The following is a 54,860-nucleotide window of genomic DNA, read 5'->3' on the forward strand; positions in this document are numbered from 1 at the left end:
ATGTGTATAAGAGACAGCGGCGGGCGGCGCAGGTGGGCGGCGGCCGAGGTCGCACGAACTGCCGCCCGCCGGGTGCCGAGGCGGCACTTCGTGCGACCTCGGCGAGTAGTCCGTGGCGTGTTGTGCGACTTGAAGGCTGCGCCGCCGGCCGGGGCGCCGGCGGGCCGGCGGGCCGGCGTCCGATCGTCGAGGTCGCTCGAACTGCCGGCAGGCCGAGCGGCGTGCGGCACATATCGCGACCTGGGCGCTCGGGCTGCGGCGCGTCTCGCGACCTCGGGAACGCTCGATCGCGCGGCTCGCGAGTGCGCGACTTGCAGGCTCCTGCACTGGAGGCTCGCGTCACGTCGTTCTCCACAGGGAACGGGAGTCGTCGGCTCGGTCCGCCGCCGCGTTCCCGAGACTGTCGAGATGGTGCAGCCACGACCCCTTCCGAGCCCGTTCGACGCGCAGCCCTTCCGGGTTGGCGACGCGCTGTCGTCGGGCCTCGACCCAGGACGACTTCGCCGCCGCGATCTGCAACGACCCGTCCACGGGGTCCGCGTCGGGCGCGGGTACGAGGGGACGCTGGTGGAGGCGCTCTCACTCGTCCTGGGAACCGACCAGTTCTTCAGCCACACCACGGCGGCGTGCCTCTGGGGAGCACCGCTGCCCGGGCGGGAACAGGATCGGAACCACGTCTCCACGGCTGGCCGCGGTCCGCTGATGCGCCGCCCGGGCGTGACCGGCCACCGGGCCCGAGCGGACGCCCCGATGACCACGGTCCGAGGAGTCCGGTGCAGCACCCCGGAACAGGCCTGGTGGGAGTGCGCTTCCGTGCTCGGGCTCCGTGATCTGGTCGCGGTCGGTGACCACCTCGTCGGGAGGAGCGCTCTGACCACCATCGACGGGCTCGCCGCATCGATCCGTCCGGGGCACCGTCACGTCCGCGTGGCCCGAGCCGCCATCGAACTCGTCCGCGTCGGGTCGGAGTCAGCGATGGAGACGTGGTTCCGGCTCGCCTTGGTCGACGCCGGATTCCCGGAGCCGGTGCTCAACATCGACGTCGAGGACCCTTCTGGGACGTTCCTCGGTCGTGTGGACATGGCTTGGCCCGAGTACCGGATCGCCTTCGAGTACGACGGTGACCACCATCGTGACCGCGAAGTGTTCCAGCACGATCAACGGCGAGACAACGGTTTCGTCGTCAACGGATGGCTCGTCGTGCATGCCACTGCCCTCGACGCGTCTCGTCCGGCGCTGGTCTTCGAGCGACTCCGCCAGGCGTTCGCGATCCGGCGAAGCAGTCCCGCGCGCAGCTCTGCGTCGGCTCAGTGAGTCGACTTCCCTGCGACGCGGGGGAGGTCCGGCTCGCCGAGGTCGCACGACGTGCTGACCGAGACGGGCGCCGGCGGCAGTTCCGGCGACCTGGACGGCGGGCGCAGGGAGAGCCTCCCGGCCGGGGAGCAGTCGCGCTCCCCGCGAGGTCGCTCGACATGCCGTCAGACCGACGTCGGGGTCGCACGAAGTGCTGCCCGGGACGGGGTCGGGCGGCAGTTCGTGCGACCTCGGGCCGCGCGCCGCCTCAGGTCAGGAGAGCGTGGCGGGAGCGCCCTCGCGCGGCAGCAGCGGCAACCACACGCGGAAGGTGGCGCCGCCGCCCGGGGTGTCGAACACCTCGACGGACCCGTGGTGCGCGTGCACGATGCCCGACACGATCGCGAGCCCGAGGCCCGATCCGCCGGTGTCCCGTGCGCGGCTGGTGTCGGCTCGCCAGAAGCGCTGGAAGATCTTCTCCCGCAGCTGCGGCGGGATGCCCTCGCCGTGGTCGATCACGTCGATGTGCGCCATCTCGCGCTCGTCGTCCACGCCGATGCCGATCTCGATCGGGTCGTCGTGCTCGGTGAACCGCATGGCGTTGCCCATCAGGTTCGTCACGATCTGCCTGACCTTGTTCTCCTCCGCCAGGACGATCGGCGGCCGCTTGGGGAGCACGATCGTCGGCAGTGGCGTCGTCTCGTCGGTCGGGTTCTTCGTGTCGAGGCTCATCGCCCGGGTGCGACGAGCGCGGAGACGCGCGATCGTCTGCCGCGAGAACGCGATCGGCCCGGTGGTGTTGAGCGACGGGGACGCGGGGGCGGCCGGGCTGCCGGAACCGTCGGCCGCGGCACCGAAGGAACTCATCGGCCGCACGGCCTGCGGCACGTTCTCCCCGGTCAGGGCGTCCTCGACCAGGACCTGGATCTCGCGGTCCGGGTTGGAGGCCATCGTGTCGAGCGCGGAGTCGCGGGCGATGGTGACGAGGTCGACCGGTCCGAGTTCGAGCGGCTTCGACTCGTCGATGCGGGCCAGCTGCAGCAGGTCCTGCACCAGGAGGCCCATGCGCTTGGCCTCTTTCTCGATGCGGTCCATCGCCTGCGCGACGTCCTCTTCCTTGCGCAGCGCACCCATGCGGTAGAGCTCGGCGTACCCGCGGAGGGACACCAGCGGCGTCCGGAGCTCGTGCGAGGCGTCGCCGACGAACCGGCGCATCTGGTCGATCGTGCGCTCACGGTCCTCGAACGCGTCGTCGATCCGCTCGAGCATCGCGTTGAGGGACCGGTTGAGTCGGCCGACCTCGGTGTTCGGGGTGTCTGCGTCGAGGCGCTGGTTGAAGTCGCCGGCTGCGAAGCGAGCCGCGGTGTCCTCGACGTTGCGCAGCGGGTCGAAGGTGGCGGTGACGAGGAGGCGTGTGAGCATCGCCCCGAGCAGGATCACCGAGATGCCGAACAGCAGGAAGATGACCGTGAACTGCGCGATGGTCTGGTCGGTGCCGGCGCTGGAGACCGCGACGAGGACGTAGCCGGTCTCGGTCGCTCCGGTGGAGAGGTTCTGCAGGTTCGCGGGGATGACCTGGGCACGCCACTCGTGGTTGTGCTGCTTGTCGTAGAGGCTGAAGGGGGCCGCCGTGGAGGCCGCCGACGAGAAGCGGACGTGTGAGACGTCCGGCTGCGACGGCGACTGCGTGTCGCAGATCTGTTCGCCGCCGCCGTCGTACGCGGCGACGTAAGAGCTCTTCTCGAGGACCATCGACAGCTTGCAGTACTGCTCACCGTCGCTGACGTTCTGACCTTCGAGCTGCGAGCTGGTGGTCGTCACCTGGGTGTCGAGTTGCCGCATCAGGTACGTGCTCAGCACCGTCATCGTGCCGAGCCCGGCGACGAGCAGGCCGAGCGCGACCAGGAGGACGGTGATCCCGGTGATCTTGGTGCGGAGGGAGATCGCGTCCCACCAGTGAGTCATTCGCGCGTGCATGCTTCCCCAACACTAAGCGGCGGCCGCCGGGGAGAACCCGACGACCGCCGACAGTCAGCTGTGACTCAGGAGGCCTTGGACGCCTTGAGCATGTAGCCGAAGCCACGCTTGGTCTGGATGATCGGCTCGGCCGAGTACTGGTCGAGCTTCCGACGGAGGTAGGAGATGTAGGACTCCACGATGCCGGCGTCGCCGTTGAAGTCGTACTCCCACACGTGGTCGAGGATCTGCGCCTTCGACAGCACGCGGTTCGGGTTCAGCATGAGGTAGCGCAGCAGCTTGAACTCGGTGGGGGAGAGTTCGATCTGCGCCTCGCCGATGGTGACCTCGTGCGTGTCCTGGTCCATCGTGAGCTCGCCGGCGCGGATGATCGCGTCTTCCTCGTCGTTCATCGTGCGACGCAGGATCGCCTTGATACGGGCGACGATCTCGTCGAGGGAGAACGGCTTCGTCACGTAGTCGTCGCCGCCGACCGTGAGGCCGGTGATCTTGTCCTCGGTGTCGTCCTTCGCCGTGAGGAAGAGGATCGGCGAGGTGTAGCCCGAGGAACGGAGGCGCTTGGTCACGCCGAAGCCGTTCATGTCGGGGAGCATGACGTCGAGGATGATGAGGTCCGGCTCCTCTTCGAGCACGGCGGAGATCGCCTGTGCCCCGTTCCCGACCGCCCGCACCGCGAAACCGGCGAAGCGAAGCGAGGTCGTGAGGAGATCGCGGATGTTCGGCTCGTCGTCGACGATGAGGATCTTGGGTCCGTCGGTCATGTGACCATCATCTGGCTGTTCCCTGGCCGATTCCTGGGAGCCGTTCGTGTGTCGGCTAGGCGTCGTCAGGCGACGGGTGCCGCCACCTGGTCGGCGTCGAGGATCGTGTACGAGTACCCCTGCTCGGCGAGGAACCGCTGTCGGTTCTGCGCGAAGTCCTGGTCCACCGTGTCGCGGGTGACGAGCGTGTAGAACGACGCCGGGACGCCGTCCTTGTTCGGCCGGAGCAGTCGCCCGAGTCGCTGGGCCTCTTCCTGGCGGGACCCGAACGAGCCCGACACCTGGATCGCCACCGTCGCGTCGGGCAGGTCGACCGAGAAGTTCGCGACCTTCGAGACGACGAGCACGTCGATGCTGCCTTCGCGGAACGCCTGGTAGAGCCGTTCACGCTCGTCGACCGGCGTCGCGCCGGTGATCTCGGCAGCGTCGAGCGACGCCGCGAGCTCATCGAGCTGGTCGATGTACTGCCCGATCACCAGGATCTGCTCACCGCGGTGCTTCTCGATGAGGTCGCGGACGACGGGGGTCTTCGCCGGCGAGGTGGCCGCCAGCCGGTACCGCTCGTCATCGCTCGATGCCGCGTACTCCAGACGGTCCTCGTGCGACAGGTCGATCCGGACCTCGTAGCACTCCGCGGGGGAGATGTAGCCCTGCGCCTCGATCTCCTTCCACGGAGCGTCGTAGCGCTTCGGCCCGATCAGCGAGAACACGTCGCCTTCGCGCCCGTCCTCGCGTACGAGCGTCGCCGTCAGTCCGAGACGACGTCGGGCCTGGAGGTCCGCGGTCAGCTTGAAGACCGGCGCGGGCAGCAGGTGGACCTCGTCGTAGACCACGAGCCCCCAGTCGAGCGCATCGAGGAGCGAGAGGTGGGTGTAGACGCCCTTCCGGCGGGCCGTGAGGATCTGGTAGGTCGCGATCGTGACGGGCCGGATCTCCTTGACGCTGCCGGAGTACTCGCCGATCTCGTCCTCGGTGAGGGTCGTGCGGCGGAGGAGCTCGGTCCGCCACTGCCGTGCCGACACGGTGTTCGTGACGAGGATGAGCGTGGTCGCCTTGACGGTCGCCATCGCCCCGGCGCCGACGAGCGTCTTGCCGGCGCCACAGGGCAGCACGACGACGCCGGAGCCCTGCTGGAAGAAGCTGTCCACCGCTTCGTGCTGGTACGGCCGGAGGTCCCACTCGGTGGTGTCGAGGTCGATCTGGTGCGGCTGCCCGGGCGTGTACCCGGCGAGGTCCTCGGCCGGCCACCCGATCTTCACGAGCTCCTGCTTCACCTGGCCGCGGGCCCACGCCTGCAACTCGACGGCGTTCTCGGAGCGTCGTTCGCCGAGGAGGGGCTGGATCCGCTTGGACCGCACGACCTCGGCGAGGACCGCCGGGTCGGATGCGGTGAGCACGAGCGCAGGCTGCTGCTCGAGTTCCTCGGTCGGGGAGTTCGCGATCACGGGAGCGTCTTCGCGCTCTTCCCGCCGGATGACGAGCCGCCCGTAGCGCGAGACGGTGTCCTCGATGTCGACCGTCACGCTCTGCGGCACCGGGAACTTCGCGAACCGTTCGAGCGTGTCGATCATCGACGCTGCGTCGTGACCGGCAGCGCGCGCGTTCCACAACCCGAGCCGCGTGATGCGGTAGGTGTGCACGTGTTCCGGCGCCCGTTCGAGCTCGGCGAACACCGCCAGCGCGTGTCGGGCGTCCTCTGCCTGAGGGTGCGCGACCTCGAGCAGCACGGTGCGGTCACTCTGCACGATCAGCGGTCCGTTCATGACGGATCAGCCTAGGCGGCGCAGCTGGTGCGTGACCCGGTTGTCCACAGCACGACCGTCAGGCGTCGCTCTCGATGCTGACGACGAGCGACAGCGGCAGGGTCCGTTCGACATCGACCGCGGTGTCCTTCCCGCGGACCCGACCGGCCGCGACCGAGGTCGGCACGATCGAGAACGGCCGCTCCGATCCGTCCGGCATCCGCACGGTGATGCGGATCGGCGTCCGACCACGCACCGCCATGTCGATCTGCCGAGCCATCCACTCCTGCTCCGGCTCCGCGTCGCCGCGTTCCGTCGTCAGTCGCAGGCGCTCCACGAGCGCACGTGCCGCCTGCTCCGGAGACCGGCTCGGTGCGCGTCGCCGGACGGGAGGCGCGGATCGCGTCTCCGGGCGCGCCCCCGCTGCGAGCACGGCCGGGTACCGCTGGTCCTCGAGCGCGCTGGCCACGACGTGCGGCGGGTACTTCGTGACGAGGGTGGTCAGGTCGGGCCGCTCCCACGCCAGCTGGCGGAGCTCGGCGTCGACCCCGATGAGGTCGAGCTGCTCCGGTGTGCCGTGCAGCACGGACCCGAGGTCGCCTTCGCCGCGGTCCACCACGACGCTGCCGTCACGGGTCGCCACCTGGTCGATCAGGTAGGTGAGGGGCTGGGGGACCTCGGTCGCACCGATGCGGGTGAACAGCGCCACCACGTCGTCGCGGGTGCGTCCGTCGCGGAGTGCCCGGCGGATCGAGTCCTCGGAGACGCGGTACCGCGCCGCCAGGCCCGGGGCCTCGAGATCGGCGACGGCCCGGAGGTCGTCGTCGTCGGCCGGTGTGAGGGGCCCCGGTGCGATGACCGTGAGGTCCGGCTGCAGGTACACCCCGTCGACGGTGCCGGGCAGGTCGGCCGCGGCGGCGGTGCGTGCTGCCTCCGGGTCGTCCCCGAGCAGTACCCGGCCGGTGGAGGTCAGGCGACCGTCGACCGCGAGCCCGAGGATCCGTGCCGTGCCGGCCGCGTCGAGCAGTGCGGCGTCGAGCCAGCGTGAACCGGCTGGGTAGGCCCACCGCCCGAGCGACACCAGGTCACCGAGGTCGTCGTCGGCGAGGTCCAGGACCTCGGCGACGGCGGGGTCGAGCGCAGCATGCCAGTCGTGCACGACCGTCGCCCAGCGGTCCGGCCACGAGGACCGGAGCCAGGCGTGTCCGGCGTCCGAGACCTTCCACGACCCGTCCTCGGGATGCGCGGCTCCGACACGGTCGAGCAGTGCGAGTCGGTCCGACACCACCGCGGCGTCCGCCCCGGTCCGCTCACCGAGCTGTCGGGCGAGGGGGGCACCGATGCCGCCCTTCGCGAGTTCCCGCACGGACCCGGCATCGGCGGCGCGGAGGAGCTCGGCCAGCACCGTGAGGGTCTCGAAGGCGTGCTCGGCACCGGCAGCGCGGGACCGGTCGTCGTCGGCGACCGACTGGCGGTCCGAGGTGTCGGGGCGGGCGGGGGTCGGGCCTCCCGGAGCGTCCGTGACGAGTTCCGGGCGCGCGGCGAGTCGTGCGGCGACCGCATCGTCGACCGCGCCCGTTCCGTCGGCCAGGCCGAGTGCGACCGCCGGTGCGAGGTCGTCCGGCGAGCCGCCGTCGCGGAGGGCGACGAGGGCCCGGCGAGGGAGCCGCTCGATCGCGGCGTCCACCGCGTCGTCGGTCCGGAGTGCTTCGGCCAGGTCGAAGAAGTCCGCGATGTGCTGCGGACCGGACTCGCCGAGTGCGGCGGTCGGGAGGGCGCGTGCCAGAACGAGTCGTTCGAGCGCGTCGTCCGGGAGCTCGCGCAGTCGTGCGGCGAGGTCCGTCGTGGTCGTCATCGTCCTTCGCCGGCGTCCGGGGCGGACGTCAGCGCGCCTCTGCGAGGTGCTGCCGGGCCTTGCGCGTCCAGGTGACGACCAGGAGCGTGAGCATGAGCACGAACGCGATCGGCGGACCGAAGTAGACGACCCCGAGCGCGACCGGCCAGATGCCGTCGCCGGGGATCTGCTGCATCGTCAACCACCCGACGATCATGACGATGAAGCACGCCAGGATGAGGCAGACGATCCCACCGACCATGAACGCGAGCGTGCGTTCGGTACGATTGAACGTCGCCGGGGGTTCCGCAGCAGTGCGGGGGTCCCCGGTGGATCGGGTCGGCTTGGCCATCGGCCCAGGATATCCGACGCACCGCGGCCGTCCATGTAACGAGGAGTCCCAGCATGCCCACCGGCAAGGTCAAGTTCTACGACGACCAGAAGGGCTTCGGCTTCATCTCCGGAGACGACGGCGACCAGGTCTTCCTGCACGCCTCCTCCCTGCCCGACGGTGTGACCACGGTGAAGGCCGGCACCAAGCTCGAGTACGGGGTCGTGCAGGGCAAGAAGGGGACCCAGGCGCTGACCGTCCGGATCCTCGAAGCCCCGCAGTCCCTCGCCAAGATGACCCGGCGATCCGCGGACGACATGGCCGTGATCGTCGAGGACCTCGTGAAGGAACTCGACCGGATCAGCGGCGACCTGAAGCGCGGCCGCTACCCGAAGAACGGTGAGCGCATCGCCACCATCCTGCGACACGTCGCCGACCAGTTGGACGCGTGAACATGACCACCGACCTCACCGAGCTCGCCCGCGGCGCACTGCTCGAGATCACCCCCGAAGCGACCGTCGGCAGCGCCGTCGGCACCGTGGACGAGGGGGACGGCGTCGTCTCCGTCCTCTTCGCGAACCGCATGCCCGGCTACCCGGGGTGGCGCTGGACCGTCAGCATCGCCCAGGTCGACGGTGACGAGCCCACCGTCCTCGAGGTCGAGCTGATGCCCGGCGACGGGTCGCTCCTCGCGCCGGAGTGGGTGCCGTGGTCCGAGCGGCTGGCGGACTACCGCGCGGCGCAGGACGACGAGGAGTCGGACGAGGACGAAGACGAGGACGAGTCGGACGAGGACGACGACTTCGACGACGAGTCGGACGAGGACGAGTCCGACGACGACGAGGACAATGACGACGAGGACGAGGACGAGGACGAGGACGAGGACGAGGACGAGGACGAAGACGACGTCCCGCCGCCGCCCGCTCGTGGCCGCCGTCGGACCCGACGCGTCCGCCCGGTCGACCCCGACGACGACCTGGACCTCGAGCAGCTCGACGTCGGCGAGGTCGACCCCGGCTTCCACCGGTCCTGACCCCTCCGCACAACGCAACGTGGGCGGCATCGCGCAACGGAGTACCGCTGCGAGATGCCGCCCACGTTGCGTGTTGCGGGAGGGCGTGGACTAGGCCGCCAGGGCCGCCACCACGTGGTCGATCGCCCGCGTCAGCTGCCGCACGTCGTCGGGGTCGATGGCGGTGAAGGTCGCGACGCGGAGCTGGTTGCGGCCGAGCTTCCGGTACGGCTCGGTGTCGACGATGCCGTTCTGGCGGAGCGTCGCGGCCACCGCCTTGGCGTCGATCGAGTCGTCGAGGTCGATCGTCACGACGACCTGCGACCGGTGCGCCGGGTCGGAGACGAACGGCGTTGCGTACTCGGACGCCTCGGCCCAGTCGTAGAGCGTCGCGGACGAGGTCTTCGTGCGCTGGTCGGCCCACGCGAGACCGCCGGACTGGTTCATCCACCGCACCTGGTCGTCGAGGAGCAGCAGGGTGGTGATCGCCGGGGTGTTCAGCGTCTGGTCCAACCGGCTGTTGTCCACGGCGTTCTGGAGCGACAGGAACTCCGGGATGTACCGGCCCGAGGCGGCGATCCGCTCGACGCGCTCGATCGCTGCGGGGGAGAACAGCGCGAGCCACAGTCCGCCGTCCGAGGCGAAGTTCTTCTGCGGGGCGAAGTAGTAGACGTCGGTCTGGTCCACGTCGAACGCGGCACCGCCGGCAGCGCTCGTGGCGTCGACGACGGTCAGCGCGCCCGAGTCCCCGGCGGCGCGGACGACCGGGGCCATGACGCCCGTCGAGGTCTCGTTGTGCGGGTAGGCGTAGACGTCCACGCCCTCGACGATCTCGAGCTCGGCGCGGGAGCCGCCCGGCGCCTCGACGACGTGCGGGGCCTCGAGCCAGGGGGCGGCAGCGGCCTTGGCGAACTTCGACCCGAACTCGCCGAAGGACAGGTTCTCGGCGCGGCGCTCGATGAGGCCGAACGCGGCGGCGTCCCAGAACGCGGTCGAACCGCCGTTGCCGAGGACGACCTCGTAGCCGTCCGGCACCTGGAACAGGTCGGCGAGACCCTGTCGGACGGATCCGACCAGGTCCTTGACGGGCTTCTGGCGGTGCGAGGTCCCGAGGACCGTGGCGCCGCGGGTGACGAGGGTCTCGAGCTGTGCTCCGCGGATCTTCGACGGACCACATCCGAAGCGGCCGTCGGTGGGGAGGAGGTCGGCTGGGATGACGATGTCTGCCATGGACCGATCCTAGCGACGGCGGGGGTGCTGCCCGGCGTGGACCGACCGGACGGGACGGCGCCAGTGGCGGCTGCGTGTCGGGGTCGGGGCGCGCCTGGCGTCCGGCGTCCGGCGTCCGCGCACAGCGCACGGTGTCGGTGCCGGCCGGGCGGTCCCAGCAAGTAGTGTTGGTCGGGCTGGGCCAGGACCATGAGAGGCGGACCGTGACCGATCTCGTCGACACCACGGAGATGTACCTCCGCACCATCCTCGACCTCGAAGAAGAGGGGATCGTGCCGCTGCGTGCACGGATCTCGGAGCGCCTCGGCCACTCCGGTCCGACGGTGTCGCAGACGATCGCCCGGATGGAGCGCGACGGTCTCGTCGTCGTCTCGGGGGACCGGCACCTCGAACTCACCGACACCGGTCGTTCCCGTGCCACCCACGTGATGCGCAAGCACCGGCTCGCCGAGCGCCTGCTGGCCGACGTCATCGGGCTCGACTGGGCCTTCGTCCACGACGAGGCCTGCCGTTGGGAGCACGTGATGAGCGAGCAGGTGGAAGTGCGCCTGCTGGAGATGCTCGGCAACCCGACGGAGTCGCCCTACGGCAACCCGATCCCGGGGCTCGCCGAGATCGGCGGTCCGACGGCGGCCGGGTTCCTCGACGGCGTGCGCAACATCGTCGCCGCGACCGACGACACCGACGCCGTGGCGACCGGGGTCATCCGTCGCCTGGGTGAGCCGGTGCAGTTCGAGCCGGAGTTGCTGCACCAGCTGCGGTCGGCCGGCGTGATGCCGGGGCGGACGGCGAGTGTGCAGCGCGCCGGAGCGTACGTGTCGGTCCGCGTCGAGGGCGAGGACTCGGGCATCGAGTTGCCGACCGAGGTCGCGCAGCACGTCTACATCAGCGTCGACTGATCGACCAGGGCGAACCATAAGGGGTACGCGCCGGGGGTACAATACCCTTTGCGGACCCACAGGCTCGCCGGCGAACACGGCAGGGCAGGCTGTTCGGCTCTGATCAGGGGTTCTTCACCGGATCGTTACCGGATCACGGTTTCATCTCGACATGGTGACGACGCACCCGTACACTCGACGAGTCCCCGGGAGCAGCGATCGCGGGGGCCCGTGGCAGGACGTCTCGAAACCCGTCTCCTGCCTGAGTCGGAAACGATGACGAACGGATGGGGTTGCGCACGCCGGGCTCACGCCTGGCGGGTGATGACGAGGCGCCGGAGACTCCCCCTTGACCCACACCGGAACCGCCGCGGACGACTCGACGACCGCGAACCCGACGAACACCGGTGACGCCACCGCGGCTCCCCTGACCCGCAGGGCAGCACGCGAAGCAGCGGAGCGCGCGACCCGCCGCCCCCTCGCACGCACGGCGTCCACCCCGGCCCGCACGCAGGCCACCCGCACGGGGGCCAGCCGTACCCCGGCCACCCGCACGCACGTCACCCCCGTCCGTGCCGGCAGCGCCCTCGGCGTCGCCCGCACCGCCACGACGACGACTCCGAAGCCGACCGCCGCCTCGCGCAAGCGCCGGTTCATGGCCCCCGTGGTCCTGGCCGTCGCCGCCGGGATGTTCGGCACCATGGCCGTCCCCGCCGCGTTCGCGAGCACACAGCCGAGCACGACTGCCGAGACCGCCCGGCAGTCGCTCGTCGCCGCCCAGTCGCAGGAGTTCGACGTGTCGGCAGCCGCCGGCGCGGCCGACACCTCGCGTGACGGTTTCGGTGCCACCTCGACCGCGACGCTCACCGCCGAGAAGACCGCCGAGCACGCCAAGGAGGTCGAGGCCGCCCGCGCCGCGGCCGCCGCCCAGTACGCCTACGACGGCAAGACGGCGGAGGACTACCTCGCCACCGCGAAGACCGGCACCGCGAACGCCGCCCCCACGGCGACCTCGGCTGCGGCGACGGCTGCCACGCCGGTCGCCGCCGGTACCCCGTTCTCGCTGCCGGCGGTCGTCGCCACGGCGAAGCAGTACATCGGTACGCCCTACGTCTTCGGCGGTGCCACCCCGGCCGGCTTCGACTGCTCCGGGTACGTCATGTACGTGTACGCCCAGTACGGCATCAACCTGGCGCACTCGGTCCCGCTGCAGGACCAGGCCGGCACGACGATCCCCGAGTCCGAAGCGCAGCCCGGCGACGTCGTCATCTTCAACAACGAAGCGCACGACGGTTTCTACATGGGCAACGGCATGATCATGGACGCCCCCAAGCCCGGGGGAGCCGTGTCGATCCGCCCGATCTGGACGAGCGACTACCACATCGTCCGCTTCGGCATCTGACGATCCGACACCGCTCCGGTGCCCCGGCCTGACGCTCGGACGTCGACCGTGTGAACACCATCAGAACCGGCCCCGCACCTCTCGTGCGGGGCCGGTTTCTGGGTTAGCCTGCACCCATCGGTTCGACTCGACCCGAACGGGAGACCACATGTCGACGTCACGCACGACCCGCACCATGGGTCGGCGCGCGCATGTCGACATACGGACGACCACAGCCTGCATGCCTCGGCACGCGCGCGACTGACCAGAGCACTGCCCTGACGGGTGGTGCTCTTCGTGTTTGCGGACCTCACCGCCTCCGGGCGGAGCGGTCCGGCCGACGCCCAGCCACGGGAGTCGGTGGCCGTGATGACCTGTTCGACGCCGAATGACCCGGTACCCGTACCGCCTGGAAGCCGTCCAGGCACGTCGGAAGGGAACCCATGCGCACTCTCGTCCTCAACGCCGGTTACGAGCCCCTCGCGGTGATCTCGTTCCGTCGAGCCCTGGTCCTCGTCATGAACCAGAAGGCCTCCGTCGTGGCCGCCGACACCCTGCACCCCGTCACGGGCTCAGCCGTCAGCTTCGACCGTCCGTCCGTGATCATCCTCACCCGGTACGTGCGGATCCCGCAGTCCCGGCTCATCCCGGTGTCCCGACGCGGGGTCCTCCGTCGCGACGCCAACCGGTGCGCCTACTGCGGCCGGAACGCCACCACGATCGACCACGTGCAGCCCAAGTCTCGCGGTGGCCGGGACTCGTGGGAGAACCTGGTCGCCTGCTGCCTGGCGTGCAACAACGTCAAGGGGGACCGCACCCCGCGGGAGATGGGGTGGACGCTGCGCTTCCCGCCGAAGGCGCCGCACGGGTCGGCGTGGGTGGTGCGCGGCATCGAGCGTCCGCAGCCGGACTGGGACGAGTACCTGGTGGCCGCGTAGGCAGCGGCGTCGCCGACCGTCGGACGGGAGGCCCGTGGTCACCGCACCACGGGCCTCCCGTCCGACGCGTCAGCCGTCGGCGGTAGCGTGCCGGCATGAGCGAGAGCGCGCGGTTCGACGACGCCACCATCGACGACCTCCGAGCCCGCCTCCGGGCGACCCGGTGGCCGGACGCGCCCGTCGGCGCCGGCTGGTCCCTCGGCGTCGACGTCGACGAACTGCGGGTCCTCGTCACCTCGTGGGCCGAGGACTTCGACTTCGCCGCGCACCGTGCGGTGATCGACGCGCTGCCGAGCCGGCGGGCGACGGTCGGCGGCATCGACGTGCACCTGCTGCACCAGCGTGCGGACCGCGACGACGCCCTGCCGATCCTGCTGGCACACGGCTGGCCGGACTCCGGGTGGCGGTACCGGCGCGTGCTGCCGTCCCTGGTCGACGCGGGGCTCCACGTCGTCGTGCCGGACATGCCCGGGTACGGGTTCTCGGCGATGCCCCCGCAGCCCCTGAGCTCGCGGGACGTCGCCGGGCTGTGGGCCGAGCTCATGACGCAGCTCGGGTACGACCGGTTCGCCGTCGCCGGCGGTGACATCGGCAGCGGTGTCGCTCGGTGGCTCGCGATCGACCACGCTGACCGTGTCATCGCGGTGCACCGGGTCGACGCCGGCATGCCGGTGTTCGAGGGCGACCCGGCGGAGCTCTCGGCCGCCGAGCGGACGTTCCTGACCACTGCCGGGGAGTGGCGGGACGCCGAGGGCGCCTACGGGGCGATGCACCGGACGAAGCCGCAGACCGTCGCTGTGGGTCTGACCGACTCACCGGCCGGACTCGCCGCCTGGATCGTCGAGAAGCTGCGCTCGTGGAGCGACTGCGACGGCGACCTGTGGTCGGTGTACTCCCGGGACGACGTGCTCGGGCTCCTCACCGAGTACTGGGTCACCGGCACCATCGGCTCGTCGGTGCGGATGTACCACGCGAACGCCGCGGTGCCGCCGAGCGAGCAGGCCCGGCGGGTGGAGGTGCCGTCGGGCTTCACACTGTTCCCGGTCGACCTGGTGCGACCACCGCGAGAGTGGCTGGAGCGAACGACGAACCTCGTCTGGTACTCGGAAGCGCCACGCGGTGGGCACTTCGCCCCGGTCGAGCAGCCGGGTCTGTTCGTGTCGGAGTTGCTCCGGTTCCTCGAGTCCTTCCGGGGGCCCGCCCCGGCCTGACCGACAGCGTCACGGCGCACGACGCAGGCCGAGACGGACGGGAGGCCCGTGGCGGAGTCGCCACGGGCCTCCCGTCCGTCAAGGGTGACGGTGCCGGTCAGGGCAGGTAGTACGTCGGGTTCGGCAGCTTCACGGACCGGTCGGCGGAGCCGCCGATGAGGTCGCTGTACTGGTCACCGACGTTCGCGACGACGTCGTAGCCGCCACCGCTCCGCGACTCGATGTGTGCGCGGGTCTGCGACTTGTACTCGATGGTCGTGCACTTGGCGGTCGCGCACTGCACGTACGACGGCTGCTGGGACGTCCCGGTGCCGGTCCACTTCGTGTAGTAGGTGCGGTTGCCGTCCTGCTCGGCCGCGAACTGCGGGAAGCCGACCCGGTGCAGGTTGTCGATCGTGGCGGCCTGCTGCGCCTCGTTGCGGCCGGTGAGGCCGATGACGGTGCAACCGGAGTGCTCGGCGACGGACACCAGGTTCGTCATCGACGGCGTGGCCGGGAAACGCTCGTCCTGCACCCAGACGTCCTGTTCGGTCGGGTCGAAGACGAAGTGCATGTCCGCGACCTCCATGTCGTACGTCCACAGGGTGGTGTCGTCGGCGTCGAGCACGATCGCGGGGTTGCGGTGCCGTCGGTCGGCGGCGGCGCACTGTGCCGCGATGACGGGGACCTGCCGAGCGACGAGCGCCCGCATCTCGCGGATGTACGGGCTGTCGGTCTTGTCCGCGACGCCGGTCCCGGGGTCGCCGTAGTACGTGGCGATGGTCGCCTTGACCGAGTCGATGTTCGGGATGCCCTCGCCGCCCTGCGTCAGGCCGGACGAACCGTCGGCCGCCATGCGGAAGCGCGTCTGGGGGGCGAGCTTCGGCTCACGGACGCCGGGGAGGTCCGCCGAGGGGAGGTAGTACGTCGGATTCGGCAGCTTCAGGGTCTCGTCGGCGAAGCCACCCTGCAGGTCGGACCACTGGTCGCCGACGTTGAGGGTGATGTCGTAACCGAGGTCCTGCTCGATGTGCTTGCGGGTGAGGGCCTTGTACTCGACCGTCGTGCACTTCGCCGTGGCGCAGGTGACGTAGCTCGGCTGCTGCGAGGCACCCTTGCCGGTCCACTTCGTGAAGAACCGGTCGTCGGTGAAGCCCGAGTACCCGACCTTCGCCAGGTTGGCGAGCGTCGCGGCCTTCTGGTCGTCGTTCCGACCGGTCAGTCCGAAGACGGTGAAGCCGACCTTCTGTGCGGCGGCCACGAAGCCCACCATCGACGGCGTCGCGGGGAAGCGCTGCCCCTGGACCCAGACGTCCTGCTCGGACGGGTCGAAGACGAAGTGCATGTCCGCGACCTCCATGTCGTAGGTCTCGAGCGTGGTGTCGTCGGCGTCGAAGACGATCGCCGGCTTCTCGCCGTGCCGGACCGCCTTGTCGTAGGTGCGCTGCAGGCTCCGGGTCTGCTTCTCGATGATCGAGCGCATCTCGCGGATGTACGGGCTGTCGACCTTGTCGGCGATGCCGGTGCCCGGGTCGCCGTAGTACGTCGCGATCGTCTTCTTGACGGAGTCGATGTTCGGGATGCCCTCGCCGCCCTCGGTCTTCCCGGAGGAGCCGTCCGGCGCCATCGTGAAGTGGGTCCGAGGGGTGAGGTGACGGTCGGCGCGGCTGGTGGCGCTGCTGCTGGCCGCCGTGCTCGACGTGCCGGTCGTCGTCGTGCTGGTCGTCGTCGGGGCGGTCGTGGTGGCGTTCGCCGCCGTGCCGCTGAGCAGTGCGCAGGCGAGTGCAGCCGCGGTGACGGCGGCGACCGCGGCGGAACGGCGCGCGGTGGAGGGGAGGGTCATGCTGGTCCTTCGGTCCGGGACTGCCCCCGACCGGGGGCCACGGCTGACGCTAGCTGGGAGCTTGTCGTGCGTCCAGGGTCTGTTGCAGACGGCACCACGGATGAGCGTTCTGCGGCTCCCGCTAGAGTGGTGTTGCCGGCCTCTGTAGCTCAATGGAAGAGCAGTTCCGTCCTAAGGAAAGGGTTGGGGGTTCGAGTCCCTCCAGGGGCACCACGGTGGTCCGCCCGGTTCTGTCGAGCCGCAAGGCTTGTTGCCAGTGATCCACGCATCGTGTCAGTGGATCGAGAGCCGCTTGCACCCGGAACTTGCAGGGGCGCGATCGCTGGGATCTGCACGGACCGTCGCCTCTTGCTCGTTCAAGAAGCGTCCGACGTCGGCTCGTCGAGGCACGAGCGGGTGCCCCGCTGAGACTGACCGGCGCTGCGCTATGACGAGCTCTTGCGGATGAACACCATCGTGGTGGCGTTCCACGGGATGTCCTCGCGTTCGTCGATGCCAGCAGGGCAGCCCCTCTTGTCGCCGCGCACGCAACCTGTCTCCTCCGCGTTCTACTTGTCGCCGAACGGTTTGGGGGTAGGACGTCCGGTCCACGACGCGACGCGAGGGTCGGTCCGCTCCCGCAAGGCGTCCGCATGACGCGCCTTCACTGCGATGGGCGTACGATTTCTCGATGTCGAGACGTCTTGTCTCGACAAGCCAGGCGTCCGTCACCTAGCTCGCCCTCGTCACCGTCGACAGGAGACCCCATGTCCGATTCCACCGCCCCCGACACCCACACGAACGTGGTTCCGCAGTCCACGCAGGCTTCGACCTGGGATGAGCAGATCACCCCGGGTCGCTTCTCCGGTCAGACCGTCATCGTCACCGGAGCCGCATCCGGAATCGGACGCGCCACCGCGTCGCGCGTCGCACGAGAAGGCGGCCGGGTCGTGGCGGTCGACATCACTGTTGACCGTCTCTCCGGCCTGCTCGAGGAACTCCCAGAGGCCGACATCGCGCCGGTGGGTGGCGACATCACCTCGCAGGCTGACGTGGACGCGGTTGTCACAGCCGCCGGTGGGCGGATCGACGCTCTCGCCAACGTCGCCGGCATCGCCGACGACTTCTCCCCGCTCGATGAGACCAGCGACGCCGTGTGGGAGCGCGTGATGGGCGTGAACGTGAACGGCACCTTCAAGCTCACCCGTGCCGTGCTGCCGGTCATGCTCGAAGCCGGTCACGGTTCCGTCGTCAACGTCGTCAGCGGAGCGGCTCTCCTCGGCAGCGCGTCCGGTGCGGCGTACACCGCGTCCAAGCACGCCGTCCTCGGCCTGACCCGGTCCTCGGCGTTCATGTACGCGCAGCGTGGTCTGCGCGTCAACGCGGTTGCCCCGGGTGCGGTCGCGACGAACATCGGCTCGTCCTCGAAGCTCTCGGAGACGGGCCAGGCGCGGTTGGCACCGTTCTTCGCACTGCTGCCCAGCGTCGCCGCTCCCGCCGAACTTGCTGCGTCGATCACGTTCCTGCTCAGCGATGACGGCGTGAACATCAACGGCGCCGTGCTCTCCAGCGACGGCGGCGTTTCGGTTCAGTAGCGCCACGCTACGGCTGGCCGCATCGGTCAGTGTCGAAATACCACGAGGATGGCTGTATGGCCAAGAGCACAGGACGACTTCGCAATGAAGAGACGCGCCTTGCGATCCTCGATGCGACACGGTCCGAGCTGGCCAGCCGTGGATGGGACACGCTGTCCTTCGAGCGGATCGCCGCGGTAGCTGGTGTCGGCAAGCAGACCCTGTACCGATGGTGGCCAACGAAAGCGGCGCTGGTTTCGGAGATGGTCACCGCAGGTGGCATCCTCCCGGTCGGTCCCATCGCCGTCACCGACGACGTCCGTGCCGACGTCACGGACTGGATGCTGGCCGTCGGCGGTGTGCACGACGACCCCGACGCGGCCGCGGTACTCCAAGCCATCGTCGCAGCCGTCGCAGAAGATGCTGACCTCTCCGCGAACTACGACGACCGGATCACGACCGTCGCCCGCACGCGACTTGCGGAACGGCTGCAACAGGCCATCGAGGCTGGCGCGCTTCCTTCCGACCTCAAGGTCGACACGGTGACGCAGGTATTCCTCGCGATGGTCCTGTGGTGCCTCGTCACGCGTCGCCCGCTCGCTGAGAACTTGGTCGCGGATCTCGTCGAGACGGTACTGCCCGCACCGCCCCGCTGACCAGCTACTCGTCGCCCGGGGATACTCCGCCCGGGCAGCGCGAACGCTGCCGTCCCTCCCCATCGATCGGCTATCGAGACCGCCGTAGCGCCGTGAAACGGCGACAAGATGTTCGGTCAGATCCAGGGACACGTGGGCCGTCGCCGAGACTCGTGAGCGGAGTTGGCGACGAGTAGTGAGTCCGTCGACAGCGGAGTGTCGCCGCGCGAACAACTTGTCTCCTTCGCGCACAACTTGTCGCCGGAGCGGCGTTCCTCGGTGCTGCCTCAGTCAGCGAACGTCTCCCGGCGAGTCAGGAGCAGCGTGCCGTGCGCGCTTGCTTGTTGTCGGGGTGGAGACGGCGTTCGGCAGGGACGTGTTCGAGCGGGACGCGTGCAACGATCTGGACCCCGCGCTGGCGTCGCCCGACGGAAAGTGCCGCACCCTTGCTCGGGTACGTGGACGGTGTTGCGTTCAGCGCCCCCCAGATTCACCGGGCCTTTTGGCGGGACAGTCATGCGGGAATCCCCAGGTCAAGCAGGATGCGGGCAAGTTGTCGTGGTTGTCGCCGCCGCCGTGTATCGGTGGACGACCGGCTGACGGGCGGCCGTACATGGCTACATGCGTACGATCTCCAGATCGTGGAGCTGCGCCGACGCGGCAGTGCTGTCTGTCTGCGACAGCCACTTTCACACCGGCTGCAGGCTCAGGAGAACACGAGAATGAAGCCGAGGATCGCGGCGGCGAGGGGCAGCGCGGTCAGGACGATTGCCGCAATGGGAGATTCCTTGCGGCGGACGTGAACGGCGATCGCTCCGGCCATGATCACGGTCAGGGCGACGCCGGCGACGGGGCTGAGGGCAGGGGCGATCCGGGTCGCGATGGGGAGGACGAGGCCGATTGCTCCGACGACTTCTGCGAGGGCGATGAGCTTGACGGTGGTGTTGGAGTAGTCCTCGATCCAGCCCATGCCGGCTTCCTTGAGGGCCGGTACCGGGCGGATCAGTTTCATCAGGCCTGCGCCGAAGAAGGCGACTGCGGCGAGACCGGCAACGATCCAAAAAGTGATGGCCATGCGTTGTAGCTCCAGGTGGGGTGATGGTGTCGAACGGGGTACTCGATCGAGGAGCGTCGACGCGGCGCGGGTGAACCCCGCAGGTCAGTCGATGGTGATGACGAGTTTTCCGCCGCCGGAGGTGGGGGCGGTTTCCAGCTCCGCGAGGGCGGGGATGGCGTCGTCGAGGGCGACGGCACGAGCGATGCGGGTGACGATCTCGCCTCGTCCGGCGGCGTCGGCGACGCGCTGGAGGTCCTCGCTGTCGGGGCGGGCCATGAACGCCTTGAAGGGGCCGGGTAGGACGCTGCGGGCGAACTTCGATGCCGCGGGGACGATGTCGATGATGCATCCGTGGAGGGTGAGCATCTGGCGTGCGACGCCGTAGGGCAGGGTCCCTGCCGTGTCGAAGACCACGTCGAACCGGCCGGTGCGCGGAACAGGATCTGTGTCGAACGTGACGACGGGGTCGACGCCGAGGTGACGAGCTTCGGCTTCCGTTCCCGACCGGCAGCTACCGGCCACGGTCGCGCCTGCCGTGAGTGCGACCTGGACGGCGATTCGTCCGACTCCGCCGAGGCAGCCGTTGATGAAGATGCGCTGTCCAGGTCGGAGCTTGCCGGCCGCCGTGACCGCCTGGTAGGCGGTGAGGCCGGCCACCGGCAGGGTCGCGGCATGTTCGAAGGAGAGGTCGTCGGGCTTGGAAGCGACGGATCGTTCGTTGGCGATCACGAACTCCGCGAACGCTCCTGCATGCTGCAAGCGCGCCGCGCCGAGGACCGCGTCGCCTACCCGAAAGCGGGTGACGCCCTCTCCGACATGTTCGACGACACCGGCGAAATCGTGACCGACACCGCGTGGGAACCTCCTGCCGGTCATGACCCGCATCTCGCCGTTGCGGATCTTCCAGTCCATGGCGTTCGCCGATGCTGCACGCACGCGAACAAGGATCTGGCGTCGACCTGGTTGCGGGATGGCCGCGTCTTCCAACACCAGGACGTCCGGACCGCCGTAGCGGTGGTACTGCAGGCGCCTCATCGCTGCCGGGTCCCAGCGAGCCCGCGGCGTGCGAGGAACCAGCCGACGCCGATCACGGTCAGCATGGGGATGGTGAACTTGAGCTGCGGCCAATTGTCCTCACCGGGCGGGTCCACGCTTGCCGTTCCCGGGTAGAAGAACGCCGAGAGCTGACTGAGCCAGTAGGTGCTTGCCGCGAACGCGGCAGCGTCCACGCCCACACGGCCGGAGCCCGGCCGCCACAAGTTCGCCAGGGTCGCTATCGACAACGCGACGCCGGAACTCATGGTCTGCGCGTTGTGGAACTTCGCGTGCGGAGGCCAGGAGTCGTTGTAGATGTGCGTCTCGTTGAAGTCGAACACGTACGGGCCGACCATCTGCGCCACCGCGGTCGCGGTGACCAGTGCCTTGCCCAGCGTCGCCATGCGCATCAGTGCTCGTCGCTGGATGTCGTACGGAGGGGCAGGATGACGCGGCTCGCTATCAGCCAGCGGCCTTCGTGCAGGACGACCGTGTCGTCGTAGACGACGCCGTGCACGCCGCCGTGAGCCATGATCATCAGTCCCTTGGACCGCACCGACGCCGTCGACTCGCCCGTCTCCGCGATGACGATGTTCGTCACGAAGTGCGACAGCGGTGCGTGCCCGGAGGCGAACAGCTGCCCCGCCGCGGTTCGCAGGGCCTCCAGACCCTCGAAAGCGCCCATCCCGGAACTGGTCATGTCGTACGTGGCGTCGGGGGTGAACACCTCACCGAGTTGATCCAGGGCGTTCTCGTCGACCACGAACGCCTGGCGCGAGAGAGTCTCGGAGATTTGGAAGCGATCGTGTGCAGAGAGCATTGCTCCTCCTTGGTTGGTACTCAGTACCGTAACACACCCCGTCCAAGTTGGGACCCGGTCCGGCACATGTTGGTACACTGAAGCCATGACCGAGCCAACCGCCGAAGCGGACACGACCCCGCTGACCCTGGTCGAACGGAAGCAGCGTGCCGCGCGGAGTCGGATCATCGACGCCGCAGATGAGTTGTTCGCCGAGCGAGGCTTCGACGCGGTCTCGGTCACGGACATCGCCGAACGGGCCGAGGTCGGCCGGACGACGTTCTTCCGACACTTCGGCGACAAGACGGAAGTCGTCTTCGCCAAAGAGCAGGCCATGTTCGACGCGATCACTACCGTTGCATCCGCTCTTTGGGACCCCGCGCCACCCGTGCAAACCCTCGGAGACGCCCTGAGCGCGCTCGAACCGCTTGTCCTCCAACTCTGCGCACAAGCGATCTCGGACCTTGCCACGTACCGGCGGCACACAATGCTTCTCGACGCGCACGAGGAGCTGCGGGCGCGCGAAGCGGTCAAGCACCAGTACATCGCGAACGAGTTCACGAAGGCGCTCATCATGCAGAACGCCCCCGTTGACGTTGCCACCATTGCAGGGCAACTGGCGGTCGCCTGCTACTACAGCGGTCGGATCCTGGCCAGCGACCCCGCCGACCTGGTGGAAGGGACCGCGGATGCCTTCCGGAAAACACTTGCGATGCAATCTGCAGCCTCGAACTAGTCGAGCTCGCGATCGTCTACTGGGCGATCCTCGTCTGGACGAGTAGGGAGAGGCCGAACACGAGCACTCCCAGGCCGAGCGGGGCAAGGACGACCAGGAACGGCGTCGTCGCTCCTTGAGCAGCGAGCATCATCGCGATCCAGAAGAACGCGATGATGCCTGTTCCCACGCTCACCGCCCCGAAAGCGATCGCTGCGCCCCATCGCGAAGCGTCCGAAGACAGCGGGACGACCAGCAGACTGCAGACAAGTGCTCCGACGATGCCTGGCACGATGCACGACCGGAAGGCAGCGTCCGCCGAAGCTCACTGATCTGGGCCTGCTCCCGTCCGATGCACGGGCACTGAGAGGGAGGATCCGTCCATGCCAGGCGGAGAGCGACCACCGAAGCTGGAGCAGGTTCGGTTGACTCCTGACGGGTAGGGGGCATTGGCTCCGCCTTTTCATGACGGGCAGTTCCATGACGGAATGCGATGGCCGTTCGGGTCTGCCCGCTGAGCTTCCCAGCGACATCAGCGGAACCTCGTCTGCTACTGCGCGGCGAGTTCTGGTGCCAGCGGGCCCATCTCTGGCGCGGCCGCGGTTCCCGACGATGGCCATGCCGAGGTGGAGCGTGGAGCTGGCGACGGGAGCCGCCCCTCGCAGCGGTGTTCGACGCCACCCGCAACGAGCAATGCGACGGGCCCGACAGAGGACGGGGCTGCACGGCCCGTCAAGAACTGACAGTTGTGATTGCTCCTTCTTCCTCACCTGAACTGCTCGAGTCGGCCGATCAGCGCTGACAAGTTCGCTCAGAAGCTGACACGAAGGCTGACCGCTCGACCGGTTCCGTCATGTGCACGGATGAGTGCAGGTGCGGTCGTCAGTGGTCGTGGTGGAGTGGCCATGCCGGGAACGGGTCGCCGTACCGCCTCCAGATGGTCGGGCCGGCGAGGAGTTCGTCGTCCGTGAGCAGGCATGCGTGCAGGGCGGCGATGATCTCCTCGCGGTCGAGGTGCTCGCCGAAGAAGACCATCTCCTGGCCGACCGGCGCATCCGGATCCCAACTCGCGATGCCCGTGGGGTCGAGGGACACCGTGTCGCCGGCGCTGCGCCAGGAGCCGTGGTGGTCCGGGCGGGTGGCGAGCTGGACCAACCCGCGCGATCGCGCGACACGGCCGACCTGGTCGGGGACGAGTCGATGCCGCACCGCGTCGAACAGGCGGTCCGGGTGGAACGGTCGGGGGTCCCGGAACACGAGGACGTCGACCCCGTTCCAGGACGCTGCCGGGAGGTCGGGCTCGGCGAGGGCTCGAGTCCACCCCATCCGCCGCCCGATGCGGCGGGCGCATCCCCGGCCTCCAGGCCATCCTGTCGACTGCCGCGCCGTCGCGACGGACGTGACCACGGCGGCGTCCGGGTTGAGGCGCTGCACCAGGCCGACGGTGCTGTGGAGCTGCTCCGGGGACACGTCCGCTGCGTCGGCGAGCACGACGACCGTGGCGAACTCGATCTGTGACGCCAGGGACTCGGCGGTGACGAAGTCGACGGCGGGGGCCGGCGCCGCCGACAGCAACCAGCGGTGGACGTCTCGGACCCGCGCCACGGTCACGAGGTCGTGTAGTTCTGCCGGCGGGCCCTCGTTGCGTCGGCCCTCGAGTTCGGCCTCGAGCACGAAGCCCACTTCCATCACGTCCGCCTCCGCATCGAGCTCGATGACGGTTCGGCCGGTGGCGCCGGCATGAGCGGCTGCGAGCACACGCTCCGCGAGGACGAGGGCGAACTCCCCGCTGTCCTCGGTCTCGTCCGTGATGTCGCTGGTCGGGGTGTCCTCGGCCGGCACTCCCGCGATCATCCGGGAGACCCGGGCGCGTTCCGTCGGGTCCAGTCCGCTGACGAGGGCGACCCGGAGGGCCGGGGCTGGTGGGCGGGCGGTGTCTCGGGCTTCCGTGGAACGGTCCATGGCGACTATTCTAGTGAGAACCATTATCAAAAGGAGTCGTCATGAAGGTCCGGAACTCACTCAAGTCCCTGAAGAAGCTGCCCGGTGCGCAGGTCGTCCGCCGCCGCGGTCGCACCTTCGTCATCAACAAGCTGAACCCGCGCGGCAAGGGGCGCCAAGGCTGAGACCGGCCGTCGCGCTCGGGGCGATTTGGCGGACCGATCCGTCTCCCTCTAGCGTCACGATCATGAAAACCATTATCACTACAACGGTGGTCGTCGCGGCGCTCGCCCTCACCGGGTGTGCGAACTCCTCCGCGTCCGGTCGGTCGTCCACGACCCCGTCGGCCGGTTCCACGCTGACGAGCTGTGGCATGCAGCTGACCGTTCCCGCGCCTCCCGAACGGGCGGTGACCCTGGAGCAGGGCGCGACCGAGGTCATGCTGGCGCTCGGCCTGCAGGACCGGATGGTGGGGACCAGCTACCTCACCGACGCCGTGGCCCCAGAGTGGCGATCGGCCTACGACGACGTGCCGGTGCTCGCCGAGCAGTACCCGAGCACCGAGCAGCTCCGCGAGGCGAACCCCGACTTCGTCTACTCGATGCGCGCCTCTGCGTTCGCGTCCGACGCTGCCGGGAGTCGTCAGGAACTCATCGACCTCGGCGTCCCGGCCTACCTGTCCGCGAACGACTGCGAGGACCCGGCGCTCGTCCCCGACGAGGTCGGCTTCGACGCGATCCTCGACGAGGTCACCGACATCGCTCGGGTCTTCGACGTCGAGCAGCGGGGCCGCGACCTCGTCGCCGAGCAGCGGGACACCCTCGAGCGGGTGACGGCAGCAGCCTCGGACACGGGGGCACCGTCCGTCGTCTGGCTCTACTCCTCGGTCAACGGGGCGCCGGTGGTGGCCGGTGCGAACGGGCTCGCCGACACCATGGGCCGTGTGGCGGGCGCGATCAACGCCTTCGACGACCTGGATGCGCAGTGGAGCGAGACCAGCTGGGACGAGATCGCGCAGCGCGACCCGGACGTCATCGTCGTCGCCGACCTGTCCCGCGGTCTGCCCGGCGACAGCGCCGACGACAAGATCGACCAGCTCCGGTCCGACGCCGTCACGAAGGACCTCAGCGCCGTCCGTGACGACCACCTGATCGCCGTCCCGGCGACGGAACTCGACCCCTCGGTGCGGAGCATCGACGCCCTGGAGACCGTCTCCACCGCCCTGACCGAGTACTCGGAGGACCGACGATGACCACGACCACCACGCCCACCCCTGCCGAGACCGAGCAGGCGCTCGGCCTCCTCGCGGCCTGGGATGCCCAGCAGGCCGCCTACATCACCAACCGCGAGCAACGCTTCGCGATCATGCTCGACGTCGTCGACCACGTCGTGCCGCAGGGTGGCATCGTCCTCGACCTGGCGAGTGGACCCGGCTCGATCAGCCAGCGGGTCGTCGCCCGGCGGCCGGACATCACCTGCATCGCGCTCGACCACGACCCGGTGCTCCTCGAACTCGGGCGGACGGCGCTCGCCGGGCAGCCGGTGCGCTTCGTCGACGCCGACCTCTGGGACCGCGACTGGACGGCGGGCCTGGACGGCGCGACCCCCGACGCGGTCCTCAGCTCGACTGCCCTGCACTGGTTGCCGTCGGACGTCCTCAGCCGTGTCTACAACGACCTCGGGTCGATCGTGCCGCCGGGTGGTGTGGTGCTGAACGCCGACCACCTCCGTCACCTCGACGGCCGCACGCTGTTCGCCGAGCTCAGCGCACTCGACGACGAGCGCACCCAGCAGGCCGACCGGGCGGCGGGCGCGCTCGACTGGGACCAGTGGTTCGCGGAGGTCACCGCGGTCGACCGGTACGGCCGGCTCGCCGCCGAGCGGGAGCGCCGGTTCGAGCACCGACCGCCGAACCCCGAACTCAGCCTCGGCTTCCACGTCGCGGCACTCGAGGTCGCCGGCTTCACCGAGGTCGGTCCGGTGTGGCAGTACCTCGACGACTTCGTCGTGCTCGCCCGCCGGTGAGCCCGACCGCGCTCCGCGGTGCCGTGGTCGTGCCGGTGCTCATGGCCGTGCTCGTCGTGGTCGTCGTCGCGGGCGTGGCACTGGCCGGAGGCTCGATCACCTGGGTGGACACGGTGCGGTCGATCGGCACCCACCTCGGTCTGCCGGTCACCCCGCTGCCCCGGCTCGCGGACTCCGTGGTGTGGCAACTGCGACTACCGAGGGTCCTGCTCGCGGCCTCAGCGGGTGCGGGACTCGCGGTGTGCGGCTGCGTGTTGCAGGCCGTGACCCGTAACGTGCTCGCGGAGCCCTACCTGCTCGGGATCTCGTCCGGTGCGTCGACGGGGGCGGTCCTCGTCCTGGTGCTCGGTCTCGGTGCGGGATCCGTCACCTTGGCCGGCGGCGCGCTGGTCGGTGGGCTCGTCTCGTTCGCGCTGGTGTTCGCGTTGATGGGACGGGACACCGCGAGCACCAGCCGGGTCGTGTTGACCGGCGTCGTCGTCGGGCAGTTGTTCGCCGCCGTGACCTCCCTCGTCGTCACGGCCTGGGGTGACGCGGACGCGACGCGCGGCATCACGTACTGGCTGCTCGGGTCCCTCGCGGCGGCGCGGTGGTCCTCGGTGGTGGTCTGCGCCGTGGTGGTCGCGGTCGCGACCGCCGTGTTCGTCGCCGTCGCGCCGGCGCTGGACGCGTTCGTCTTCGGGCACGACGCCGCCGTGGCCCTCGGCATCGACGTCCGGCTCCTGCGGGTCGTCGTGCTCGTCGGCGCAGCGGCGACGACCGCCGCGGTCGTCGCCGCCGTCGGGGCGATCGGTTTCGTCGGACTCGTGGTCCCGCACGCCGCCCGCATGCTCGTCGGACCCGGCCACCGCCTCCTGCTGCCGGTGTCCGCCCTCGCCGGCGGAGTGTTCCTCGTCGTCGCGGACCTGGCCGGGCGACTCGCGTTCGCACCGCACCAGATCCCGGTCGGTGTCGTCACAGCGCTCATCGGCGTGCCGACGTTCCTGGTGGTCCTCCGCCGAGGGCAGCGCGCATGACCGCGGTTGGGTCCGAGCCCGGCCAGCGCGCGGCCGGGTCCGAACCCGGTGTGCTCGTGGCGCGACGAGTGGGGCGCTCCGTCCACGGCGTGCGACTCCTGGCGGAGGTCGACCTGGTCGCGCCGCGCGGGTCGATCACCGGGATCGTGGGCCCGAACGGGTCGGGCAAGTCGACGCTCGCCCGGTGCCTGGCCGGGGTCACGCCTCCGGACAGCGGGGCCGTCCTGCTCGACGGGGCGGACCTGCACGCGCTGCCGCGCCGGTCGGTGGCCCGCCGTCTCGCCTTCGTCGAACAGCAGGGGCACACCGAGATCGACCACCGGGTGCTCGACGTGGTGCGCCTCGGTCGGTTGCCGTACCGCTCACGCCTGGGCGGTCCTGACACGGACTCCGACCGGATCTGCCGGGAGGCACTGGCAGCGGTGGGCATGGCGGGGACCGAGCAACGCCGCTGGAACGGACTGTCGGGCGGCGAACGACAGCGGGTCCAGATCGCACGGGCCTTCGCGCAGGAACCTGAGGTGCTCGTCCTCGACGAACCCCTCAACCACCTCGACGTGCACCACCAGTTCGAGCTCCTGGACCTGCTCCGAGACGGGTCCCGCACCGTCGTGGTCGTCCTCCACGACCTGGACATGGCGGCTCGCTACTGCGACCACGTGGTGGTGCTGTCGGAGGGACGTGTGGCGGCGGCAGGGGCACCGCGGACCGTGCTCACACCGGACCTGCTGGAGCGCGTGTTCCGGGTGCGCGGCCGAACGCGTGAGACCCCGGAGGGCCTCCGGGTGGATCTCCGCGGCACCGCCTCCGGAGGGGCGCGCTGACCGTGCTCCGTCGGGTCAGCCGGTTCTCGGGCTGTCCGCTGTCCGATGTCGCTGTCGCGGTCGTGCTCGGCGTTCCGTGCCGTCGAGCAGTCGCACGCCTCGGCTGGTGCGGTCGGACCGTCGTCGGTGCACACTTGCTGCACCCGAACGAGGAGGCCCCGTGTTCCGACCCACCAGCGCCTACAGCGGCTTCAGCGTCGACGACGTCGACGCTGCCGTGGCCTTCTACGCCGGAGTCCTCGGCGTGGACGTCCGCGTCCTCGTCCCCGGCCGGATGATGCAGCTCCTGTTGCCAGGCTCGGACGTCCCGGTGCTGCTGTACGGCAAGCCCGACCACGCCCCGGCGACCTTCACGGTGCTCAACTTCGTGGTGGACGACATCGACACGGCGCTCGACGACCTGGCAGCGCTCGGCGTCCGGCCGATCGACGGCGGACAGTGGGCGGACGATCGCCAGGTCCTCCGCGGGCGTTCCCGCGACATGGGGCCGGACATCGCCTGGTTCACGGACCCGGCCGGCAACGTCTTCTCGGTGCAGCACTGATCGCACGGGGCGAGACCCGGGCAGCCGGGTCGCGCGGAACGAGACCAGGGCAGCGGGTCAGGACCGATCGACCGGCGGCCACCCTGTGTCGACGGGCGGCCGCCCTGGGTCGCCCGCGTCGCCCGACTCGTTCGTCGGGGCGACCGCCAGCACCACGAGCACGACCGCGATGACCCCGAGCCCGACCCAGCCGACCGCCGTCAGCCGTTCGCCGACCACCAGGACGGCGAGCACCGCGGCGACGGCCGGTTCGGTGAGCGTGACCGTCGTCGCCGTGCTCGCGGAGACCGTCGTCAGGCCGTGGCCGAACAGCAGGTAGCCGAGGAACATCGGCACGAGGGCCATGTACACCCCGACGGCGAGGTCCTGCGGGGTCGCCAGCAGCGGCGCCCCGGTGACGGCGAGGACCGGCATGAGGAGGAGCCCGCCACCGCCGAACACCGCCCCCATCGCCGCTGCCCGCGGGACGCCCTCGTCCATCAGGCGGTGTGCGACCCAGGAGTACACGGCGTACGCGGCACCGGCCACGAGCCCGAGCAGGACCCCGAGGAGCGTCTCCCCGGCCGGACGCGCGGCGTCGTCGAGTCCGGAGAGGCCGAGCAGCACGCTGCCCAGGACGCCGAGCAGGGCGGCGAGGACCCACCAGCGACTGAGCGGGCGTCGGTCGACGACGCGTTCCAGCACCCCGGAGGCCAAGGGCGCGGACGCGAGCGACACGACCGACCCGACAGCCACCCCGGCCGTGTGCATCGAGCTGTAGAACGCGAGCGGGTAGACGGCGACCGCGAGGGCACCGACGATGACGAGGCCGCGGCGGTGCCGGAGCTGCGTGCGCGCACCATGCAGCACCCGGGCGCCGACCACGGCCTGCAGCAGACCGCCGACCCCGAGTGCCGCGGCCCCGATCGCCAACGGGCCGACGTCCGGGGCGAAGGTCGCCGCGGTCCCGGTGGTGCCCCAGAGCAGCGACGTGACCGTGATCGCGAGCAGGCCGGTGCGGCGTCCGTCCGTCACAGTCGCACCTCCGTCGTCACGGCCACCGTAGTGGCCGGATGCCGTTCACGAGCAGGTGCCGAGAACCCGTGCGGATCACGGTGGCGTGGGCGGATACTGGGGGAGTGCGAGAACTCCAAGCCGCCATCGCCGCGGACCTCAACGTCCAGCCGACCATCGACCCCGAGCAGGAGGTCACCCGGCGCGTGGGCTTCCTGCGCGACTACTTGCTGACCACCGGCGCGAAGGGCTACGTCCTCGCCGTCAGTGGCGGGCAGGACTCCACCCTGGCCGGACGTCTGACGCAGCTCGCCATCGAGTCGCTCCGGGCCGAGGGACACGCTGCCGAGTTCACCACCGTCCGGATGCCGTACCGCGTCCAGGCCGACGAGGACGACGCCCAGCTCGCGCTGCAGTTCATCGCCGCCGACCCGGGCATCGTCGTCAACATCGAGCACGGAGTCGACGGGGTCGTCCAGGACACCGCGGACGCCGGTGTCGCCCTGAGTGACTTCGTCAAGGGCAACGTGAAGGCCCGGATGCGGATGGTCGCGCAGTACGCCGTGGCCGGGCAGCGCGGCTACCTGGTCGTCGGCACCGACCACGCCGCCGAGGCCGTCACCGGCTTCTTCACGAAGTACGGCGACGGTGGTGTCGACCTGACCCCGCTGACCGGCCTGACGAAGAGCCAGGGTCGCCAGCTGCTGGAGCACCTCGGCGCACCGGCCCGCCTGTACGAGAAGGCCCCGACCGCCGACCTGCTCGACGACCTGCCGGGCCAGACGGACGAGGCGAACCTCGGCCTCACCTACGCCGAGCTCGACGCCTACCTGCAGGGCCACGACGTCCCCGTCGAGGTCGCCGAGGCGATCGAGGCCCGTTACCGCGCCACGGAGCACAAGCGTCAGGTGCCGGCGACACCGTTCGATGAGTGGTGGCGCCGCTGACCTCGCGCCGCGGTCGCGGAGACGACCGGGGAAACACGGGAGGCCCGTCACCAGCTGGTGACGGGCCTCCCGTCCGTCCATCGGCGGTCCGGGCGTCAGGCGGACGGGTGGTCGTCCTGGTCGTCGCGACCGGTGTCCTGTCGGCCGATGTCCTGCGGGCCGGCGTCCTCGCGCTCCTCGGCGAGGCGCTCCTGCCGGAGGATGCTCCGGGCAGCGCCCTCGAGGACGTCGTCGACGCTGTTGCCGGTCCGGGCGGCGAGTGCGCCGCTGAGTCCGGCCGTCAGTGTGCCACCGGCCTGTGCGAGCCGCTCGATGACCTCCTCCTGACGGTCGGTCAGGGGCACGTCGACGAGCTCGTCGATGGTCTCCCGGATGTTCGCCTCGCTCGCGTCCATCGCGGCTCCGTCACCGGACTGGAGCGCGGCGGCTTCACCGACCACGACGAGGCCGAGCTGTGCGGCGTCCTGCTCCGGGCGACGGGTGTCGTTCGCGTCAGTCATGTGGTGGACCGTACGCTCGGCGCCTGCGCGCGTTCCGGACTACCGGTGCACATGACGACGGGAGGCCCGGTACCAGTTGGTACCGGGCCTCCCGTCGTGTGGTCAGCGCGTCAGCGCCGGCGTGCCGCTGGTCAGCGCCGGTTGCCGCGACCTGCGACGCGCGTGTAGATGAGCACCACGATGATCGCGCCGATGATCGACCCGATGAGGCCGGACGGCTGGAAGAAGCCGTCCGCCAGGTCATGGCGGAAGATCAGGAAGCCGAGCAAGCCGCCGACGAACGAACCGACGATGCCGAGGATGATGGTCATCAGGATCGACATGTGCTGCCGACCCGGGATGACCAGCCGTGCGATGGCGCCGGCGATGAGGCCGACGACGATGAGGCCGATGATGGTGCCGAGTACACCCATGTTGTTCTCCTTGTTCTGCGGCCGGTCCGATGCTGCGACAGTTCGCCGAGCTCAGGGCCGAGGCCCGAGTCAACACGGGCTCGGCTCGGCGGCCTCCCAGGGAAGCCGCCGGCCGGGTCAGAGCGCGCCGGACGCCTCGAGTTCGCCCTGCAACTCCGCGTCCGACGGCTCGACGAAGTGCTTGCCGTTCGGCAGGACCACGACGGGGATGTTCTTGCGGCCGCTGATCGCCTCGGCACGGTCGGCCGCCGAGAGGTCGGCCTCGACGTCGACGTACTCGTAGTCCACGCCCAGGCGGTCGAGCAGCGCCTTCGAACGACGGCAGTCGCGGCACCAGTCCGCGCCGAACATGGTCACCTTGTCGAACGTCTCGTCAGTCATGTCGGTCACTACGTCCACCGCGCCTTCCGTATTCCCGGTGACCGGCTCCGTGTGCGCGGGAGCACGATGGGGTCCATGACGCTCGAGACCGATGTGCACGTCGTCGCACACCCGCACCACCGGCACGGCTGGTGGTGGAAGACCCTTCTCGGCGGGTTCCTGCTGTGGGTGGTGACGATCATCGTCACCATCGCCACCCAGAACACGAACCTGGTGCCGACGATCATCCTGATCGGCAGCTTCCTGGTGCCGTTCACGGTGGTGCTGTTCGTCATCGAACGGGTCACCGGCACGGTCAGCACCATGCAGTTGATCACCGCGTTCTTCGTCGGCGGGGTCCTCGGGGTGCTCGGGGCGTCGCTGCTGGAGTCCGACCTGCGACCGGGGGCCGGGCTGTACCTGCTCGTCGGCTTCGTCGAAGAACTGGTCAAGGGCGTGCTGCTCGTCATCGTCGGGTGGCGGGTCCGCCCGAAGACCGCTCGGCAGGGGGCGCTCCTCGGTGCGACCGTCGGGGCCGGGTTCTCGGCGTTCGAGTCCGCCGGCTACGCCTTCAACGCCGCGATCACCACCCGCGGCATCGACCTGTCGTCCCTGTTGCAGACCGAGGTCGCCCGCGCCGTGCTGTCCCCGGTCGGCCACGTCCTCTGGACCGCGATCCTCGGGGCCGTCCTGTTCGGGGTGGCGCACGGGCGGCCGAAGTTCCGGTGGACGTGGTCGGTGCTCGTCGCGTACGTGGTCGTGTCGGTGCTGCACGGGCTGTGGGACTCGAACTCGACGATCTCGACCCTGCTGGCGTTCGTGTTCACCGGGACGCCGTTCTCGGCGGCGCAGAACGGGTACGTGCCGTCGTCGCTCGCCGGCGTCGTGACGACGCTGTACATCGCCGGGCTCGCCGTCGTGTCCGTCATCGGCGTCGGCGTGCTCGTCGGCGTGCTGCTGCACTACCGGCGGCAGGCTCGGCGCCTCGACGCCCGGCAGTACGCGGAGCTGGGTGCCTGGGCCGGGTCGCCGCCGCCGCACCCGCTCCGCTGAGGGGCCCGCAGCGCCCTACGATGGGCGCATGCCGCGCGCCGACCCGACAGCCCGCGTCGACCCGGCCGTGCTGGCCTGGGCCTCCGCTGCCGTCAGGCACACCGCCCGGGTGACGAACATGCTCCTCGCGGCCCGGCGCTTCCGCATCGTCGGCGGTGACCCGCGGGACGTGGCCGTCCTGCACGACCTGCTGACGGGGCTCGGCGCCCGTCCTGCTGACGACGCGACGGGCGTGGACCAGCTCTGGTGCCTCGGCACCCCGGAAGAGTCGGTCACGGCCGTTGAGCAGGCCATCGCTGACCGCCCGCGCCGTTCGACGCTGCTCGTCATCGACGCCGGCCGCCACGTGCCCGCCGTCGACGAGGACGCCTTCGGCCCGACCGCGCTCGCCCGACCCGGCGTGCTCGGCGTGCCGACGACCTCGGACGACGTGTTCCTCGTCTCCACCGGCCGGGACCCCGAGGACGACCCCGCCGCCGAGGCCCGAATCCGCTGGGCCCGCCGCTCCATGCCCGTCTCGCGTGCGGTCGCCGACGACCTCCGGCAGGGCGGCGTGCTCCGCGGCACCCGCATCGGTGTCAGCCTGTTCCTCGAGCCGAAGACCGCGGTGCTCGCCCTGCTGCTGCAGGACGCGGGCGCCGAGGTCGTCGCCTACGCCCACGCGGACGAGACCGACGACGCCGTCGCGGACGTCCTCCGCCGCACCGGCATCCCGGTGCACGCGAGCAGCACGGCGTCCGTGTCGGAACAGCGGGACCTGGCGCTCGCGATGCTCGACACCCGCCCACACGTGCTCCTCGACGACGGGTCGCACGTCATCCGGCTGGTGCGCCAGGAACGACCGGAGCTGCTGCCGACGATGCTCGGGGCCGCCGAGGAGACCACGAGCGGCCTCCGTCCGCTGCGCGTCATGGCGTCGGGTGGCGAACTCGGGATCCCCGTCGTCGCCGTGAACGACGCCCGCACCAAGACGTTCTTCGACAACCGGTACGGCACCGGACAATCGACGGTGTTCGCCGCGCTCGACCTGCTCGACGGCCTCGACACGACGGTGCGGCCGGCCGTGCCGGTGGGGAGAGGCTCGGCCGTCGTCGCCGGGTACGGCCACGTCGGTGAGGGGGTCGCCCTGGTGCTCCGCGCACTCGGGTTCCGGGTCACCGTCGCGGACCCCGACCCGGTCCGGGCGTTGCAGGCCCTGTTCGCCGGGTACGCCGTGGCCCCGCTCACCGAGGCCGTGCGCGACGCCGACCTGGTGATGAGCGCCTCCGGGGTGCCGGACACGATCAGCCTCGCCGTGTTGCGAGCGTGCGCTCCCGGAACGGTCGTCGCGGTCGCCGGCGGGGTGGACCAGGAGGTCGCCATCGGCGACGCCGTCGCCGCGGGAGCCGTCCGGACGCAGATCGGGCGGAAGGTCGAGCGGGTCAGCCTGCCGGACGGCGCGCACGTGCTGCTGCTCGACGGCGGAGGCTGCATCAACATCACCGCTGCCGAGGGCAACCCGATCGAGATCATGGACCTGTCCTTCGCGGCACAGCTCGGGGCGGTGCGGATGCTCGTCGAACGCGGGGACGAACTCGAGCGGGCCGTCGTGCCGATCGACCCCGAGGTGGACGCGGTGACCGCCCGCGCGGCGCTCGCCGCGTTCGGGACGGTGGTCGAGCCTCCCGGCAGTCCGGTCGGCACGACCTGGCCCACGGCGCAGCCCGTGGACCGTGCGCCGGACGTCCGGACCCGACGGTTCGGGGACCCGGCGTGACCGACCAGCGGGTGGGCACGCCGGTCGTGGCCGACTCGACGACGACCGTGCACTCGGCGCGGATCGTCGTGCCGATGACCGCACCGCCGATCGCCGACGGGGCGGTGGCCGTGCGCGACGGGCGGATCCTGCACGTCGGTGAACGGTCCTGGGTGGTCGACCAGCTCGACGGCACCCCGTTCACCGAGCGGCGCTGGCGTGGGGCGCTGCTGCCCGGACTCGTCAACGCGCACGCACACCTGCAGTACACCGGCATGGCCAGTGTTGGGCGAGCCCAGTACGACGGATTCGAGGACTGGGCGTCCGCGTTCAACACCGTCTACGCCGAGCCGCACGACTGGCGGGCCGAAGCCGCGGCCGGTGCCGTGCAGTCCATCGCCGCCGGTGTGACGAGCATCGCCGACGTCGTCACCGACCTCGAAGCGGCGAGCGCCCTCCAGGACGCCGGCCTCGGCGGCATCGCCTACTGGGAGGTGATGGACTGGGAGAACGCGGCCTGGCAGCAGCACGGCCGCGACCAGGTGCTCGGCGAACTCGCACGCATGCCGACCACCCCCGGCGCCGGGCTGTCCCCGCACGCGCCCTACTCGCTCGACGTGGCGCCGCTCCTGGAACTGCCCGACATCGTCCGGCAGCGGGGACTCCGTCTGCACCTGCACCTCGGTGAAGCAGCGTTCGAGGGGGAGCGCGCCGCCGTCGAGCCGGTCCCCGGGTTCGAGGGCGTCGCCGGGGTCGGCCACGGCGCGGACTGGCACCTGGCGAACGTGCCGTCCTTCCGGGCGATGCGGGCCCTCGGGTTCGGGGCGAGTGCGACCTCGTTCGTCGACCGGCTCGGCGTGCTCGGCCCCGACTGCCACATCGCGCACGGCGTCTACATGACCGCGGTCGACCGGGCGCTGCTCCGGGCCCGCGGCACCGCGGTCGCACTCTGCCCACGGTCGAACGCCGTCATCGGACTCGACCCGCCGCCCGTCGCGGACTACCTGCGGGAGGGCAGCCCGATCGCCGTCGGTACCGACTCCCTGTCGTCGTCGCCGTCCCTCGACCCGATGGCCGACGTCACCGCCCTGCACCGCATCGCCCGCGCCCAGGGGTACTCCGGGCGGGACCTGCACGAGCGACTGCTCGCGGCGGCGACGCTCGGCGGGGCGCACGCGATGGGCCTGGCGGTCGGACCGGACCGGACCGGACACCTGGCGGTCGGTGCCCGTGCCGACCTGGCCGTGTTCGACGTCGACTCCCGCACGGTGCCCGACGCGCTCGCCGAACTCGTCGAGGACGGGGCCGGTCGTGCCGCCGCGACCGTCATCCGCGGGGTCGTCCGGGCAGCCGACTCTGCCCGGGTCACCCCGGGCCCCTCCACCACCCCCAGCAAGGAGTCCCGATGACCGACACCGCACCCCGCCCCGGCATGGTCGCCCGCCGCACCGTCTCGGGGGAGCTCATCGAGTGGCTCGACGTCCCGCAGCGGGCGCGCGCGCTCGGCATGGAGCCGCACCCCGAGGGCGGCTGGTACGTCCGGACGTGGACCTCGCCCGCGACCGTGCAGACCGCGGCGGGTGAGCGACCCGCGGCGACGCTCATCCACTTCCTCCTGCCCCCGGGCGAGGCCTCTGCCTGGCACCGGGTCACGAGCGACGAGATCTGGATGTGGCACGGGCCGGACTCGGTCGAGCTCGAACTCGGCGGGTCGGGGGACCAGCCGGAGCCGGGCGCGCGGATCACCCTCGGGCCGGATGCCGGGCGCGACCGGGTGAACGACGCACAGGCGTTCGCCCGCGGCGGTGTCTGGCAGCGGACGATCCCGCACGAGGGCGAGGTGCTCCTCAGCTGCCTGGTGTCGCCCGGGTTCTCGTTCGACGACTTCACCCTCGCCGACTGATACATCATGCTTGCCATGCGGAGGTCTTGAGTTCTCCGTTCGTCGGGCCGGTGGTCGAGCCGGCTCTGACGGAAGGACCTGACCATGATGCGATCCCGACGAGCCACGGTGATCCTGGCCACCGGGGTGACCTTCGCGGTCGCGACCAACGGAGTCCGACGTGGGAGCAAGTCGCTGCGTGTCTACCCGTTCAACGGGTCACGGGCACCCCGCTGTGTCTGAGCGTCGTGGACACCGCGTGTCCATCCCGTTCCTGCTCCGGCTGCCGGTCGCGATCCCGGTCAGTGCGTCGTTGGTGGCTTGCAGTGTGTTCGCCATGAACGTGCCGACGACATCCGGTGGCTGGGTGACCGGGTTGTCCGCCGGTGTGGCGCTGTTCCTGGCCAACATCTACACGGGTGCTGCCATCAACGCGCGGCGGCGCCGCTGAGGCCGGAGCGTCACGTTCGGGGCAGGAACCGCGTCGAGCGGCCGTTGGTATCCCACGGCCAGTACACTCGGTTCCTGCCCTGTTCCCCTCTGACGAAGGCCAGACCGTGACCCGACCCCTCCGCCTGACCATCGCCCTCGCCACGGCCCTCGTCGCCGCGACCGCCCTCGCCGGCTGCTCGTCCGGCGGTGGTGACAACGCTGCCGGCACCGTCACCGACGGCAAGCTCACGATCGCCACCGGCCAGCCCGCGTACTCGCCCTGGGTCGAGGACGACGAGCCGCAGTCCGGCAAGGGCTTCGAGGCCGCCCTGGCGTACGCCGTCGCGAAGGAGATGGGCTACAGCAAGGGCGACGTGGTCTGGAAGCGCAGCACCTTCGACAGCGCCATCGCACCGGGTGCGAAGGACTGGGACCTGAACCTGCAGCAGTTCTCGATCGACGCAAAGCGCAAGAAGGCCGTCGACATGTCCTCCGCGTACTACACGACCACGCAGGCGGTCGTGACGAAGAAGTCGTCCGCCGCCGCCGGGGACACCACCGTCGCCGCCCTGAAGAAGGACACCATCGGCGTGGCCGCCGGGTCGACGAGCATCCAGAGCGTCAAGGACGTCCTCGGCGTGACGCCGCAGGTCTTCAACTCCAACGACGACGCCGTCCTCGCCCTCAAGTCCGGTCAGATCGACGCCATCGTCACCGACCTGCCGACGGCCTTCTACATCGCCGCCTCGCAGGTCGACGGCGGCACCGTGTCGGCACAGTTCCCCGCCGACGGCGAGGGCGACCAGTTCGGCATCGTGCTGCCGAAGGGCTCGAAGCTCACCAGCAAGGTCGACGAGGCGCTCGACTCGCTCGACGACGCCGGCACGCTGCAGGACCTGCAGACGAAGTGGCTGTCCTCCGAGACGAACACCCCGGTCCTGAAGTGACGCGGGCATGACCTCTTCCGCAGGGGCCGGCACACCGCTGGTCATGCCGGCGCCGAGCCAGGTCGAGCGCGAACGCCAGCTCTACCGTCGGCAGCGTGGTCGCCGATCGGTCACCGTCTCCGTCGTCTCGACGCTGGTCGTCGTCGCGCTGGTCTGGTTCGGCGTCGTCAACACCCCTGGGTGGGCGGCGGTGCAGCAGTCCTTCTTCGACCCGCAGGTGGCGTGGGAGACCCTGCCGGAGGTCCTGCTCGGGCTCTGGCTGAACGTCCGGATCCTGTTCTTCGCGAGCATCGGCGTCGCCGTCCTCGGCACCCTGCTCGCGGTCGTCCGTGGTCTGCGGAACCCGGTGTTCTTCCCGCTGCGGATGCTCGCCACCGGCTACACGGACCTGTTCCGCGGACTGCCGCTCATCATCGTGCTCTACCTGGTCGGCTTCGGCCTGCCCGGGCTCGGGGTCTTCCCGCGCCTGGCACCGGAGTTCTGGGGCACGATCGCGATCGTGCTGACCTACTCGTCGTACGTCGCCGAGGTGCTCCGTGCCGGCATGGAGGCGGTGCACCCGTCCCAGCGCCTGGCCGCCCGGTCGCTCGGCTTGTCCCACGCCCAGACGCTGCGGTTGGTCGTGCTGCCGCAGGCGATCCGCAAGGTCACGCCCGCGCTGATGAACGACTTCGTGTCGATGCAGAAGGACGTCGGGCTCGTCTCGATCCTCGGTGCCGTGGACGCGGTCCGCAGCGCGCAGATCGCCCAGGCGGAGCAGACGAACTTCACGCCCTACCTGGTCGCCGGCCTGCTCTTCGTCCTCATCAGCCTGCCGCTCATCCGGGTCACCGATGCGATCGCCCGGAAGCAGCAGCAGCGCGAACAGATCGGAGGCGCGGTGTGACCGACGAGACCGCTCCCGTCCTCGAACTGCGGGGCCTCCGCAAGTCCTTCGGCGGCCAGGAGGTCCTGCGCGGGATCGACCTGTCCGTGCACCGCCACGAGGTGATCTGCGTCATCGGGGCATCAGGCTCGGGCAAGTCGACGCTGCTGAAGACCGTGAACCTGCTCGAGGGGATCGACGACGGCCAGGTGCTCCTGCAGGGCGAGGACGTCTCCGACCCCCGCGTCGACGTGGACGCCACACGTGCCCGGATCGGCGTCGTCTTCCAGCAGTTCAACCTGTTCCCGCACATGAGCGTCCTCGACAACGTGACCCTGGCCTCGCGGAAGGTGCACCGGGCCTCCCGTCCGGAGGCCGAGGCGAACGCGCGCCGCCTGCTCGACCGGATCGGACTCGGTGACTTCGCCGGCGCGTTCCCCGACCGGTTGTCCGGCGGGCAGCAGCAGCGCGTGGCGATCGTCCGCGCCATCGCGTCGGACCCGGAGCTGCTCCTGCTCGACGAGGTCACGAGTGCGCTCGACCCGCAGCTCGTGGGCGAGGTGCTCGACCTCGTCACCGAACTCAAGCAGCAGGGCTCGACGATCCTCATGACGACGCACGAGATGCACTTCGCCCGGGACGTCGCCGACCGGATCGTGTTCCTGCACCGTGGCGAGGTCGTCGAGCAGGGCGCTCCCGCGGCGGTCCTCGACGACCCGCAGCACCCGGCGCTCCGCACGTTCCTGGCGCGGGTCCGGGCGTAGCGGGGCGCGGCCTCGCCGACCTCCCCGACCCCGACCCCGACCCCGACCCCGCTACAGCGCGAGCAGCAGCTTGCCGATGACGTCGCCGGACGCCAGTCGGCGGTGCGCCTCGGCCGCGTCGCCGATCGGCAGCACCGCGTCGACGACCGGTCGCACCCGACCGTCCGCCACGAACGGCCACACGTCCCGACGGACGGCGGCGACGATCTCCGCCTTCTCGGCAGCGGGACGTGCCCGGAGCGTCGTGCCGCTGACGGTCGCGCGCTTCCGCATCAGCGGCCCGATCGGCAGCGTCGCGTCCGGTCCGGCACCCGCGGCGATGATCGCCAGGTGGCCGTTCGGCGCGAGGACCTCGAGGTTCCGGTGCAGGTAGGACGGGCCGACGACATCGAGGACGACGTCCACGCCGACACCGTCCGTGAAGGCCAGCGCCCGCTCGACGAAGTCCTCCTCCCGGTGGTCGACGACGAGGTCCGCGCCGAGCTCGCGGGAGGCCCGGACCTTCCGCTCGCCACCGGAGGTCGCGACCACCCGGGCGCCGAGGGCCTTCGCCCAGAGCACCGCGTGTGACCCCATCCCACCGGTCCCGCCGTGCACCAGCAGGGTCTGACCCGGCCGAAGTCCGGCGAGCATCCCGATGTTCGAGTAGACGGTGCAGGCCGCCTCGGGCAGCCCGGCCGCGGACACCAGGTCCAGGTCGTCCGGCACCGGCAGCAGCTGCGCCTGCGGGACGACGGCGAGCGAGGCGTACCCGCCGCCGCTGAGGAGCGCGCAGACCCGGTCGCCGACCGCCCACTCGGTGACGCCCACGCCGAGGGCACGGACGGTGCCGGACACCTCGAGCCCGAGCACGTCCGAGGCTCCGGGCGGCGGCGGGTAGTTCCCCTGTCGCTGCTGCAGGTCGGCGTTGTTGACGCCGGCGGCGGCGACCTCGACGAGGACCTCGCCGTCACCGGGGACCGGGTCGGGCAGTTCGCCGAGGGTCAGGACGTCGACGTCGCCGGGCTGGGTGATCGTGATCGCACGCATCCCTCGACCGTACGCGCCCGCCCGTCCGGCTCCCGTCCCGCGACCGGCCGCCCGGAGGGAGCCGTCGGTACTGTCGGTCGCGAACCTGTCCGATCAGGGACACGTCGCGAACCCAGGGGGATCCCATGTCCACGAAGCACCTCACCGTCCTCGCGACCGCCGCACTCGCCGCGGTCCTGCTCACCGGCTGTTCCGGTGGCGGCAGCACGACGGGGACGGGTTCGTCGTCGCAGGGGGCGACGACCGGTGCGAGCTCGGGCGGGTCGTCGAGCGCCCCGACGAAGGCCGCCGGTGCCTCGGGCGGTCAGTCCAAGGCGGACGCGTGCCAGGCCTTCGAGAGCAAGGTCCGGTCCGCCGCCGAGGGGCTGCAGTCCCAGGCCGCGAAGCTGCAGTCCGACCCGGCAGCCGCGGTCGCGAAGCTCAAGGAGCTCGACTCGAGCATCGACGACGGTGTCGACGCGGTGACGAACACCGAGGTGAAGGGCAAGGCCGAGGCGTTCCAGAGCGCCTACGGCGACATGGTGACCCGTCTCGAGGTGATCACGAAGGACCCGAAGTCCGCCGACCTGTCGGCGTTCCAGGACTCCGCGACCGCGGTCCAGACCGCCGGTACCGACTTCGACTCGACCTGCGCGTCCTGAGCCGCGACGCACGTCGGTGACGCACCACGGGCCTCCAGGCCGAGCAGCCTGGAGGCCCGTGGTGCGTCCGGTGGACCGGCCGACTACGCCGCCTGGTCCGGTCGCGACGCGTCGAGACGGGCGACGTCCTCCGGCCGCAGCTTGACGGTGGCCGCCGTGACGGAGTTGAGGATCGACTGCGGACGCGACGCTCCCGGGATCGGGACGACGACGTCGCTCTTCGCCAGCTCCCACGCCAGGGCGATCACCTGCGGGGTGACGTCGCGTTCGCGGGCGAGGACGGCGAACTCCTCCGCCGTCGTGCCGAGGTCCGCCGCGCCGCCGATGCCGCCGAGGGGGCTCCACGGCAGGAACGCGATGCCGAGCTCGTCGCAGAGCTCGAGTTCCGGCTCGCTCGAGCGGAACACGGGGGAGAACCGGTTCTGGACCGAGGCGAGCCGACCGCCGAGGACCTCGTTCGCCTCCCGGATCTGGTCGACGGTGGCGTTCGAGATGCCCGCCATGCGGATGACGCCCTCGTCGAGCAACTCGGCGAGCGCCCCGACCGAGTCCGCGTACGGCACGGCGGGGTCCGGGCGGTGGAACTGGTAGAGGCCGATCGCGTCGACGCCGAGGCGCTTCGCGGAGGCCTTCGCCGCCTCCTTGAGGTACGCCGGGTCGCCGTTCTGGGCCCAGGCGCCCGCCTCGGGTCGGAGGTGCCCGCCCTTGGTCGCGATGAGGACCGCGGAGGTGTCGCCCGAGTACTCCCGGACGGCCTTCGCGATGAGCTCCTCGTTGTGCCCGACCTCGTCGTGGGCGGCCAGGTGGTAGGCGTCCGCGGTGTCGATGAGGGTGACGCCGGCCTCGAGGGCGGCGTGGATGGTGGCGACGGAGCGCCGTTCGTCCGGCCGCCCCTCGATGGACATCGGCATGCCGCCGAGTCCGATGGCGCTGACGGACGTGTCTCCGATGACTCGTTGCTTCATCCGCCCAGCATGCGCCGGCCGGCGGATCCGGCGTCCAGCGGGCTCACCGCTCGAGGTCAGGAGGTCCGCAGTTCCGCAGTCCCGGCGCCTCCGTCACGGCCGGAGCCCTGCTGGTCGAGGGCCTGTGCGAACAGCACCGTGCCCCAGGTGACGACGGCGACGGTGAGGACGAACCCGATGCCGGCGATCCACCAGGACGTGCGACGACGGATCCAGGCCCGGATCGCGAACACCAGGGTGACCACGCCGACGACGAAGGCCCCGCCGACGGCCAGGACGGCACCGCCGATGAACCCGCCGGGCGCACAGGAGACTCCGGACGAGCCGCAGGAGGTCGCCGCGGACGCGACCGCGATGACGCCGGCGACGGCCGCGACCACGGTGAGGACCGCACCGGCGGCCAGCAGGAGGACGGTCGACACGCGGTCGGCGATCCTGCCCGGCGGGAACAGCGACGTGGCACCCTGCTCCCACGCCACACGCTCTGCCTCAGAGTGCCGCTGCGGTCCGGTTCCGGGGACGTTCGACCAGGTCATGTGTCCGTCCTACCGGGGCTCCACCCCGAACGCCTGGGCGAGGCGCTGGATCTTCTGCGCGCGACCGAGGCGCGGCAGGTCGGATCCGTCACGGATGACCCGCCCACGGGCCTCGAAGTCGTCGAGGAAGTCCTGCGCCCACGCGACGTCGGTCGGCGTCGGGGAGATGACCTCGTTGATGACGGGCAGCTGCTCGGTGTCCAGGCAGAGCTTGCCGGTCAGGCCGAGCGACACCGCGACTTGCGACTGCTCGCGGAGGATCGGGTGCGACGACCCGACCGTGGGGCCGTCGATCGGGCCGGGCAGGTCACCGACGCGGGACGCCACGACCAGACGCGAGCGGGGGTACGCCATCGCCAGGGTGTCCGCGCTGGTGCCGGTGTCGCGGCGGTAGTCCCCGCTGCCGAACGCCAGGCGGAAGGCGCCCTGCGCCTTGGCGATGCTCGTGGCCTCCTCGATCCCCACCGCGGACTCGACCAGGGCGATCACCGGCGTGTGGCCGCCGAGGCGGTGCCAGGTGTCGGTGACCTGGGCAGGGCTCTCGGTCTTCGCGAGCATCACACCCTGCAGGCCAGGCAGGCCGCGGAGCGCCTCGAGGTCGTCCTCCCAGAAGTCGGTCGTGACGTCGTTCACGCGCACCCAGGCCTCCCCGGAGCCCGCCAGCCACGCGGCGACCGTGGCGCGGGCAGCGGGCTTCACCGCAGGGTCGACGGCGTCCTCGATGTCCAGGATCACCTGGTCGGCGCGGGAGCGGGTGGCACCGTCGAACCGGTCCTCGGCGGTGCCGGCGACGAGCAGCCACGAACGCGAGATCTCGGCGGGGACCGATCGACGCCGGGAGACGGCAGGGGTGGACGGAGCGGGGCGGTCGTCGGTGGCCATGCACCGTTGGTACCACACGCTGGCGTCCGGGCTCGGTGTGGCCGACGGTGTGACCGGGCGAAAACCCGGAACCGCGGGCTCATTGCCGGAGTGCCACTGCGCTTCCGCCTACAGTGGGCGTGTGTGGCGAGTGGACAGGACGACCGGCGATGAGGACGACGTGACGAACGACGACGCCTCGGTCGACGGCGGAGCGGCGGAGGGCACGGACCTGCCCGACGAACGGTCCGCACTGCGCCCCGAACTCCAGGTCACCAGCCCGCACGCGATCAGCCTCGGCGACCCGCGCCTGACCGCGGGCAACGCGGCCGAGCCCGCGTGGGACGCCTGGCGCGAGCAGCTCGCCGGCGTCGGTGGCACCAGCCCGCTCGTGCACTTCGCCGACCACCCGCGCGGGCGCATCGAGCTCTCGACGACCCATCCCGGCGGTCTGGCGCAGTTCATCACCGGCAAGACGACCCTGCTGTCGAGCCTGATCCGCGACGAGGTGGCACTCCGAGCCGCTCGCGTCGCCGCCGGGCACGTCGAGGCGAAGGGCACCGAGCTCGCCACGGTCCGTGGGATCGACGCGGTGAAGCTCGGCATCGGCATCGCCGACTGGCAGCACGGGGACGAGCACTTCCGCGGACCCGTGTTGCTCCGCCCGCTGGCGATCCGCCGCCACGGCCGGGACTTCGAGGTCCGCCTGCTCGGTGAACCCGTGCTCAACCCCGGGCTGTCCGACGCGCTCCGCGAGCAGTTCGGTGTGACACTCGACGCGCAGTCCTTCGTCGCCCTCGCGCAGCAGGACGGCTCGTTCACCCCCAACCCGGTGATCGACCGCCTCCGCGGCCTCACCGCACACATCCCCGGTTTCACCGTGCACGCCCGGCTCGTCGTGTCGACGTTCGCCGAGGTCGCCACCGGACTCGTCGAGGACACCGACGACCTGGCCCACCCCGTGCTCGACGCCCTCGCCGGCAACCCCAGCGCCAAGTGGCAGGTCGAGCAGTCGTACCACCCGGTCGAGCAGACCCCGTCGGACGAGCGCTCGCCGGAGACCGACACCCTGCTGCTCGACGCCGACGACGAGCAGGAGAACGTGATCGCACAGATCACGGCCGGCAACTCCATCGTCGTGAAGACGCTGCCCGGGACCGGTGGCACGCAGACGATCGTGAACGCCCTCGGTGGCCTGGTCGCCGCGAACAAGCGCGTCCTGGTGGTCAGCCCCCGTCGCGCCACGCTCCGTGGCATCGCCGCCCGCTTCGGCGAGGTGCACCTGCCGGGCGTCGCCGTCACGCCGGGCACCCTGCGCCGAGACGTCGTCCGGGCCATCGCCCGCAACGAGAAGTCGAGCCGTCCGAACCTCCGCGAGGTCGACGACGCCCTGGTCCGGCTCCGCAAGGTCCTCACCGACTACCGCGGCGCCCTCACCCGCACCGACCCGGACTTCGGCGTCAGCGTGCTCGACTGCCTGGTCGAGCTCTCGCGGCTGTCCCTGCTGCCCGTCGCCCCCTCCACCACGGCCCGGCTCTCGAAGCAGTCCGTCGTGTCGATGGTGTCCGGCCGTGCCCGCGTCGCCGAGACCATGGTCAGCGCCGCCAACCTGGGCGAGTTCCGCTACGGGCCGGACGACTCGCCCTGGTACGGCGCGAAGTTCAGCTCGAGCGACGGCGCCCAGCGCGCCCACGCGACGGCGCAGGAGCTCGACGGCGGATCACTGCCGGCCCTCCTGCAGCGTGCGCACGACCTGGTCGCCTCGACGCACATGCGGCAGTTCACGACGATCAACGAGCTCGGCATCTACTTGCGCCTGCTCACCGAGATCCGCGACACCCTCGACCGCTTCCTGCCGATCGTCTTCGACCGGTCGGTGTCCGAGCTCGTCGCCGCCACCGCACCCCGGGGCGAGGGCGCGCCGATGTCCAGCACCAACCGACGCCGCCTGAAGAAGCTCGCGCGGGAGTACGTCCGTCCGGGTGTCCACGTGTCCGACCTGCACGAAGCGCTCACCCGCGTCCAGCAGCAGCGCGTCCTCTGGCAGCGCTACGTCGCCGCCGGTGTGAACCCCGAGGTGCCCACCGGCATCGCGGACGTCCAGGTGCTGTTCTCGAACGTGGTGGAGGACCTCGCGCGCCTCGACGAACCGCTCGGCCGCACCAGCCGTGACCAGCAGCTCGCGAACCTGCCGATCGAGCGGCTCGTACCGACGATCGCCGAGCTGGCCGCCGAGTCCGACGTCCTGCACAACCTGCAGGAGCGCACCGAGCTCATGCAGACGCTCCGCGACCTGCAGCTCGAGCCGCTCCTCACCGACCTGGCGAACCGGCACGTCCCCGACGTGCAGGTGCCCGCCGAGCTCGAGCTCGCCTGGTGGCAGTCCGCGCTCGAGACCATGCTCGAGTCCGACCGTGCGCTCCTCGGCGCGAACACCGACATGCTCGACCGGGTCGAGGCCGACTTCCGACTCGTCGACGACGCGCACGCGGCCGGGGTCTCCCAGGGCCTGGCGTGGCAGCTCGCCGAGAACTGGAAGGTCGGGCTCGTGGACTGGCCGGAGGAGTCCGCCGCGCTGAAGAGCCAGCTCCGGGACGGCGCGATCACCTCGCGCCTGCTCCACGACTCCGCACCGCACCTGTCCCGCGCCATCGCACCGGTCTGGCTTGCCTCGCCGTACGAGGTCGCACAGATCGCGGACACCATGCCGTTCGACACGGTGATCCTCGTCGACGCCGGAGCCGTCACCATCGCCGAGACCGTCGGCGCCGTCCGCCGGGCCCGCCAGACGGTCGTGTTCGGCGACCCGGTCACCCAGACGCCGTCGCCGTTCCGCATCGCCGTCGACCCGGAGCACCGCGCCCTGCAGGTCGACGAGGAGACCCTCGACGCCCTGCACGCCGACTCCGCCCTGGCGAAGCTGTCCACGCTGTTGCCGACCCTGTCGCTCACCCGCTCGTACCGGGCCGGCGGTGAGGACCTGGCCGAACTGGTCAACCGTCGTTTCTACGGCGGCCGGATCGAGTCCCTGCCGTGGGCCGGGTCGTTCCTCGGTCACGGGTCGATCGCGCTCGACTACGTCAGCGAGGGCAAGGCCGTGCCGGACCCCGAGTCCGGTGCCGTCGAGAGCGTCGACGCCGAGGTGGACCGTGTCGTCCGCCACGTCATCGAACACGCCCGTACCCGACCGACCGAGTCGCTCATGGTCATCACGGCCTCGGCGAAGCACGCGGTCCGGGTCGAGCAGGCCGTCCTCGCCGCAGCACAGGGTCACAAGGACCTCACCGAGTTCGTCATCGGTGACCGTCCCGAGCCGTTCATCGTCGCCACGCTCGAGCAGTCCGTGGCGCAGAGCCGCGACCGCGTCGTGTTCTCGATCGGCTACGGGCGCACCCCGCACGGCCGCGTTCTCCGCGACTTCGGTCCGCTCGGCAAGCCCGGCGGGGAGCGCCTGCTCGCCGTCGCGATGACCCGCGCTCGTCGCTCGATGGTCATCGTCACCTGCTTCCAGCCGTCCGACATCGAAGCGGAGCGGATGGGCCACGGCACCGTCGCCCTCGCCGAGATCCTGGCCGAGGTCCGCGCCCGCACCACCGCCGAGTACGTGCCGGACGACTCCGACCCGCTGCTCGTCGACCTGGCCCGTCGGCTCGAGATGCGCGGCATCCCGGTCGCGCTCGGGCACCGCGGCAAGCTCGGCCTGGTCGCCGCGCACGGCGGCGTCTGCGTGACGATCGAGACGGACGCGTCCCTGGTGAAGGGGTCGCTCCGCGAGTCGCTGCGCCTCCGCCCCGAGGTGCTCCGCCGACTCGGCTGGCACTACGTCCGCGTGCACGCGTTCCAGCTGTTCTCCGACCCGGACCGGGTCGCGAACACGGTCGCGCAGGTGCTCGGCGTCGACCGCGGCGCCACGCAGGAGATCTCGATCCCCCCGGTGCCCGCACGCCGATGACCGATCGGCGATCGCGGCCCGCACGTCGGGCCGCCCGGCCCGCTGGTCCGGTCACGCCGACCACGGAACAGCTGACCGGCGCGTGGACGCCCGAGGCGACCAGTTCGCGGACGGGAGGCACGCAGCCGACCGCAGCCGAGCCTCCCGTCCCGCGGGTGGCGGTCGACACCGCATCGGCACCGACCCGTGGTCTCGTCCGGTCCGGCCGTCGCGTCACCACGACGCCCGTCCCGGGCAGTGACCCGACGCCGTCACCCGAGCCCCCGCGGCACGGGACGGGGGAGAACGACGACCGTCTCCTCCGCGACCGACCGCCGCACTGGGGCTGACCGGTACGCTGAGGGTCAGCGAACCCCGAACGGAAGCGTGTGATGACGGAGCCCTCCCGGCGGACCCGGCCCGACTGGCAGACGTGGCCGAACCTCATCACGATGGTGCGGTTCGTCCTCATCCCGGTCTACGTGGCGCTCGTCGTCGCCGGCCACCCCGGATGGGCGCTGACCTCGCTCGTCGTCCTCGGCGTCAGCGACTGGGCGGACGGGTTCCTGGCCCGCCGGCTGCACCAGGAGTCGGCGCTCGGCAAGGCCCTCGACCCGATCGCCGACCGGCTGGCGATCGTCGCGATCGTGCTCTCGCTCGTGCTCGTCGGGCTGCTGCCGTGGATCGTCGTCGCGATCGTGGTGGCCGTCGACCTGGCGCTCCTCGCCCTGTCGAGCGCGTGGTTCCGCGGCAACCCGGACCTGCGCGTGACGTGGACCGGCAAGATCCGGTCGGCGCTGCTGTTCGTCGGGCTGCCGGTGCTGCTGTTCTCGTCGACGTCGGTCGCGGTGGACCACCACTGGATCCGGAACGTGGCGCTCGTGTTCGTCTGGCTCGGGACGATCGGCCACGTCCTGGCCGGGCTGCAGTACGCGGCCGAGATGTCCCGGAAGCACCGGACCCAGCGCGCTCCGGCGTAGGCGCTGGCCGTCGGCCCGGCTTCCCGGCGCGCCCGGCGTCCCTCCACCAAGCGGTCACGACGCCCCGTTCATCTTCCGGCTCGGCGGGCTGTCGCGACCGCTCGGCGCAACGCTGGCGGGGCGTCGTGACCGCTCGGCGGGGGTGGCTACGGCCTGTCGTGTGACCCACGGGAGGTCCGGCTGACGCCCGCCACACCGCGCGCCCACCCTCGAGTGGTCACAACACCCTGTTCACCTTCCGGCGGAACGGGGTGTCGTGACCGGTCGGCGACGGGCCCGCGGGGTGTCGTGACCGCTCGGCGGGAGCGGCTGAGTCCTACAGCTTCGTCGAGCCGGCGATGCCGGCACCCTCGGAGGTGTCGGACGGTGCGACGTGTGCGCCGCCGCCGGTCGGGACCGCTGCGTCGTCGCCACCCTGACGGCGGAGCAGGTCGCGGATCTCGAGCAGCACCTCGACGTCGGTCGGCGGGACGTCCTGCGGCGTCTGCTCCTCGTTGTTCTTCACCCGGTCGAAGGCCACCTTCTTCAGGTGGTTCACCGGGACCACGAGTGCGAAGTACACGACGGCGGCGACGATGACGAAGTTCAGGACCGCGCCGATGATCGCGCCGAACAGGATCGGCGCGCTACCCCCGGAGACGGTCGGGATCTCCCAGATCAACGCCTTGTCGAGACTCGACGCGTTGAACACGGCACCGATGAGCGGGTTGATGAGCGAGTTCACGATCGTCGTGACGATCGCGGTGAACGCGGCGCCGATGACCACCGCGACCGCGAGGTCGATGACGTTCCCGCGGAGCAGGAACTCCCTGAAGCCCTTCACGCGGGCCCCCTTCTGTCGTGGACGACCACCGTGCAGCGGCCCGCTCCAACCTATCCAGGAGGCGCGGCGTCGGTCAGGATCCGGAGGTCGACGACCCCGAGGAGCCGGAGCTCGACGTGCTCGTGGACGAGCCGGAGCCCGACGAGCCGGAGCCGGACGAGCCGGAGCCGGAGGAGCCGGAGCCCGACGAGCCCGCGCCTGACCCGGACCCGGACGAACTCGACCCGGACCCGCCCTCGCTCTTCGGCGTCGGCCGCGAGTCCGTCCGGTAGAAGCCGCCCCCGTTGAAGGTCACGCCGACCGGCGAGAAGACCTTGCGCAGGACTCCGCCGCAGACCGGGCACTCGGTCAGGGTGTCGTCGGAGAACGACTGCTTGATGTCGAACGCGTTGCCGCACTCGGTGCAGCGGTACGAGTAGGTGGGCACGTCAGCTCCGGAACGTGATGATGCGTGACGGCGTGATGATGCCGTCCACGGGTTCGTCGTGGGCTTCGCGCGGGACCTCGTCGAGGTACTCCGCATCGAACACCACAGCATAGACGGGCGGGCGCTTCGCCATGGACCCGAGGGTCTTGTCGTAGTAGCCGCGACCCCATCCCATCCGGACCCCGTCGTGGCCGACCGCCGCCGCGGGGGTGAGGATCGCGTCGACGTCGTTGATCGCCAGGGGGGAGAGCACCTCGCCGACGACCTCGGGCATGCCGAACAGCCCTTCGCGCTCGGAGGAGCCGTCGCCGACCGCCCAGTCGAGCAGCCCGTCCTCGCGGGTGACCGGGAGCAGCACGCGGAGGCCCCGGTCGAACGCCCAGTTGAGGAAGGGGCGCACGTCGGGTTCGTCGGGCGCGGAGAGGTACACGGCGACCGAGGTGATCTGGCGCTCCTCGACGAACCGCTGCAACGTCGCGGTCAGGGACAGCGAGTCGGCGTCCCGTTCGGTCGAGGTCCGGCTGCGCCGCCGCTGCCGGAGGTCGGCTCGCAGGGCACGCTTCTCGTTCCCGAGATCGGCGGTCATGGCGACGATTGTAGCGATCGCGGGCGATGCGGTTTCCCGCCGATCTCGCTGTCCCCCTATCCGTTGACATGCCCTGGAAATGGGGATCGGATACGGTCGCTGCATGGGCTTCCAGATTTCGAAGGCCGTGATCCCCGCTGCAGGGCTGGGCACGCGCTTCCTCCCCGCGACCAAGGCGATGCCGAAGGAGATGCTCCCCGTCGTCGACAAGCCGGCCATCCAGTACGTCGTGGAAGAGGCCGTCGATGCGGGTCTCACCGACGTCCTGATGATCACCGGGCGCAACAAGAACGCGCTCGAGAACCACTTCGACCACGTGTCGGAGCTCGAGGAGACCCTCCGCAAGAAGGGCGACCACGAGAAGCTGCAGAAGGTCAACCAGTCGACCGACCTCGCGGACATGCACTACGTCCGCCAGGGCGACCCGCTCGGCCTCGGCCACGCGGTGCTCCGCGCGAAGATGCACGTCGGCCGCGAACCGTTCGCCGTGCTCCTCGGCGACGACATCATCGACGCCCGTGACCCGCTCCTCAAGCGCATGATCGAGGTCCAGGGTGAGAAGAACGCGACGATCGTGGCGCTCCTCGAGGTCCCGGAGTCGCAGACCCACCTCTACGGCATCGCCACGGTCGAGCCGACCGACACCGACGACGTCGTGAAGATCACCGGCCTGGTCGAGAAGCCGGCGCAGGGTGAGGCCCCGTCGAACCTGGCCATCATCGGCCGCTACGTCATCCGCCCCGAGGTCTTCGACGTCCTCGAGAAGCAGGAGCCCGGCAAGGGCGGCGAGATCCAGCTCACCGACGCGCTCATGAAGATGGCGAGCGCCGAGGAATGGACAGGTGGCGTGTACGGCGTCGTGTTCCGTGGACGCCGCTACGACACCGGTGACAAACTCGACTACATCAAGGCGATCGTGCAGCTCGCCTCGGACCGCGAGGACCTCGGGCCGGACCTCAAGTCCTGGCTCAAGGAGTTCAACGCGGGCGAATGAGTCGACCCATCCCGTACGGGGCCGGTGCACCCGGACCCGTACGGGACACCCGTCCCGACCAGATCGGGACCCCGGAGGAACCAGAAGCGATGACGACGATCCCGACCCTCACCCACGGGCGGGTCACCATCCGCCCCCTCCGGGTCCGTGACTCCCGCGACCTCGACCTCGCGCTCGCCGGCAACCGCTCCTGGCTCCGCACCTGGGAGGCTACGAACCCCTCCGGCATGGCGTCCTCCGACGTCCGGGGGAGCATCCGCGCACTGCAGGCGAACGCCCGGGCCGGGTTGGGCCTCCCGTTCGCCATGGAGTTGGACGGTCGCTTCGTCGGCCAGCTCAACGTGTCCGGGATCACGTACGGCTCGCTCGCGAGCGCGTCGATCGGGTACTGGGTCGTGCAGGACGCGGCCGGTCACAACGTGACCCCGACCGCGGTCGCCCTCGCGACCGACCACTGCTTCCGCGTCGTCGGCATCCACCGCCTCGAGATCTGCATCCGGCCGGAGAACGCCCCGAGCCTCCGGGTCGTCGAGAAGCTCGGCTTCCGTTACGAGGGCCTGCGCCGCCGGTACATCCACATCAACGGCGACTGGCGTGACCACTTCTGTTTCGGCCTGGTCGCCGAAGAGGTCCGCGACGGCGTCCTGGACCGCTGGGTCCGTGGGCAGGTCCCGCTCGGCGCGGGCCGTGTGCCGGACGAGGCCTGGGACGAAGCGGCCGTGCCGCTGCCCATCTCCCCGCGCGGCTGACCGGGCCTGCGGCCGACGGTCCGCGTCGCGCCGCTGCCGGGCAGGAGGCCCGTCCCCCGTTCGACGGATCCGTCGCGACTCGCTCGACACGCTCCCGGCAATGGGCGTCCCGGCGGTGCGCTCCCCCTACCGTTGCCCCATGGGATTCGGGACCTGGGGCGGCGGCGTCGTGCTGCTCGTGGCGGCAGTGCTCTGGGTCGTGTACCTGATGCCCGCATGGGCTGCGCGACGTCAGTACCTGGCGACCGAGCGGAACGCGATCCGCCTGCAGCAGACCCTCCGCATCCTGGCGCAGACCGCCGAACTGCCCGACGAGGTCCGCGTGGAGATGAACGCGAAGTCCCTCGCCGAGGCGCAGCGCGTCGCCCGGTCGGAAGAGGCCAAGCGCGCCGCCATCGTCCGCGCCCACGAAGCCGCACGACAGCGGGAGATCACCCGTCGTCTGGCCGCGCAGGCGCCCGTGCTCGAGCAGGTGTCGTCCGTGCCCGCACTCACCGCGATGCGGATGCGTCGCTCGCGCCTCGGCGCCACGACCCTCGGCGCGCTCGGACTCCTCACGGCGATCGTCGTCCTCGTCGCCGCACCCGGTGCCTGGATCCTCGCCGTCGCCGGACTCGTCGCGGTCGGCGGCTCCGCCGCGGTGCTCGCGCAGCTGCACCAGGTCGCCACCGCGCGGCGCCGTCGGGCCGCAGCCGGCGAGCCGGAGCAGCGCCGGGCCTCCCGTCCGGCCACCACCTGGACGGACCCCGCGCCGCCGCTGTCGGCAGAGCAGCCCGAGGCAGCGCCGGCCGAGCGCACCTGGACGCCCGGGGCGGTCCCCAAGCCGCTGTACGTGCAGGCGCCCACGGCGCCCGAGCCGTCGCCGGAGTCGTCAGCCGTGCTCGCCGCGCGGCTGCGGGAGCGTGTCGCGCAGGCGAAGGCCGAAGCGGACGCGGAGGCGGCCGCGATCCGGGCGGCCGGGTCCGACCCGTCGCTGGCGCGGGTGTCGCGGATGCGTGCGGACGTCGAGGACGCCGCGGCGGCACTGTCCTCGCACGACCAGGGGCGGCTCGCGGAGCGGCTCGGGCTCCGCGCGGCGCCCGCGTCTGTGTCCCGGTCTGGGTCCTCGTCGTCGCCCGCGGAAGCGTCCGGGTCGGACCCGTCCGCTCCTCGTGACGTCCCGGCTGCACCCCCCGGCCCGCCCAGCCGCTGGGCCGGCATGGGTGTCCTCGGCGACGACGCGTACGGGCAGACCGACCTCGATGCGATCATGCGTCGGCGTCGCGCGGTCTGACCGGTTGCGGCACGCCCGACCGCTGCGACCCGATTTCGGGTTCGCTGCACCGCGGTGCTATCGTGGTCGAGCACTTGGGGCTATGGCGCAGTTGGTAGCGCGTCTCGTTCGCAATGAGAAGGTCAGGGGTTCGAATCCCCTTAGCTCCACCAGGTAGCAACACACAGGCTCGGAACCGTCCGGTTCCGGGCCTGACGTGTTCCCGCCGTCGCATCCGGCTCTCCACAGGTCTCGTCCTGGGGCTGTCGGCGCGCCACACCCGGCCCCTAGACTCCTGCTGCGCCCGGCCCGGGCGGACACCAGGGGAGTGCCATGCACCGCTTCACACGAGCGCTCGCGACCATCGCGGCAGCAGTCGTCGTCTCGACGGGGTTCGTCGTCGGCCCGGTCGCGTCAGCCTCCGCCGCGGCCCCCACCGCCGGGACGACGGGCGCGACGACCGCATCGGCGACGACTGCACCGGGCTTCGGGCGTTACACGCCGCTCGCGGCACCGACCGTCTGGCGGGGCACCGTGCGGACGACGCCGACGACGGTCACACTCCCCGGGATCCCGGCGACGGCGACCGCCGCGACGCTCGTCGTGCAGGTCGCCGACCCCACGGCAGCCGGCGTCGTCTCGGTCGTGCCGGTCGGCAGCGCAGACCGTCCGCCCCTGCAGGACTACGTCCGCGGCCGTGCGGTCGCCGGCGCGACCACCGTGGCGGTCTCCGGCGGTCGGGTCCAGGTGGTGCTCTCGGCGGGGACGGCGACGGTCTCGCTCATCGTCGCCGGGTCGTACGGCAGCAGCGGGTCCACCTACGCACCGGTGACCCCCGCGTCGCTCTTCTCCGGGACCGTCGCGGCGACCAGACCCACCACCGTCCGCGTCACCGGTCGGGCCGGCGTGCCGGTCGGGGCGACCGCCGCGGTCCTCGACGTCCGGGTCAGCAGCCCGGCGGGGGCCGGCAGCGTGAGCGTCACCGCGCAGGGCGTGTCGAACCGTGCCGCCGTCACCCAGGCGTTCTCGTCGAAGGGCCTGTCGATCGCGAACACCGCGACCGTGCGACTGCCCGCGAGCGGCGCGGTCGACGTCCGCACCTCCGGCGTCGCCTCGGGTGTCACGGTCACCGTCGTCGGCTACTGGTCGGCGAAGGCCTCCGGTCTGGTGTTCGTGCCCGCCGACGGCGCACGGGTCGCCTCGACCACCGTCAGTTCGACGGTGCAGCGGGTGCGTGTCGTCGGCGCCGGCGGCATCCCGACGACCGCACGAGCCGCCGTGTTGACCGCCCGGACGAAGGGGCTCAGCGCCAGCGGTTGGTTCCACGTCGGCGCAGTCGGTGCCGCCGTGGCCACGACCCAGGTGGTCGCGAAGTCGCAGTCCCTCGCCGCGATGGTGACCGTACCGATCGCCCCGACCGGCACCGTGCAGACGCGGGCCAAGGCAGGCAGCGGGGCGCTCAACCTGGACGCGGTCGGCTACTTCGTCGACGGGTCCTCCGGCGTCGGCACCGGCGCGGACGTGTCGTACCCGCAGTGCGGCTCGTCGTTGCCGACCGATCAGGCGTTCGGTGTCGTGGGGGTGAACGCCGCCCTGGCGAACACCACGAACCCGTGCTTCAGCAGCCAGCTCGCCTGGGCA

57 protein-coding genes and 2 tRNA genes (1 of these 59 running past the window's edge) are annotated in these 54,860 nt (G+C 70.9%); 35 read left to right on the forward strand and 24 right to left on the reverse strand.

Annotated elements, in window-relative coordinates:
- Positions 1-567 precede the first annotated feature (567 nt).
- Entirely contained in the window at positions 568-1,314 is a 747-nt protein-coding gene (locus DEJ25_RS14215; protein WP_111045106.1) for an endonuclease domain-containing protein, read from the forward strand.
- 252 nt (positions 1,315-1,566) lie between these two features.
- On the opposite strand, the gene DEJ25_RS14220 is transcribed toward DEJ25_RS14215, so the two are convergent.
- The 5 genes from DEJ25_RS14220 to DEJ25_RS14240 all read right to left on the reverse strand — a co-directional run bounded on the left by DEJ25_RS14220 (position 1,567) and on the right by DEJ25_RS14240 (position 7,959).
- Positions 1,567-3,258, reverse strand: coding sequence for a cell wall metabolism sensor histidine kinase WalK (locus DEJ25_RS14220; RefSeq protein WP_258366513.1), 1,692 nt, complete (start codon positions 3,256-3,258; stop codon positions 1,567-1,569).
- 77 nt (positions 3,259-3,335) lie between these two features.
- Positions 3,336-4,031, reverse strand: a complete 696-nt coding sequence (locus DEJ25_RS14225) for a response regulator transcription factor (protein ID WP_110905105.1) — start codon at positions 4,029-4,031, stop codon at positions 3,336-3,338.
- Between the two features lie 65 nt (positions 4,032-4,096).
- Positions 4,097-5,794, reverse strand: coding sequence for a DNA repair helicase XPB (locus DEJ25_RS14230; RefSeq protein WP_110905104.1), 1,698 nt, complete (start codon positions 5,792-5,794; stop codon positions 4,097-4,099).
- A gap of 58 nt (positions 5,795-5,852) precedes the next feature.
- On the reverse strand, positions 5,853-7,628 hold the full coding sequence (locus DEJ25_RS14235; RefSeq protein WP_111045108.1) for a helicase-associated domain-containing protein: 1,776 nt from the start codon (positions 7,626-7,628) through the stop codon (positions 5,853-5,855).
- A gap of 28 nt (positions 7,629-7,656) precedes the next feature.
- Positions 7,657-7,959, reverse strand: a complete 303-nt coding sequence (locus DEJ25_RS14240; protein WP_110905102.1) for a multidrug ABC transporter ATPase — start codon at positions 7,957-7,959, stop codon at positions 7,657-7,659.
- Positions 7,960-8,012: 53 nt separating this feature from the next.
- Here DEJ25_RS14240 and DEJ25_RS14245 point away from each other — a divergent pair, with 53 nt between their 5' ends.
- Positions 8,013-8,390, forward strand: a complete 378-nt coding sequence (locus DEJ25_RS14245; RefSeq protein ID WP_110905101.1) for a cold-shock protein — start codon at positions 8,013-8,015, stop codon at positions 8,388-8,390.
- 2 nt (positions 8,391-8,392) lie between these two features.
- On the forward strand, positions 8,393-8,971 hold the full coding sequence (locus DEJ25_RS14250; RefSeq protein ID WP_111045109.1) for a DUF3027 domain-containing protein: 579 nt from the start codon (positions 8,393-8,395) through the stop codon (positions 8,969-8,971).
- A gap of 90 nt (positions 8,972-9,061) precedes the next feature.
- Here the strand turns inward: DEJ25_RS14250 and serC are convergent, their stop codons facing one another.
- The gene (serC, locus tag DEJ25_RS14255; RefSeq protein WP_111045110.1) at positions 9,062-10,180 is read right to left on the reverse strand and encodes a phosphoserine transaminase; all 1,119 of its coding nucleotides are present in this window, start codon (positions 10,178-10,180) and stop codon (positions 9,062-9,064) included.
- A gap of 203 nt (positions 10,181-10,383) precedes the next feature.
- Here serC and DEJ25_RS14260 point away from each other — a divergent pair, with 203 nt between their 5' ends.
- From DEJ25_RS14260 to DEJ25_RS14275, 4 genes are all read left to right on the forward strand, one after another.
- Complete coding sequence (locus DEJ25_RS14260) at positions 10,384-11,079, forward strand: metal-dependent transcriptional regulator (protein ID WP_110905098.1); 696 nt, start codon at positions 10,384-10,386, stop codon at positions 11,077-11,079.
- A gap of 328 nt (positions 11,080-11,407) precedes the next feature.
- Entirely contained in the window at positions 11,408-12,460 is a 1,053-nt protein-coding gene (locus DEJ25_RS17170; RefSeq protein WP_110905097.1) for a C40 family peptidase, read from the forward strand.
- 422 nt (positions 12,461-12,882) lie between these two features.
- Positions 12,883-13,377, forward strand: a complete 495-nt coding sequence (locus tag DEJ25_RS14270; RefSeq protein ID WP_110905096.1) for an HNH endonuclease — start codon at positions 12,883-12,885, stop codon at positions 13,375-13,377.
- A 95-nt stretch (positions 13,378-13,472) separates the two neighbouring features.
- A complete protein-coding gene (locus DEJ25_RS14275) occupies positions 13,473-14,588 on the forward strand; it encodes an epoxide hydrolase family protein (RefSeq protein WP_111045111.1) in 1,116 nt (371 codons plus the stop codon).
- A gap of 97 nt (positions 14,589-14,685) precedes the next feature.
- Here DEJ25_RS14275 and DEJ25_RS14280 read toward each other — a convergent pair whose 3' ends face one another.
- Positions 14,686-16,410, reverse strand: a complete 1,725-nt coding sequence (locus DEJ25_RS14280; RefSeq protein ID WP_111045112.1) for an HAD family acid phosphatase — start codon at positions 16,408-16,410, stop codon at positions 14,686-14,688.
- Positions 16,411-16,548: 138 nt separating this feature from the next.
- Here DEJ25_RS14280 and DEJ25_RS14285 point away from each other — a divergent pair.
- The 3 genes from DEJ25_RS14285 to DEJ25_RS14295 all read left to right on the forward strand — a co-directional run bounded on the left by DEJ25_RS14285 (position 16,549) and on the right by DEJ25_RS14295 (position 18,619).
- Positions 16,549-16,623, forward strand: a tRNA-Arg gene (locus tag DEJ25_RS14285).
- 533 nt (positions 16,624-17,156) lie between these two features.
- Complete coding sequence (locus tag DEJ25_RS14290) at positions 17,157-17,984, forward strand: SDR family NAD(P)-dependent oxidoreductase (RefSeq protein ID WP_258366514.1); 828 nt, start codon at positions 17,157-17,159, stop codon at positions 17,982-17,984.
- Between the two features lie 56 nt (positions 17,985-18,040).
- Positions 18,041-18,619 (forward strand): TetR/AcrR family transcriptional regulator, encoded by a 579-nt coding sequence (locus tag DEJ25_RS14295; protein ID WP_110905092.1) that lies wholly within the window; start codon positions 18,041-18,043, stop codon positions 18,617-18,619.
- A 685-nt stretch (positions 18,620-19,304) separates the two neighbouring features.
- On the opposite strand, the gene DEJ25_RS14300 is transcribed toward DEJ25_RS14295, so the two are convergent.
- The 4 genes from DEJ25_RS14300 to DEJ25_RS14315 all read right to left on the reverse strand — a co-directional run bounded on the left by DEJ25_RS14300 (position 19,305) and on the right by DEJ25_RS14315 (position 21,510).
- Entirely contained in the window at positions 19,305-19,673 is a 369-nt protein-coding gene (locus DEJ25_RS14300) for a DoxX family protein (RefSeq protein ID WP_111045114.1), read from the reverse strand.
- An 84-nt stretch (positions 19,674-19,757) separates the two neighbouring features.
- Positions 19,758-20,690 (reverse strand): NAD(P)-dependent alcohol dehydrogenase, encoded by a 933-nt coding sequence (locus tag DEJ25_RS14305; protein WP_111045115.1) that lies wholly within the window; start codon positions 20,688-20,690, stop codon positions 19,758-19,760.
- A complete protein-coding gene (locus DEJ25_RS14310; RefSeq protein ID WP_111045116.1) occupies positions 20,687-21,100 on the reverse strand; it encodes a DUF6640 family protein in 414 nt (137 codons plus the stop codon). Before DEJ25_RS14310 ends, DEJ25_RS14305 begins: the two co-directional genes overlap by 4 nt.
- Positions 21,100-21,510: a nuclear transport factor 2 family protein gene (locus DEJ25_RS14315; RefSeq protein ID WP_111045117.1), complete on the reverse strand. Its 411-nt coding sequence runs from the start codon at positions 21,508-21,510 to the stop codon at positions 21,100-21,102. Before DEJ25_RS14315 ends, DEJ25_RS14310 begins: the two co-directional genes overlap by 1 nt.
- A gap of 85 nt (positions 21,511-21,595) precedes the next feature.
- On the opposite strand from DEJ25_RS14315, the gene DEJ25_RS14320 reads away from it, so the two are divergent.
- Positions 21,596-22,225 carry a TetR/AcrR family transcriptional regulator gene (locus DEJ25_RS14320; RefSeq protein ID WP_111045118.1) on the forward strand — a complete coding sequence of 210 codons (630 nt, stop codon included), beginning with the start codon at positions 21,596-21,598 and terminating at the stop codon, positions 22,223-22,225.
- Between the two features lie 16 nt (positions 22,226-22,241).
- Here the strand turns inward: DEJ25_RS14320 and DEJ25_RS16795 are convergent, their stop codons facing one another.
- Both DEJ25_RS16795 and DEJ25_RS14325 read right to left on the reverse strand, forming a co-directional pair.
- Positions 22,242-22,394 carry a hypothetical protein gene (locus tag DEJ25_RS16795; protein ID WP_181427459.1) on the reverse strand — a complete coding sequence of 51 codons (153 nt, stop codon included), beginning with the start codon at positions 22,392-22,394 and terminating at the stop codon, positions 22,242-22,244.
- Positions 22,395-23,086: 692 nt separating this feature from the next.
- On the reverse strand, positions 23,087-24,166 hold the full coding sequence (locus DEJ25_RS14325; protein ID WP_181421700.1) for a GTP-binding protein: 1,080 nt from the start codon (positions 24,164-24,166) through the stop codon (positions 23,087-23,089).
- Between the two features lie 41 nt (positions 24,167-24,207).
- Between DEJ25_RS14325 and ykgO the strand changes: the two genes are divergently transcribed.
- The 6 genes from ykgO to DEJ25_RS14355 all read left to right on the forward strand — a co-directional run bounded on the left by ykgO (position 24,208) and on the right by DEJ25_RS14355 (position 28,554).
- Positions 24,208-24,330 carry a type B 50S ribosomal protein L36 gene (gene ykgO, locus DEJ25_RS14330; protein WP_110905085.1) on the forward strand — a complete coding sequence of 41 codons (123 nt, stop codon included), beginning with the start codon at positions 24,208-24,210 and terminating at the stop codon, positions 24,328-24,330.
- Positions 24,331-24,392: 62 nt separating this feature from the next.
- Positions 24,393-25,397, forward strand: coding sequence for an ABC transporter substrate-binding protein (locus DEJ25_RS14335; RefSeq protein WP_111045119.1), 1,005 nt, complete (start codon positions 24,393-24,395; stop codon positions 25,395-25,397).
- On the forward strand, positions 25,394-26,170 hold the full coding sequence (locus DEJ25_RS14340; protein ID WP_111045120.1) for a trans-aconitate 2-methyltransferase: 777 nt from the start codon (positions 25,394-25,396) through the stop codon (positions 26,168-26,170). The genes DEJ25_RS14335 and DEJ25_RS14340 overlap by 4 nt, the downstream gene beginning before the upstream one ends.
- Positions 26,167-27,186, forward strand: coding sequence for an iron ABC transporter permease (locus DEJ25_RS14345; RefSeq protein WP_220033235.1), 1,020 nt, complete (start codon positions 26,167-26,169; stop codon positions 27,184-27,186). The genes DEJ25_RS14340 and DEJ25_RS14345 overlap by 4 nt, the downstream gene beginning before the upstream one ends.
- Complete coding sequence (locus DEJ25_RS14350; RefSeq protein WP_111045121.1) at positions 27,183-28,010, forward strand: ABC transporter ATP-binding protein; 828 nt, start codon at positions 27,183-27,185, stop codon at positions 28,008-28,010. The genes DEJ25_RS14345 and DEJ25_RS14350 overlap by 4 nt, the downstream gene beginning before the upstream one ends.
- Positions 28,011-28,170: 160 nt before the next feature.
- Positions 28,171-28,554: a VOC family protein gene (locus DEJ25_RS14355; protein ID WP_111045122.1), complete on the forward strand. Its 384-nt coding sequence runs from the start codon at positions 28,171-28,173 to the stop codon at positions 28,552-28,554.
- Positions 28,555-28,611: 57 nt separating this feature from the next.
- On the opposite strand, the gene DEJ25_RS14360 is transcribed toward DEJ25_RS14355, so the two are convergent.
- Positions 28,612-29,568: a DMT family transporter gene (locus DEJ25_RS14360; protein WP_111045123.1), complete on the reverse strand. Its 957-nt coding sequence runs from the start codon at positions 29,566-29,568 to the stop codon at positions 28,612-28,614.
- 104 nt (positions 29,569-29,672) lie between these two features.
- Here DEJ25_RS14360 and nadE point away from each other — a divergent pair, with 104 nt between their 5' ends.
- Positions 29,673-30,494 carry an ammonia-dependent NAD(+) synthetase gene (gene nadE / locus DEJ25_RS14365; RefSeq protein ID WP_110905079.1) on the forward strand — a complete coding sequence of 274 codons (822 nt, stop codon included), beginning with the start codon at positions 29,673-29,675 and terminating at the stop codon, positions 30,492-30,494.
- Positions 30,495-30,589: 95 nt separating this feature from the next.
- On the opposite strand, the gene DEJ25_RS14370 is transcribed toward nadE, so the two are convergent.
- The 3 genes from DEJ25_RS14370 to DEJ25_RS14380 all read right to left on the reverse strand — a co-directional run bounded on the left by DEJ25_RS14370 (position 30,590) and on the right by DEJ25_RS14380 (position 31,788).
- On the reverse strand, positions 30,590-30,994 hold the full coding sequence (locus tag DEJ25_RS14370) for a hypothetical protein (protein ID WP_111045124.1): 405 nt from the start codon (positions 30,992-30,994) through the stop codon (positions 30,590-30,592).
- Positions 30,995-31,125: 131 nt separating this feature from the next.
- A complete protein-coding gene (locus tag DEJ25_RS14375; RefSeq protein ID WP_110905077.1) occupies positions 31,126-31,407 on the reverse strand; it encodes a GlsB/YeaQ/YmgE family stress response membrane protein in 282 nt (93 codons plus the stop codon).
- Positions 31,408-31,524: 117 nt separating this feature from the next.
- A complete protein-coding gene (locus tag DEJ25_RS14380) occupies positions 31,525-31,788 on the reverse strand; it encodes a glutaredoxin domain-containing protein (RefSeq protein WP_111045146.1) in 264 nt (87 codons plus the stop codon).
- Positions 31,789-31,863: 75 nt separating this feature from the next.
- Between DEJ25_RS14380 and DEJ25_RS14385 the strand changes: the two genes are divergently transcribed.
- The 9 genes from DEJ25_RS14385 to DEJ25_RS14420 all read left to right on the forward strand — a co-directional run bounded on the left by DEJ25_RS14385 (position 31,864) and on the right by DEJ25_RS14420 (position 39,445).
- Positions 31,864-32,820, forward strand: coding sequence for a PrsW family intramembrane metalloprotease (locus tag DEJ25_RS14385; protein WP_258366515.1), 957 nt, complete (start codon positions 31,864-31,866; stop codon positions 32,818-32,820).
- A gap of 28 nt (positions 32,821-32,848) precedes the next feature.
- Positions 32,849-34,576, forward strand: a complete 1,728-nt coding sequence (locus DEJ25_RS14390) for an adenosylhomocysteinase (protein ID WP_111045125.1) — start codon at positions 32,849-32,851, stop codon at positions 34,574-34,576.
- Positions 34,573-35,964 carry an amidohydrolase family protein gene (locus DEJ25_RS14395; RefSeq protein ID WP_375334566.1) on the forward strand — a complete coding sequence of 464 codons (1,392 nt, stop codon included), beginning with the start codon at positions 34,573-34,575 and terminating at the stop codon, positions 35,962-35,964. Before DEJ25_RS14390 ends, DEJ25_RS14395 begins: the two co-directional genes overlap by 4 nt.
- Entirely contained in the window at positions 35,961-36,458 is a 498-nt protein-coding gene (locus DEJ25_RS14400; RefSeq protein ID WP_258366516.1) for a cupin domain-containing protein, read from the forward strand. Before DEJ25_RS14395 ends, DEJ25_RS14400 begins: the two co-directional genes overlap by 4 nt.
- A gap of 84 nt (positions 36,459-36,542) precedes the next feature.
- Complete coding sequence (locus tag DEJ25_RS16800; protein WP_181421699.1) at positions 36,543-36,680, forward strand: hypothetical protein; 138 nt, start codon at positions 36,543-36,545, stop codon at positions 36,678-36,680.
- Positions 36,681-36,696: 16 nt separating this feature from the next.
- A complete protein-coding gene (locus DEJ25_RS14405; RefSeq protein ID WP_110905074.1) occupies positions 36,697-36,888 on the forward strand; it encodes a hypothetical protein in 192 nt (63 codons plus the stop codon).
- Positions 36,889-36,994: 106 nt separating this feature from the next.
- The gene (locus DEJ25_RS14410) at positions 36,995-37,816 is read left to right on the forward strand and encodes an ABC transporter substrate-binding protein (protein WP_110905073.1); all 822 of its coding nucleotides are present in this window, start codon (positions 36,995-36,997) and stop codon (positions 37,814-37,816) included.
- A 7-nt stretch (positions 37,817-37,823) separates the two neighbouring features.
- The gene (locus DEJ25_RS14415) at positions 37,824-38,702 is read left to right on the forward strand and encodes an amino acid ABC transporter permease (protein WP_111045126.1); all 879 of its coding nucleotides are present in this window, start codon (positions 37,824-37,826) and stop codon (positions 38,700-38,702) included.
- Positions 38,699-39,445, forward strand: coding sequence for an amino acid ABC transporter ATP-binding protein (locus DEJ25_RS14420; RefSeq protein ID WP_111045127.1), 747 nt, complete (start codon positions 38,699-38,701; stop codon positions 39,443-39,445). The genes DEJ25_RS14415 and DEJ25_RS14420 overlap by 4 nt, the downstream gene beginning before the upstream one ends.
- A gap of 51 nt (positions 39,446-39,496) precedes the next feature.
- Here DEJ25_RS14420 and DEJ25_RS14425 read toward each other — a convergent pair whose 3' ends face one another.
- Complete coding sequence (locus DEJ25_RS14425; protein WP_111045128.1) at positions 39,497-40,474, reverse strand: NAD(P)H-quinone oxidoreductase; 978 nt, start codon at positions 40,472-40,474, stop codon at positions 39,497-39,499.
- 125 nt (positions 40,475-40,599) lie between these two features.
- On the opposite strand from DEJ25_RS14425, the gene DEJ25_RS14430 reads away from it, so the two are divergent.
- Positions 40,600-41,115: a hypothetical protein gene (locus tag DEJ25_RS14430; protein WP_111045129.1), complete on the forward strand. Its 516-nt coding sequence runs from the start codon at positions 40,600-40,602 to the stop codon at positions 41,113-41,115.
- A gap of 83 nt (positions 41,116-41,198) precedes the next feature.
- Here DEJ25_RS14430 and DEJ25_RS14435 read toward each other — a convergent pair whose 3' ends face one another.
- The 3 genes from DEJ25_RS14435 to DEJ25_RS14445 are packed head-to-tail and all read right to left on the reverse strand — an operon-like array spanning position 41,199 to position 43,498.
- Complete coding sequence (locus DEJ25_RS14435; RefSeq protein ID WP_111045130.1) at positions 41,199-42,080, reverse strand: aldo/keto reductase; 882 nt, start codon at positions 42,078-42,080, stop codon at positions 41,199-41,201.
- Between the two features lie 56 nt (positions 42,081-42,136).
- Positions 42,137-42,616, reverse strand: a complete 480-nt coding sequence (locus tag DEJ25_RS14440) for a DUF6264 family protein (protein WP_110904953.1) — start codon at positions 42,614-42,616, stop codon at positions 42,137-42,139.
- A gap of 9 nt (positions 42,617-42,625) precedes the next feature.
- Positions 42,626-43,498, reverse strand: coding sequence for a CoA ester lyase (locus DEJ25_RS14445; RefSeq protein ID WP_110904954.1), 873 nt, complete (start codon positions 43,496-43,498; stop codon positions 42,626-42,628).
- A 160-nt stretch (positions 43,499-43,658) separates the two neighbouring features.
- On the opposite strand from DEJ25_RS14445, the gene DEJ25_RS14450 reads away from it, so the two are divergent.
- Positions 43,659-47,429 (forward strand): ATP-binding protein, encoded by a 3,771-nt coding sequence (locus tag DEJ25_RS14450; RefSeq protein WP_111045131.1) that lies wholly within the window; start codon positions 43,659-43,661, stop codon positions 47,427-47,429.
- Between the two features lie 371 nt (positions 47,430-47,800).
- On the forward strand, positions 47,801-48,388 hold the full coding sequence (locus tag DEJ25_RS14460) for a CDP-alcohol phosphatidyltransferase family protein (RefSeq protein WP_110904957.1): 588 nt from the start codon (positions 47,801-47,803) through the stop codon (positions 48,386-48,388).
- Positions 48,389-48,704: 316 nt separating this feature from the next.
- Here the strand turns inward: DEJ25_RS14460 and mscL are convergent, their stop codons facing one another.
- From mscL to DEJ25_RS14475, 3 genes are all read right to left on the reverse strand, one after another.
- Complete coding sequence (mscL, locus tag DEJ25_RS14465) at positions 48,705-49,211, reverse strand: large conductance mechanosensitive channel protein MscL (protein WP_111045132.1); 507 nt, start codon at positions 49,209-49,211, stop codon at positions 48,705-48,707.
- Between the two features lie 73 nt (positions 49,212-49,284).
- Positions 49,285-49,638, reverse strand: a complete 354-nt coding sequence (locus DEJ25_RS14470) for an FmdB family zinc ribbon protein (RefSeq protein ID WP_110904959.1) — start codon at positions 49,636-49,638, stop codon at positions 49,285-49,287.
- Position 49,639: 1 nt separating this feature from the next.
- Positions 49,640-50,224, reverse strand: coding sequence for a 5-formyltetrahydrofolate cyclo-ligase (locus DEJ25_RS14475; protein WP_110904960.1), 585 nt, complete (start codon positions 50,222-50,224; stop codon positions 49,640-49,642).
- Between the two features lie 103 nt (positions 50,225-50,327).
- Between DEJ25_RS14475 and galU the strand changes: the two genes are divergently transcribed.
- From galU to DEJ25_RS14500, 5 genes are all read left to right on the forward strand, one after another.
- Complete coding sequence (gene galU, locus DEJ25_RS14480; protein ID WP_110904961.1) at positions 50,328-51,218, forward strand: UTP--glucose-1-phosphate uridylyltransferase GalU; 891 nt, start codon at positions 50,328-50,330, stop codon at positions 51,216-51,218.
- 89 nt (positions 51,219-51,307) lie between these two features.
- The gene (locus DEJ25_RS14485) at positions 51,308-51,967 is read left to right on the forward strand and encodes a GNAT family N-acetyltransferase (protein WP_110904985.1); all 660 of its coding nucleotides are present in this window, start codon (positions 51,308-51,310) and stop codon (positions 51,965-51,967) included.
- Between the two features lie 139 nt (positions 51,968-52,106).
- Entirely contained in the window at positions 52,107-53,240 is a 1,134-nt protein-coding gene (locus DEJ25_RS14490; RefSeq protein WP_111045133.1) for a hypothetical protein, read from the forward strand.
- A 76-nt stretch (positions 53,241-53,316) separates the two neighbouring features.
- Positions 53,317-53,392, forward strand: a tRNA-Ala gene (locus DEJ25_RS14495).
- Positions 53,393-53,552: 160 nt separating this feature from the next.
- Positions 53,553-54,860, forward strand: the 5' portion of a protein-coding gene (locus tag DEJ25_RS14500; protein ID WP_111045134.1) for a hypothetical protein. Its footprint extends 594 nt past the window's final position; the window shows 1,308 of its 1,902 coding nt (coding positions 1-1,308); it begins with the start codon at positions 53,553-53,555; the stop codon falls past the right edge of the window.

Source organism: Curtobacterium sp. MCPF17_011, assembly GCF_003234145.1.
Taxonomy (GTDB): domain Bacteria; phylum Actinomycetota; class Actinomycetes; order Actinomycetales; family Microbacteriaceae; genus Curtobacterium.

What these genes read in the sequence shown, in the direction of transcription:
- DEJ25_RS14220 (WP_258366513.1), bottom strand. Translation starts at nt 3,258, where the DNA reads ATGACTCACTGGTGGGACGCGATCTCCCTCCGCACCAAGATCACCGGG.
- DEJ25_RS14225 (WP_110905105.1), bottom strand. Translation starts at nt 4,031, where the DNA reads ATGACCGACGGACCCAAGATCCTCATCGTCGACGACGAGCCGAACATC.
- DEJ25_RS14230 (WP_110905104.1), bottom strand. Translation starts at nt 5,794, where the DNA reads ATGAACGGACCGCTGATCGTGCAGAGTGACCGCACCGTGCTGCTCGAG.
- DEJ25_RS14235 (WP_111045108.1), bottom strand. Translation starts at nt 7,628, where the DNA reads ATGACGACCACGACGGACCTCGCCGCACGACTGCGCGAGCTCCCGGAC.
- DEJ25_RS14240 (WP_110905102.1), bottom strand. Translation starts at nt 7,959, where the DNA reads ATGGCCAAGCCGACCCGATCCACCGGGGACCCCCGCACTGCTGCGGAA.
- DEJ25_RS14245 (WP_110905101.1), top strand. Translation starts at nt 8,013, where the DNA reads ATGCCCACCGGCAAGGTCAAGTTCTACGACGACCAGAAGGGCTTCGGC.
- DEJ25_RS14250 (WP_111045109.1), top strand. Translation starts at nt 8,393, where the DNA reads ATGACCACCGACCTCACCGAGCTCGCCCGCGGCGCACTGCTCGAGATC.
- serC (WP_111045110.1), bottom strand. Translation starts at nt 10,180, where the DNA reads ATGGCAGACATCGTCATCCCAGCCGACCTCCTCCCCACCGACGGCCGC.
- DEJ25_RS14270 (WP_110905096.1), top strand. Translation starts at nt 12,883, where the DNA reads ATGCGCACTCTCGTCCTCAACGCCGGTTACGAGCCCCTCGCGGTGATC.
- DEJ25_RS14275 (WP_111045111.1), top strand. Translation starts at nt 13,473, where the DNA reads ATGAGCGAGAGCGCGCGGTTCGACGACGCCACCATCGACGACCTCCGA.
- DEJ25_RS14280 (WP_111045112.1), bottom strand. Translation starts at nt 16,410, where the DNA reads ATGACCCTCCCCTCCACCGCGCGCCGTTCCGCCGCGGTCGCCGCCGTC.
- DEJ25_RS14290 (WP_258366514.1), top strand. Translation starts at nt 17,157, where the DNA reads ATGTCCGATTCCACCGCCCCCGACACCCACACGAACGTGGTTCCGCAG.
- DEJ25_RS14295 (WP_110905092.1), top strand. Translation starts at nt 18,041, where the DNA reads ATGGCCAAGAGCACAGGACGACTTCGCAATGAAGAGACGCGCCTTGCG.
- DEJ25_RS14300 (WP_111045114.1), bottom strand. Translation starts at nt 19,673, where the DNA reads ATGGCCATCACTTTTTGGATCGTTGCCGGTCTCGCCGCAGTCGCCTTC.
- DEJ25_RS14305 (WP_111045115.1), bottom strand. Translation starts at nt 20,690, where the DNA reads ATGAGGCGCCTGCAGTACCACCGCTACGGCGGTCCGGACGTCCTGGTG.
- DEJ25_RS14310 (WP_111045116.1), bottom strand. Translation starts at nt 21,100, where the DNA reads ATGCGCATGGCGACGCTGGGCAAGGCACTGGTCACCGCGACCGCGGTG.
- DEJ25_RS14315 (WP_111045117.1), bottom strand. Translation starts at nt 21,510, where the DNA reads ATGCTCTCTGCACACGATCGCTTCCAAATCTCCGAGACTCTCTCGCGC.
- DEJ25_RS14320 (WP_111045118.1), top strand. Translation starts at nt 21,596, where the DNA reads ATGACCGAGCCAACCGCCGAAGCGGACACGACCCCGCTGACCCTGGTC.
- DEJ25_RS14325 (WP_181421700.1), bottom strand. Translation starts at nt 24,166, where the DNA reads ATGGACCGTTCCACGGAAGCCCGAGACACCGCCCGCCCACCAGCCCCG.
- ykgO (WP_110905085.1), top strand. Translation starts at nt 24,208, where the DNA reads ATGAAGGTCCGGAACTCACTCAAGTCCCTGAAGAAGCTGCCCGGTGCG.
- DEJ25_RS14335 (WP_111045119.1), top strand. Translation starts at nt 24,393, where the DNA reads ATGAAAACCATTATCACTACAACGGTGGTCGTCGCGGCGCTCGCCCTC.
- DEJ25_RS14340 (WP_111045120.1), top strand. Translation starts at nt 25,394, where the DNA reads ATGACCACGACCACCACGCCCACCCCTGCCGAGACCGAGCAGGCGCTC.
- DEJ25_RS14350 (WP_111045121.1), top strand. Translation starts at nt 27,183, where the DNA reads ATGACCGCGGTTGGGTCCGAGCCCGGCCAGCGCGCGGCCGGGTCCGAA.
- DEJ25_RS14370 (WP_111045124.1), bottom strand. Translation starts at nt 30,994, where the DNA reads ATGACTGACGCGAACGACACCCGTCGCCCGGAGCAGGACGCCGCACAG.
- DEJ25_RS14375 (WP_110905077.1), bottom strand. Translation starts at nt 31,407, where the DNA reads ATGGGTGTACTCGGCACCATCATCGGCCTCATCGTCGTCGGCCTCATC.
- DEJ25_RS14380 (WP_111045146.1), bottom strand. Translation starts at nt 31,788, where the DNA reads ATGACTGACGAGACGTTCGACAAGGTGACCATGTTCGGCGCGGACTGG.
- DEJ25_RS14385 (WP_258366515.1), top strand. Translation starts at nt 31,864, where the DNA reads ATGACGCTCGAGACCGATGTGCACGTCGTCGCACACCCGCACCACCGG.
- DEJ25_RS14390 (WP_111045125.1), top strand. Translation starts at nt 32,849, where the DNA reads ATGCCGCGCGCCGACCCGACAGCCCGCGTCGACCCGGCCGTGCTGGCC.
- DEJ25_RS14400 (WP_258366516.1), top strand. Translation starts at nt 35,961, where the DNA reads ATGACCGACACCGCACCCCGCCCCGGCATGGTCGCCCGCCGCACCGTC.
- DEJ25_RS16800 (WP_181421699.1), top strand. Translation starts at nt 36,543, where the DNA reads ATGATGCGATCCCGACGAGCCACGGTGATCCTGGCCACCGGGGTGACC.
- DEJ25_RS14415 (WP_111045126.1), top strand. Translation starts at nt 37,824, where the DNA reads ATGACCTCTTCCGCAGGGGCCGGCACACCGCTGGTCATGCCGGCGCCG.
- DEJ25_RS14425 (WP_111045128.1), bottom strand. Translation starts at nt 40,474, where the DNA reads ATGCGTGCGATCACGATCACCCAGCCCGGCGACGTCGACGTCCTGACC.
- DEJ25_RS14430 (WP_111045129.1), top strand. Translation starts at nt 40,600, where the DNA reads ATGTCCACGAAGCACCTCACCGTCCTCGCGACCGCCGCACTCGCCGCG.
- DEJ25_RS14435 (WP_111045130.1), bottom strand. Translation starts at nt 42,080, where the DNA reads ATGAAGCAACGAGTCATCGGAGACACGTCCGTCAGCGCCATCGGACTC.
- DEJ25_RS14440 (WP_110904953.1), bottom strand. Translation starts at nt 42,616, where the DNA reads ATGACCTGGTCGAACGTCCCCGGAACCGGACCGCAGCGGCACTCTGAG.
- DEJ25_RS14445 (WP_110904954.1), bottom strand. Translation starts at nt 43,498, where the DNA reads ATGGCCACCGACGACCGCCCCGCTCCGTCCACCCCTGCCGTCTCCCGG.
- DEJ25_RS14460 (WP_110904957.1), top strand. Translation starts at nt 47,801, where the DNA reads ATGACGGAGCCCTCCCGGCGGACCCGGCCCGACTGGCAGACGTGGCCG.
- DEJ25_RS14475 (WP_110904960.1), bottom strand. Translation starts at nt 50,224, where the DNA reads ATGACCGCCGATCTCGGGAACGAGAAGCGTGCCCTGCGAGCCGACCTC.
- galU (WP_110904961.1), top strand. Translation starts at nt 50,328, where the DNA reads ATGGGCTTCCAGATTTCGAAGGCCGTGATCCCCGCTGCAGGGCTGGGC.
- DEJ25_RS14485 (WP_110904985.1), top strand. Translation starts at nt 51,308, where the DNA reads ATGACGACGATCCCGACCCTCACCCACGGGCGGGTCACCATCCGCCCC.
- DEJ25_RS14490 (WP_111045133.1), top strand. Translation starts at nt 52,107, where the DNA reads ATGGGATTCGGGACCTGGGGCGGCGGCGTCGTGCTGCTCGTGGCGGCA.